This window comes from Kushneria aurantia DSM 21353 (assembly GCF_000382245.1).
Classification (GTDB): domain Bacteria; phylum Pseudomonadota; class Gammaproteobacteria; order Pseudomonadales; family Halomonadaceae; genus Kushneria; species Kushneria aurantia.
Genome location: NZ_KB907865.1, coordinates 115,093 through 172,184 on the forward strand (window position 1 = coordinate 115,093; position 57,092 = coordinate 172,184).

Genomic DNA, 57,092 nt, shown 5'->3' on the forward strand with positions numbered 1-57,092 from the left:
CAGCTCATGCAGGGTCGATTTCTGCTCGGCCAGCCAGCGACGCTGGAGAATATCTCGCGAGCGATCGTCGAGCTGCGCCAGGGCTTCGCGAAGATGGGTAGAGGAGTTCTCCTGCCAGTCGCTCTCCTCGAGCGTTGCAGCCGGGTCGCTGCGCTGATCCTCGAGGTACTGCGACGGCGATTGATAGCTCTGCTCGTCATCCTCGCTGCCCGGCGCCGGGTCGAAACCGGCATCGTAGGCGGAAAGACGCCCTTCCATCTCGCGTACCGCCTCAGGGCGAACGTCGAGATCCTTCGCAATAGCATCGACCTCGTCGTTATTGAGCCAGGTCAGACGCTTCTTGGCGCTGCGAAGGTTGAAAAACAACTTGCGCTGCGCCTTGGTGGTCGCCACCTTGACGATGCGCCAGTTGCGCAGCACGAACTCGTGAATCTCGGCCTTGATCCAGTGCACGGCGAAGGAGACCAGCCGTACCCCCTGGGCCGGATCGAAACGCTTGACCGCCTTCATCAGGCCGACGTTGCCTTCCTGAATCAGATCGGCCTGCTGCAAACCGTAGCCCGAATAGCTGCGCGCGATATGAACCACGAAACGCAAATGCGACATGACCAGCCGACGCGCCGACTCGATGTCGTTGTCACGGTGCAGACGCGTTGCCAGATCATGCTCTTCATCGGCGGTCAGAACCGGAATGCGGTTGACCGCTTGAATGTAGCCGTTGAGGTCATTACCCGGCGAGAGATGACCGATAGGCTGAAGACTGGTGCTCATGTGCAAAATGTCTCCAATGGCCTTTAACAATTATCTGAACACCATTATAGACCAGAATGTGGCATAACGGTTCCCCCGAGGGCGATTTTCCCGTCGATCCGGTCTACACTTTCTCGCCCCGCGTTCTCAGCGTGGGCGTATCTCCGCAAGATGCCGCCCCACCGCCAGCCAGGCACCGATCAGACCCAGCAGCGTACTGACCAGCAGCAGCAGCAGGCTGCCACCCGGGCCAATGCCGGGCAGCTCGAAGCGGCTGCCAAAACTCTGCGCGATCGCGTTGATCGGCGCCGACAGCCAACCGCGCCCCAGTGTCAGCAGCGCCAGCGCCAGCAGCCCGCCGCCCAGCCCGTACCAGGCCCCCACATAGAGAAAGGGGCGGCGCACGAAAGCATGAGTGGCGCCAATCAGGGTCACTACCTCGATCTCCTCGCGGCGACTCTCCACCGCCAGACGGATGGTGTTGCCCACGACCAGCAGCACGCCAAGTCCGAACAGGACGCCGAACACCAGCACGATGCGCCGGCCCAGTTCGCCAAGCTGACGCAGTCGCTCCAGCCACGCCATGTCCAGGCGCGCCTCCTCGACCCCGTCGATGGCGCCCAGACGCTCGGCCAGCGCCTGTGCCGCCTGCGGATCGCGGGATTGCGGCTGTACCAGTACGGTCGCCGGCAGCGGGTTGTCGTCGATCATCGCCAGCGCGTCCTCCATGCCCAGACGCTGCTGGAACTCGGCCAGTCCCGCCGCCGCGGTAATCAGTTCGGTGCCGGCAACACCCGCTTCTGCGCGTGCGCGCTCGGCAACCGCCATCGCCTGTGACTCGGAAAGGCCCTGATCGAGATAGAGCGTCATCCGGGCGCTGTCGTCGAGGTTGGCATCCAGAAGCTGCGCACTGCCCAGCGCCAGCCACAGGGTGGCCGGCAACACCATGGCGATGGCGATCGCCAGCATGGTCAAAAGTGTCGACAGCGGCCGCCGACGCAGCCGCCCCAGGCTATCCAGCGCCATCTGACGGTGGTGACGGCGCCACGCCCGCGAGCGCCCCTCGGCGGTAATCTGATGAGTTCGCGCGCCGCGCCGCGGCGGTGCCGAATCCCGGGAAGGGGGTTGCGATCGCGTCATGCGGCCTCCTCGTCGGCCACCAGCCGCCCCTCGCGCAGACGCAGCACGCGGTGGCGCAGGCGGGCGATCAGCGCCAGGTCGTGGCTGGCGAGCAGTACAGTGGTACCGACGCGATTGAAATCCTCGAACAGCCGCATGATATCCGCCGACAGCTGAGGGTCGAGGTTACCGGTGGGCTCGTCGGCAAGCAGTAGCGCGGGCCTGGCCACCACCGCACGCGCAATCCCCACGCGCTGCTGCTCACCGCCGGAGAGCTCGATCGGCAGTGCCTTTTCGCGGTGCAGAAGGCCGACCCGGTCGAGCGCCGCGTGCACCCGGTTGCGGGCCTCCTGCGGCGCCGCGCCGCGGATGATCAGCGGCAGCGCGACGTTGTCGAAAATGCTGCGATCGTGCAGCAGCTGGTGGTTTTGATAGACCACGCCGATCTGGCGGCGATAGAAGGGAATCTGCGACACGTGCAGGCGGGTGATGTCGTGGCCGGCCACGCTGATCCGCCCGCGCGAGGGCCGTTCCAGCAGCATCAAAAGACGCAATACCGAACTTTTGCCGGCCCCCGAGTGGCCGGTCAGAAACACCATCTCGCCACGCTCGACGGCAAACCCGACGTCGGCCAGCGCCTCGAAGCGGCCGCCGTAGCGCTTGCCGACGTGTTCGAATTCGATCATCGCCACGGTGGTTCAGCCGCCTTCGCGATCGAACAGCGCGCCGACGAAGTCCTCCGCCTCGAAGGGACGCAGGTCATCAAGCGTTTCGCCCACACCAATGTAGCGAATCGGAATACCCAGCTGTTTGGCAATCGCGAAGATAATGCCGCCCTTGGCGGTACCGTCGAGCTTGGTCAGGGTAATGCCGGTAACCGGTGCCGCCTCGCTGAAGGTCTCCGCCTGGGCAATGGCGTTCTGGCCGGTGCCGGCATCGAGCACCAGCATCACTTCGTGGGGCGCGTTTTCGTCAAGCCGCGCCATAACGCGCTGCACCTTACTGAGCTCCTCCATCAGCGGCCCCTTGTTGTGCAGCCGCCCGGCGGTATCGGCGATCAGTACGTCGATATTGCGCGCCTTCGCCGCCGCTACCGCGTCGTAGATCACCGAAGCGCTGTCGGCGCCTGTGTGCTGAGCGATCACGGGCACGCTGTTGCGCTCGCCCCACACCTGCAGCTGCTCCACCGCCGCGGCGCGGAAGGTATCGCCTGCCGCCAGCATCACGCTGCGCCCCTGACGCTGAAAGCGCTGGGTCAGCTTGCCAATGGTGGTGGTCTTGCCGACGCCGTTGACACCCACCATCAGAATCACGAAGGGGCCCTCGCCTTTCGGCGGCAGCCGCAGCGGCTTCGCCACCGGTTCCAGCATGCGCGACAGCTCCCGCTGCAGCGATTGATACAGCGCGTCGACGTTTTTCAGCTCACGGCGCGCAATCTGGCCCTCGAGGTTCTCCATGATCTCGCTGGTCGCCGCCACCCCGACATCGGCCATCAAAAGCTGTGTTTCCAGCTCCTCGAGCAGATCGTCGTCGATCTCCTTGTGGCCCAGCAGCAGCGTCGCCAGGCCATCGGTGAGGTTGGAGCGGGTCTTGCCCAGCCCCTGGCGCATGCGTGAGAACCAGCCCTTTTTGGTCGAAGCGCTCTCGGTGACGTCGGCGGTTTCGGGGCCACTCTCACTGCCCAGCTGCTGGCTGCCCGCACCCGGCTTGTCACGGCCGCGATTGCGCACCTGGCGCTGGCTTTCAGAGGCAACCGGCTGTTCGGGTTCGGGCTCGGGTTCGACAACAGGCGCTTGTACCGGCTCGACGACAGCGTCGCGACTCGCTGCGGCCTCTTCGGGTCGTGGCGCGTCGTCAACCGGCTCGAAGGCCTCGTCCTCTGCCGGCGGCTCGCTGCTTGGCGCGCGCTCATCGAGGCGTTCGCGCGCCTCGACACTGTCGGCTTCGTGCGGCGCATCGCCGTGCTCTTCGGCTGTCTGCTCAGCGTCGTGCCGATCCTGCTGCTGTTCGTCGCGATCATCACTGTCGCGACGGTCCTTTTTGCGTTTAAGAAAACCGAACATGGGCGCTATCGTCACAATAAAATGGGTCGAAACGCACCGGCCGACGGTGCTGCGAATGGCGCCATTCTACCACCGTGGTGCCTGGCGCCGGTACAATCCCCGGCGCGGCGGCATGCGCTGCCGCGCCGGCCGCCCGGCGTCGCGTCAGATCACAGGTTATCCATGAGCCGAAAACGTCAGAATAGCAGAGCCCGCGCGGCCCGGGGTGGCCGCCTGCGGCTGATCGGCGGCGACTTTCGCCGCCGCCTGCTGCCGGTCCCTGACCATCCCGGGCTGCGCCCCACTCCCGACCGGGTGCGCGAGACGCTGTTCAACTGGCTATCGGGACACATCGACAGCCGCACGCGAGCGCTGGATCTGTTCGCGGGCACCGGCGCGCTGGGGCTGGAAGCGCTGTCGCGGGGCGCCGGCGAGGTGGTGTTCGTCGAGTCGGAACGCCGCGTAGCGCGGCAAATCGAGGACAACCTCGCTACCCTCGGCGCTGCCATGGCGGTCCATCAGCAGGACGCCGAAGGCTTTCTGGAGCGGCCACCGGCGCGCCCTTTCTCGCTGGTATTTCTCGACCCGCCCTTTCGCTGCCAGCTGATCGATGCCTGCTGCCAGCGCCTGAGCGGCGACGGCTGGCTGGCCGACGGCGCCTATATCTACATCGAAACCGAAGCCGAACTTGCCTTCACGCCACCGCCCGGCTGGCAGCTCGAACGCACCACCCGCGCCGGCGACAGCCTGGCACGACTTTATCGCTGCGTGAGCGACCATGCCGCCGGTGCAGGTAGATGAAGGTAACATGCGCCATTCGGAAGTGATGGCAGAGGTCGAGTGCTGCGTCGCGGGTAGCCGTGCGCTTGTTTTGAGTAGAGCCCAAATGACGTTGATTCAAATACCGGCAAAGCTTTTGCTGGCTAACAGTGCGGCCGCAAGAATCATGACCAATCCGCAGCATCTGCTCACAAGGCGGGAGGAATAACGCCGCAATACATTGGCTGCGCGGATTCCGAGCCACCCCCAGCCGACAAGCGTCAGGCCGTCAACGACAAGATATGTCCCACCGAGAATAAGTATCTGCAGAGACAAGCCTCGATCGGATGCAATAAATTGCGGCAAAAGGGCACCAAAGAAGATGATCGCGAACGGGTTGGACAGGGACGTAAAGAATCCCTGCCGGAACAACGTCCAGTTGGACGTCTCGGTGCGGACCCCGCTGCTACCGAAGCCGGTGGATTCCGATCTGAAGACTCGTATGCCGGTCCAGACAAGATAGATAACGCCCAACCACTTGATGATCGTGAATGCATGACTTGATGCGGCGACAATCGCTGCCAGACCAAGGCCGGCCGCAGCGATCTGGATGGCATTTGCGAACAAATCTCCTGCAATCGTATTGATGCTGCGATCCAACCCGTGGCTAATGCTGTTGGATATGATGAGCAATTGACTCGTGCTTGGCGGCGTCACGAAAAAAGCCGCTACGACGAGCAGATAGGCGACATAGGTTTCGAGCATCATCACGAATGCGTTCCGAAAAGCTGATCCACTGGCATGTCCGTGCTGTCAGCAGGCTTTGCCATCACGATAACGATGCTGCCGGTATTTCCGAATGGCAGTAGCACATTGAGGCGCGAGCAAAGCACCGCCAAAACGCCCTTCCCCACGTCTGCCACAAAGTACCTTTCCTCGCCGCATATAATGGGATGCCGGAACCCGGATAATGGTTGTCTCCTGCCAGGAAATATGCTCATTTCGTCACTCCCGAAGGTCAGCTTTGAATAACTGCAACAACGGTAGTTAAATTGGATATCCCCGTGTTACGGATTCCGGACAAATGACTGCTCAAACCGGCCAGAATAGTGGGTGCGAAGATGTTCTCGACGATTCTGCGATATCTGTTTTGCCCTACCCACTCCAGGCAAGGCAGCTTGATCAGCTCCATGTCCACAGCTATCACCAGATCGCGACGTGCGAGCAACCCGGCGCGACCCTGCTTCTCGACTCTCAAGTTGTCAGCATCCCACCGGATGGTGCATTACTCGTCCCAAGCGGTAACGCCCACGCCCTGACTTCCGATGCTCGATGCCTTGTAAACTGCATCTATTTCAAGGCCGCGCTCCCGAGCCCATCCATCGGATCGCTTTTTCTCAACCGGCTTACAAAAGCGTTGATCCAGGAGGTCTCTCGACCGGGCGTTAAGCAAAGATCGCGCCGATTGATGGAGGCGTGTCTGTATGATCAGATCGGCCAGCTTCTGTGGACATCGGGAAGCGGAATGATGCCCCCGTCACACTCACTTCGGATAATCTGCAAGCGTATTTTTGACACACCCGAAGAAGACGTTCCTGTCGCAACGTTGGCAAAGGACGCAGGTTTAAGCGAACGATCCTTGCGCCGGTTGGCACGCGACGAACTTGGCTGCACTATCTCCCGGCTTCGGACTCGTTGTCGAATCTACAAGGCAACTCAGCTACTGCAGGCGGGCACTCCAGTAAAGTTAATCGCAGCCGATGTGGGCTACCAATCGGATAGTGCTTTTTTTGCAGCATTTCGTGACTTGATGGGGATGTCACCGGCCCGCTTCCAGCAGACTGTGCGCCTTCCAGTCGTCTCGGCCATTTACGATTGAAACAGTGAGTGTTCAGACCGAGCGATTGTGCCTCCAGCAACTCGGCACGACTTTGCTGCGTGAGCGACCATGCCGCCGGTGCAGGTAGATGAAGGTGACATGCGCCATTCTGTAAAGGCACATCTCTTGCCGCACGCGACGCGCGGGCGTAGTCTGGCCCCGCGCGGGCACCGGCGCGGCGGCGCCACGATACGAATCAGGAGCAGAGCATGAGCAACGAACTTTTCGAGCAGCTTGAACAGCGCGTTCACAGTGCCGTCGAGACCATCGAGATGCAGCGTATGGAACTCGACGAGCTGCGCCAGGAGAATGAGCAGCTGAAAAGCGATCGTCAGCAGTGGGAGGCCCGACTGGGCGCTCTGCTGGAGCGCTTTCGCGAACTCGAGGGCGGCGGTGGCGAACAGCACGACGGCCATCACGATAACCACCAGCACAACGATCATCAGCACAACGATCACCAGCCCTCCTGGTGAGGCGCACCGGGCCGGAAGTCATCCGGCCCTACAGCATCCGCGACATCAGCACGGCGTCCTCGCGCACCAACTCCCCCGTCGGCGCCGGGTAATACCCCCGGCGGTGGCCGTCAACGGCGAAGCCGTGCCGCCGGTAGAGCGCGATTGCCGCTGCATTGCCGGCACGCACTTCCAACAGCGCCCGCTCCATCTGGGCGGCACGCCCCGTCGCCAGCATGGTCTCGATCAGCACGCCCGCCAGACCGCTACGGCGCCGCGCCGGTGCCACGCCCACCATCTCCAGCTCGATGTCGAAGGGTCCCTGCGCCCAGAGAATAAAGGCGATCAGCTCGCCGTGCTCACAAATGCCCCAAAGGCCGCGACCGGGGTCCTCGGCCGCGGCGGCGAACTGTGCCGCCGACCCGCCATCATGGCCGCGCAGGGCATGATCCAGACGCGCCGCCGCAGCCGGATCCGTCACCGGCTCGACATGCGGCGCAGTGGCGTCAGGGTTCATCGTCGTGGCGCTCGTCGGCACCGCCGTTGGCGCTACCGCCCTCGGGCAGCGACTCGTCGTCCTGCCACCAGCGCGGCCAGCTCTCCATCTGCCGCCACAGCTCACGGCGGCTGTCGGCGTCGCTCAGCGCCTCCAGCGCCGGACCCTGCCACAGCGGCAGGTCGAGCAGACGGCTATGCCCATCGGCGATATCCAGTACCTGCTCCAGCGCCGGCAAGCGGCCAAACAGCAGCACCTGCTCAGGCACCCAGCCGCGCTCGCGGCGTCCGGCCATGAAGGCGCGAAAGCCCTGGCGGGCCTCGTCCAGAGGATCGCTCACCGGTACGCCCTCCATCATCGGCCAGTCGAACTGCTGAAACGACAGCGGCCGCGAGCTGCGCGCTTCGACAGCGGCCAGAATCGCCTCGAGCAACCGCAGTTCGGTGTCGCTCGGTGCTCGCTCGCGGGGCAGCAGCAGTAGCCAGCGCCCCTCCAGCGCCGCTACCTGCAGGGTAAAACGCAGCGCCTGGCGGTCGCCGTCAGGCGCCTCGTGCGTCGCTGCGAGGCTATCGGCAGCATCGCGTTCGCGTGTTTCGCCACCGCTTGCGGCCGGCGCCGAAGGGGATGACGACGCAGCATCCGGGCCATCGAGCAGCGCACGCGCCGAGCGTGGCGTAGCGGAAGTAGAGGCATCGGACGAGACATCGCCCGGCGCAGTGCGGGCCTCGGTGGCAGACGTTTCGGCCGATGGCTCCTCGGCGGCATCGTCGATCAGGGCATGCAGGCGCTGGCTGTGGTCGGCAGGCGTGTCGTCAGCGTCAGCGGGCGCTTCGACCTCCGGCAGAGGCCGATCGAGAGCGTTGGGCAGCGGCCGGCGCGCTACCCACAGGCCAATGCCCATGGCCTCGAGATACTGCCGACGGTGTCGTTCACTGACCATCAGGCTTTTCCGGGCAGGGCCGGCGTCGGCGTTTCAGCGGCCGCCGCCGCGGCAGTCGGGGGAATCGGGGCGCGCCCCGCCGCGTGCCTGCCACTCTTCGGGGGTGTAGAGATGCAGCGCCAGAGCGTGCACCGGCCCCGCCAGTTCGTCGGCCAGCGCCGCGTAAATCTGCTGGTGGCGCTTGACCGGCATCATGCGCTCGAAGCGGCTCGACACCAGCGTCACCTTGAAATGGGTCTGGGCATTGGGCGGCACGTTATGGCGATGGCTTTCGTTTTCGATCTGCAGCCACTGCGGCTCGAAGGCGGCCAGCTTGTGTTCGATCAGCGCAGCGATATCGACGCTGTCGGGAGAGTCAACCGAAACGGTCATCGTCATACCTCCGGCGGGGATGCAGTTTGAGTATCGTCGACAACGCCCTTGCGGTTCAGCGGCGCCACTTCAGGCCTGCGAGTAACGCCCTCGCCGCAGCGCAAAGCGCGAGGTTGAGGTGACCAGCGCCACCATGGCGGAGAACATGCCCAACCACAGCGCCAGACTGACGGACAGGGCGTTTTCCGTATCGGCTGTCATTATCCCAGAAAGCACCAGTGCAACCAAGGCGGCCCCGACCGACTGACCGAAGGTACGCACACTGGCCAGCACCCCGGAGGCGCTGCCGCTGCGCTCAAGCGGCAGCGAGCCCATCATCTCGCGGTTGTTGGGCGCCTGATAAAGCCCGAAACCGAGTCCGCAGACGGCGCTGCGCCAGATGATATCGAGCGTTGCCGGCGATTCGCCCAGCAGGGCCAAAAGCGCCATGCCGACAATAAAAAGCGCCAGACCGATGGCGCAGATCAGCGGGGCGGCGTAGCGATCCGCCAGCCGTCCGCCCAGCGGCGCGCCGATCATCACCCCCAGCGGCCAGGGAGTGAACAGAAAGGCCGACTCCAGTGGCGTATAGCCCTGCACGCTCTGAAACAGAAAGGGCAGGCTGACAAAGGCCATGGCCTGGGCCAGAAAGGAGAAAAAGGAGGTGATTACCGCCAGCGTAAAGCGCTGTTCGCGAAAGATCACCAGCGGCAGCAGTGGCGCCTCCAGCCGCCGCTGGCGCGCCACGAAGGCGCTCATCGCCACCACGCTGACCACCGCCAGCAGGGCTACGCTGCGCAGACCGGTTTCGGCGGCGCCGGCGAAGCTGTCAAGCATGACCACGAAGGCGCCCAGCCCCAGCGCCGACAGCAGCGCGCCGAGCACATCGAAGCGGTGCGGATGGCTGTCTTCCCAGGGCAGGGCGCGCACCGCCAGCCAGATCGCCGCCACGCCGAACGGCAGGTTGACCCAGAAAAGCCACGGCCAGTCAGCCAGCGCCAGTATGACACCACCCAGCGCCGGCCCGGCCGCCACCGCCATGGAGACGGTCAGGGCGGTCAGCCCCATCGCCCGCCCCAGCAGCCGGGTGGGAAAAATCACCCGGTAGAGCGACGGACCGATGCTCATCATCGCCGCCGCACCCAGCCCCTGCAGGGCGCGAAAGGCCACCAGCCAGGCCAGGTTGGGCGCCAGCGCGCAGGCCAGTGAGGTGAGCACGAAGATCACCATGCCGCCGATATAGAGCCGGTAGCGGCCGATACGGTAGCCCAGCGCCGCGAAGGTCAGCATCGAGGCCGCACCCACCAGCTGGTAGACGTTGATCACCCATACCGAGGCGGCCGAGGAGACACCCAGCTCACGGGCGATGGTGGGCAGGGCGATATTGACCATATTGATGTTGAGCACCGCCATCACGGAGCCCGACATCAGTACCATCATGGCAAGAATACGCTGACGCGGCGCGAGGCCGTCGTCGCCTTCACGCCACGAAAGAAGTGCTTTCAATAGTGTTCACCGACAGACGCCGCCCGGGCAGGCGCGGCGCTGTTTCACTGCGAATTGTCGCTATCCGACACCAGCCCGTCTTCCAGCTCGCTCTGTACCAGCTCGGCCTCGTCGTCGAGGTCGACCGCCAGGTAGCTATGCTCGATGCGTAGAAAGCGGCGGAAGGTGGTCTCATTGATATCCGGCCACAGGCGCGGGCTCTCCTCCCAGGCGGCGAGTTCGTTTTCGAGGATATCGGCGAAGCGCTCGCCCAGGCAGGCGTTGAGCGCCGCCTCGGTATCCATCTCGGGGATCAGATAGACGGTGCTTTCGTGCTCGACGTCCTCGAGGGTCAGATCGTCCTCTCCCTCGGTCGCTTCCAGCGAGTTGATCCAGTCCACGAAGGCCTGGGTGGGACGCACGCTGAGCGCCGAGCGGTTGACCAGTTTCATCACGCTTCTCCCGATGCGGGACGGTAAGGGGGTTACCCGATTGACAGCGCTCCAGTATGGCGCGGACAGCGCCGGCGCGCCATGATCAGGGTCAGAAACCTGCGAGCGCTATTGGGCGCCGCCCCCCTCCGGACGCATGGCCGGAAACAGCAGCACGTCGCGGATCGAGGCGGCATCGGTCAGCAGCATCACCAGCCGGTCGATGCCGATCCCCTCGCCGGCGGTGGGTGGCATGCCGTACTCCAGCGCGCGAATATAGTCGGCGTCGAAGTACATCGCCTCCTGGTCACCGGCCTCCTTCTCCGCCGCCTGAGCGGCGAAGCGCTCCGCCTGGTCCTCGGCGTCGTTGAGCTCGGAGAAGCCGTTGGCGATCTCGCGGCCGCCGACAAAAAACTCGAAGCGCTCGGTCACGAAGGGGTCGCTGTCCTTGCGCCGCGCCAGCGGGCTCACCTCGGCGGGATATTCGATAATGAAGGTGGGCGCCGCCAGGCGATGTTCGGCGACATGTTCGAAGAGCTCGGTCCACAGCCGGCCCAGCCCCCAGTCGGCGTTGACCGCAATACCCAGCCGCTCGGCCAGCGCCGCGGCGCGCTCGCGGTCGTCCAGATCGGCGGTCTCGATGCCCTCGCCGTAGTGCAGTATCGCCTCGCGCATGGTGAGGCGCGCAAAGGGGCGGGCGAGGTCGATCTCGCCGCTGTGCAGCGCCAGCCGGGTAGTGCCCAGCGCCTGCTGCGCCACGTCACGCAACAGCGCCTCGGTCAGCGCGATCAGGTCGCGGTAGTCCGCAAACGCCCAGTAGAACTCCAGCATGGTGAACTCGGGGTTGTGGCGCGTCGACAGCCCCTCGTTGCGGAAATTGCGGTTGATCTCGAACACCCGCTCGAAGCCGCCCACCACCAGCCGCTTGAGATAGAGCTCGGGGGCAACGCGCAGGTACATGTCGATATCCAGCGCGTTGTGGTGGGTGATGAAGGGCCGTGCCGTGGCGCCGCCGGGAATCGGCTGCAGCATCGGCGTCTCCACCTCCATGAAGTGGCGCTCGGTGAAGAACCGGCGAATGGCGCTGATTACCGCGGCGCGGATGCGAAAGGTATCGCGCACCTCGGGGTTCATGATCAGGTCGACATAGCGCTGGCGGTAGCGCGCCTCCTGGTCGGTCAGGCCGTGAAACTTGTCCGGCAGCGGGCGCAGGCTCTTGGTCAGCAGCCGCGCCTCGCCCATCATCACGTAGAGATCGCCCTTGCCGGACTTGTGCACCGGGCCGCGGCCGAACACGATATCGCCGATATCCCAGCTCTGAATATCGGCCAGCAGCTCGGCGGGCAGGCCCTTTTTATCCACGTAGAGCTGAATCTGCCCCGAGACGTCCTGAATGACGATAAAGGGGCCGCGCTTGCGCATGATGCGCCCGGCCACCGCCGCCTGACGATCGAGCTGCTCCAGCTCGCTCTTCTCCCTGTCGCCCAGCTCGGCCTGCAGCTCGGCGGCCAGGCTGTCGCGGCGCAGGTCGTTGGGAAAGGCGCTGGCACCGCCCGCCTTCGCCTGTTCGCGGCGCTCGGCCAGCTTGGCGCGGCGCTCGGCGATCAGGTGGTTGTCGTCGCTGGGTCGGGAGTCGTGCTGGTTCGCCATGGCGGTGTCGATTCTCGTCAATGTGTCGATGCGCCGCTGCGCGGCGGGAAGAGTTAGCGCGTGCCGTCGGCCCGATCAGAGCCCCTGTTTGAGACTGGCCTCGATAAACGGATCCAGCTCGCCGTCCAGCACCTTCTCGCAGTTGCTGGTCTGCACGCCGGTGCGCAGGTCCTTGATGCGCTGGTCGTCGAGCACGTAGGAGCGGATCTGGCTGCCCCAGCCGATGTCCGACTTGGAATCCTCGGCCTGCTGCTTCTCGGCGTTGCGCCGCTGCATCTCCACTTCCCACAGCTTGGCGCGCAGCTGCTTCATGGCGAAGTCGCGGTTGGCGTGCTGGCTGCGCTGGGTCTGACAGGAGACCACAATGCCGCTCGGCTCGTGGGTGATACGCACCGCCGAGTCGGTCGTGTTGACGTGCTGACCGCCGGCGCCGGAGGAGCGGTAGGTGTCGACCCGCAGATCGGCGGGGTTGATCTCGACCTCGAAGCTGTCGTCGATCTCCGGCGACAGAAACACCGAAGCAAACGAGGTATGACGCCGGCCGCCGGAGTCGAACGGGCTCTTGCGCACCAGCCGGTGCACGCCGGTTTCGGTGCGCAGCCAGCCAAAGGCGTACTCGCCCTGCACATGGATCGTCGCCGACTTGATGCCGGCCACCTCGCCGGCGCTCACCTCGGTCAGCTCGGTTTTGAAGCCGTGGTGCTCGCACCAGCGCAGATACATGCGCAGCAGCATGTTGGCCCAGTCCTGCGCCTCGGTGCCGCCGGAACCGGCCTGGATATCCAGATAAGCGTTGTTGGGATCCATCTCGCCGGCGAACATGCGGCGAAATTCGAGCTTTTGCAGCTGCGCATCGAAACGATCGAGGTCGCGGCGAATCTCCGCCATGGTCTCCTCGTCGTCCTCCATGTGCGCCAGCTCAAAAAGCTCCTGCTGGTCGTTCAGACCGCTGCTCAGGCCGTCCAGGGTGGTAATGATATCGTCGAGCTGCGCGCGCTCGCGGCCGAGCTTCTGGGCGTGCTCCGGGTCATTCCAGACATCGGGATTTTCCAGCTCGCGGGTTACCTCTTCCAGCCGATCCTTCTTCTCGGCGTAGTCAAAGATACCCCCTCAGGACGTCTGTCCGCTCGGACAGGTCCCTGACGATCTGATGAATGGGTGCGTGTTCCTGCATATGCTCACTCGTGTCGGGGCCGCCTGTGCCGGCGGCCCGTGAAAAAAACCGGCCTTTCACGAAGGTGAATTTTTCATGAAAGCGCAAAGGGGCGCTATTGTAGCCAATAGCGGGCGCGGGCGTCACGCCACCGGGATGCCACGCCGCACAGCACCAAAACACTCAGGGGAATTTTCGGAGACAACATGATGACAAGGACTACCTCTCTGCTTGCCGCACTGGGCCTGAGCCTGGCCACACCCTTCGCCACCGCTGCCACGCTCGATGTCGGCATCAGCGGCGACCCCGCCTCCCTCGATCCGTCGCGCATCACCGGCGGCGTCTGGGAGGAGGACGTGCTGCGCGATATCTTCGAGGGGCTGATCGCAGTCGATGCCGAAGGCCGGACAATTCCCGGCGCGGCGCGCGACTGGGAGGTCAGTGATGACGGCCGCAGCTGGACCTTCCATCTGCGCGACGACCTGCACTGGTCCGACGGGGAGCCGCTGACCGCCGAGGACTTCGTTTTCGCCTTTCGCCACCAGCTCGACCCCAATACCGCCTCCAACTACGCCCATCGCCTCTACCCGGTGGTCAACGCCGAGCAGATCAACGCCGGCGACATGGCGCTGGAGGAACTCGGCGTCGAGAGCCGCGATAACGGCCAAACGCTGGTGATCCACCTCAACGAGCCGGCGGCCTACTTCCTCAAGACACTGATTCTGCCGTTTGGCTACCCGCTGCCCGAGCACGCCCTCGAGACCCACGGCGAGGCCTGGAGCCGACCGCAGAACATCGTCGTCAACGGCGCCTTCAAACCGGTCAGCCGGGTCGCCAATACCCGTATCGAAACGGTTAAAAACCCCGAGTTCCATGACGCCGCCAACGTCAGCCTCGACGGCGTCAACTTCTACCCTATCGAGGACAAGAACGCCGGCATTTCGCGCTTTCGTGCCGGCGAGCTGGACGTGCTGCGCGACTACCCGGCCGAGCGCTATCAGTGGCTTTCCGACAACCTGCCGCAGGCGACCCGCATCACCCCGTCGCTGGGCAGCTACTACTACGTCTTCAACCTCGACGAAGGCTCACCGGTCGCCGACCCCCGAGTGCGCGAGGCGCTGTCGCTGGCGATCCGCCGCGAAGTGATCGCCAACCAACTGCTGAACGGCGCGGTCACCCCGGCGCAGTCGCTGGTGCCGGGCGGCGTCAGCGACTATACCCCCGCAGTGCAGCCGGGCCTCGACGCCAGCCAGGACGAGCGCATGGCGCGCGCCCGCGAGCTGATGCAGGCCGCCGGCTACAGCCCCGACAACCCGCTCGACCTGACTTTGCGCTATAACGCAAGCGAGGAGCATCAGCGCATCGCCGTGGCCGTAGCCGCCATGTGGGAGCCGCTGGGCGTGGAGACCGAGATGCGCGCCAGCGAAGCCAACGTGCACTACGCCGAGCTGATGGAGGGCGATTTCGAAGTGGCCCGCGCCGCCTGGATCTCCAGCTATGACGATGCCCAGAACTTCCTGCAGCTGCTTTCGAGCGACGGCAACAACAACTACGGCGACTACGACAACGCCGACTACAACCAGCTGCTGGCGGCCTCCGACCGCGAACAGGACCCCGCCACACGCCGCGACATGATGCAGCGCGCCGAGGCGATGGCGCTGGCCGACTATCCGCTGGCACCTATCTATATCTACAGCGCGCGCAACCTGGTCGATCCGGCGCTCTCCGGCTGGGAAGATAACGCCCTGGATATGCATCCGTCGCGCTGGGTCCAAATGGCGCAGTAAGCGCCGCTGCGGGCGACATCCAGGAGGAGTGACGATATGTCGCACGCCCAGCGGCACGGCGAAAGTTTCAAGGGCCTGCGGTCGATATGGCAATAGCGGGCTGCAACTCCGCAGACCCGGCTATTCGAGGAATCAAGTCTCGATGTCTCATCGGTGCACCCAACCTCGGTGGCACCCTGACCCGATAGCGAGGCTCGCTATGGAAAACATCGATGCACTGATCCTGGACGCCGGCCTCAGCCGTGGCGCCTTTATGGTCGTCTTTATTGCGGTAGTACTGAGTCAGCCTGACGAGAGCTATCTGTGGCACTGGCTGGCGGCACTGGTGAGCTCAACGCTGGGCTCGCTGCTGCTGGCCTTGTATCCCGCTCCCGCCCCACCGCCGCTGTCGATCGCCATGCTGATCAATACATGCTACACCGCCAGCCTGGCCTTCTCGCTGAGCGGCCTGCGGGTTTTTTACCGCCGCCGCGTAGCGCCGACGGCCCTGCTGCTGGTGCTAGGCTCGCCGCCACTGCTTCTGGGCGCAACGGTGTTGCCGGGCATTCCCACTCATGTTGCCATCGGCTTCACCTGCCTTATCTGCGCCCTGCTGACGGCGCTATCGGTGCTGGAGATCGCGCGACCGCCCCGCGAGCGGCTCTACTCCCCCTGGGTCGTCGCGCTGGCGTTCGCCGCCTACTGTGCCGTCCTGTCGGTGACCGGCACCCTGGTACTGCTGAACTTCATTTCTGCCGAGATGCAGAACAGCAGCTATTCCGCGATGTTGACGGATCGCATCGCCAGCATTCTGGTCTACTTCAGCTTTATCGCCATGGCCTGCGAGCGCGCCAATCTCTCCCTGCGCCAGCAGGCGGAAACCGACCCGCTCACCGGGCTGGCCAACCGCAGAGGAGCGCAGCATGTGCTGCGCCGGCTCGACCGGGATCGTGCCGCGGGCGCGGTAGCCAGCGTACTGATCGGCGACATCGACCACTTCAAGGCGGTCAACGATACGCTGGGGCATGACGCGGGGGATCAGGTGATCCAGGCCTTCGCCGCTCGCATCCGCTCGGTGCTGCGCCAGCAGGATATCGCTGTGCGATGGGGGGGTGAAGAATTCCTCGTTCTGCTTCCCCGCACCGATCTCGCCGAGGCCCTGCAGGTAGCACAGCGTCTGCGCGAGCAGATCGCCGCCTCGCCCTTCCCGGCAGGCGGTCAAACCGTCGCGATCACCACCTCCGTCGGTGTGGCCGAAGCCCGCAACGACGCGCGCAGCCTCCAGAGCGTGATCAGCAGCGCAGACGACGCCCTCTACCGGGCCAAGCGCGAGGGGCGTAACCGGGTCTGTCACGCTCCGTCACGCCATGTGTTGCCAGACAAGTGACACCATGCCCTGATGATGTGCGAAACGCCCTCTCCCGGCACGCTCGATTCGCCGGGAGAGGACAGTAAAGCGGGCATGGGGCAGCATTCAACTAAATTCAAACTTAAATGCGCAAGAAAATGCGCCATATGCTGGACAGCCTCGAAATGGATCGGTAATTTTTCCTGTCATTCGCCAAAAGCGAAGCGGTCCGGTTCAACACACTCTGCTGCGCTGGCCGCAATCCTAAAACAATGTCAACAAGACAGGCAGGAACCCGCTATGCCCGCAATGAAGCTGCGCTCCGGCGCACTGGCGCTTGCCCTATCACTGGCTGCGGCCACCGCCTCCCACTCCGCCAGCGCGGAGACCCTTGATATCGGCGTCATGGGCGAGCTCGCCTCCTTCGATACCTCCCAGGTCGCCGGCGGCGTGTGGGAGTCCCAGGTGCTGAGGGACGTTTACGAGGGGCTGATGAAGCTCTCTCCGGAAGGCGAGCTGCTGCCGGGCATGGCAACCGACTACAGCGTGTCGGAAGACGGCAGAACCTACACCTTCCAGCTGCGCGAAGGGGCGCAGTGGTCCGACGGCGAACCGGTCACCGCCGAGGATTTCGTGGTCGGCTGGCGTCACCTGCTCGACCCCGCCAACGCCTCCAAGTACGCCTATATGCTCTATCCGATCGTCAACGCCGAGGCGGTCAATACCGGCGAGATGCCGCTGGAGGCGCTGGGCGTCGAATCGCTGGATAACGGCCGCACCCTGCGCGTCGAGCTGGAAAGCTCAACGCCCTATTTCCCGCAGCTGCTGGCCCACTACACCGCCTATCCGCAGCCGGCGCACCTGCTCGAAAAGTACGGCCGCGACTGGGTCAATCTCGACCATATCGCCACCAACGGCGCCTTTCATCCGGTCAACTGGGTGTCGCAGTCCTACATTGAGGTGGAGAAAAGCCCTACCTATTACGACGCCGATGACGTCACCCTCGACGGCGTGACCTACCACACCACCGAGGATCGCAACGCCGCTATCTCCCGCTTTCGCGCCGGCGAACTGGATATCGTGCGCGAATACCCCTCGGAGCGCTATCAGTGGCTCAAGGAGAACCTGCCCGACGCCACCCATATGGCGCCATACCTGGGCAGCTACTACTACGTTCTCAACCAGCGCGACGGCCACCCCACCACCGACGTCCGGGTGCGCGAGGCACTCAACCTCGCCGTTCGCCGCGACGTCATCGCCCAGCAGCTGATGCAGGGCACCTTCGAAGCCGCCCGCTCCTTCGTACCGCCCGGCGTTGCCCACTACCAGCAGCAGCAGATGCCGCTGCCCGGCGGCGATATGGATGCTCGCATGGCACGCGCCCGCGAGCTACTGCAGCAGGCCGGCTACGGCCCCAACAATCCCCTCGACCTGCGCCTGCGCTACAACTCCAGCGAGGAGCACAAGCGCATCGCGGTGGCGATCGCCGCCATGTGGCGGCCGCTGGGCGTCAACGTGGAGATGATCAACTCGGAAGCCACGGTGCACTACCAGAGCATCGCCGAAGGTGATTTCGACGTTGCCCGCGCCGGCTGGATCGCCGACTACAACGACGCCGAGAACTTCCTCGCCCTGCTCGAAACTGGCGTGGGCAACAACTATGGCGCCTACTCCAATCCCGAGTTCGACGCCCTGATGAAAAAGGCGGCGCAGACCCAGGACGCCGATGCCCGCGAGGCCGTGCTGGAGCAGGCCGAACAGCTCGCGCTGGATGACTACGCGCTGATTCCGCTGCTGTTCTACGTCAGCCGCAACCTGGTCAACCCGGCGCTCAGCGGCTGGGAAGATAATGTCCAGGACAACCATCCCTCGCGCTGGGTCAGCTTCGACGACTGAGTCTGCCACTGTCCGCGGCCGGTGGCGGCCGCGGGCTCTCTCCTGCTGACTTTCGGGAGTCCTCTCCATGACGACTTTCAAGCTTCGCGGCCCGGTCGCGGCACTGCTGCTGTGTCTGCCGTTCGCGGCCAGTGCCGCTACGCTGGATATCGGCATTCAGGGCGAGCCCTCCTCACTGGACGCCGCCGGGGTCAACGGTGCGGTACTCGACAACGACGTACTGGGTGATCTCTACGAGGGGCTGGTCACGCTCGGCCCCGAAGGCGACTATCGTCCCGGTGTGGCGCGCGACTGGTCAGTCAGTGACGACGGTCTCGTCTGGACCTTCGAGCTGCGTGATAACGCCCGCTGGTCCGACGGCGAAGCGGTCACCGCCGAGGATTTCGTGCTCGCCTTCCAGCGCGTGCTCGACCCCGCCACGGCGTCGGTCTATGCCAACCTGCTCTACCCCATCAGGGGCGGCGCCGCCATCAACGCCGGCGAGGCAGCGCCGGAAAGCCTGGGCGTGCGCGCCGACGGCGAACACCGGCTGGTGATCGAACTCGCCCATCCCACCCCCTGGCTGCCGACGCTGATGGCGCACATCGTCGCCTCGCCGGTGCCGGCACATCTGCTGCGCGAATACGGCAGCGACTGGACCGATCTCGACCATATCGCCACCAACGGCGCCTTCACGCCGCACAGCTGGACCTCTCACGACCATCTCGCGGCGGTGAAGAACCCCTGGTTCCACGCCGCCGACGGCGTCGCCCTCGACGGCGTCAACTACTATCCGGTTGAAGATCTCAACAGCGGGCTGGCGCGCTTTCAAAGCGGCGAACTGGAGATCATGCGCGACTTCGATGCCAACCGGCTGGCATGGCTGCGCGACCATCTCGGCGATGCCGTGCATCTGCACAACCAGCTCGCCACCTACTACTACGCCCTCAATTCGCGCCCCGGCCACCCCACCGACGACCCGCGGGTGCGCGAGGCACTCAATCTGGCCCTCGACCGCGACATTATTGCCAATAAAGTGCTGAGCGGCGCCGTCACTGCCACCGACGCGCTGGTACCGGCCGGTACCAGCGGTTATACGAGTCAGACCATGCCGGGCCTCGACGCCGACCGCCAGGCGCGGCTCGCGCGTGCCCGTACCCTGCTCGCCGCTGCCGGCTACGGCGCCGACAACCCACTGCGGCTGGCACTGCGCTACAACGCTCGCGACGACCATCGCCGCATCGCGGTAGCCATCGCCGCCATGTGGCGGCCGCTGGGCATCGAGGTGGCGATGGTCAATGCCGAGGCCAGCGTGCACTACGCCGCCCTCGCCGAAGGCGATTTCGATGTCGCCCGCGCCAGCTGGGTGGCGGATTTCGACGACGCCAGCAACTTTCTCGGCATCCTCACTTCCGACAGCGCCAAGAACTACGGCGACTATGACAGCGCCGAGTTCGATGCGCTAATGGCCGAGTCCGCCAGCGAGCGCGACCCCGAGGCACGCCAGGCACTGCTGGAACAGGCCGAGCGCGTGGCGCTGGGCGACTACGCGCTGGCACCGATCTTCTCCGATGCGGCGCGCAACCTGGTCAGCCCGACGGTCGAGGGCTGGGCCGACAACGCCATCAATCGCCATCTGTCGCGCTGGATCAGTCTCGACGCAGCGCCGTAACCCCGTTTGCAACGAACCGACAGCGAGTAACAGGGACCGGATTCGACATGATTAACAGCAAAAAACTCACTATCGCGGCGGGGGTCATGGCCCTGGCCGTACAGAGCCTTGACCTTTCGGCCGCCACCCTGCGCATCGACAACGGCGCCGAGCCCGGCACCCTCGACCCGCACCAGTCCAGCGGCACCTGGGAGTCGCGCATCATCCGCGAGATGTTCGAGACCCTGGTCAGCCACGGCCCGCAGGGCGAGCTGGTGCCGGGCCTGGCCGAACGCTGGGAGATCAGCGACGACGGTACCACCCTCACCTTCCATCTGCGCGAAGAGGCACAGTGGTCCGACGGCGAACCGATCACCGCCGAGGATGCGGTGTTCAGCCTGCGCCGCCTGCTGCAACCGGCCATGGCGGCCTATAACGCCAATCTCTACTACCCGATCGAAGGGGCCCGGGCGATCAACAGCGGTGAGGCGCAGGCCGAGACCCTCGGCGTCGAGGCGCTCGATGACCACACTCTGCGCATTCATCTCGTACGCCCTACCGCCTGGTTCATGCAGGCGCTGGCCATGAACGAGGCGGCGCCGCTGCCCGAGCACTACCTCAGCGAACATCCCGATAACTGGATCGCCCCCGGCCGGACGCCGGTCAGCGGCCCCTTTTCGCTGAGCGAGTGGGTGCCCCAGGACCACATCACGCTGAGCCGCAACCCGGCCTACTTCGCCGCCGACAGCGTCGCACTCGACGAAGCGGTGTTCTACCCCATCGAGGACGCCAACTCGGCGCTCAACCGCTACCGCGCCGGTTCACTGGACATCAGCTATAGCAGCGTGCCGTCACAGCGCTTTGACTGGGTGCAGGAGAATCTGCCCGAGGCGCTGCGGGTCAGCCCCTTCGTGGCGGAATACTTCTATATGTTCAATCTGCGCGAGGAGAGCCCCTTCAGCGACGTTCGCGTGCGCGAAGCGCTCAACCTGGCGACCCGCCGCGAGGTGATCACCGAACAGCTGCTGGGCATGGGGCAGATCCCCTCCTCGTGGCTGGTGCCGCGCGTCACCGAAGGCGGTACCCGCGGCCAGATGGCGTTTGCCGACATGTCGATGGACGCGCGCATGGCACGCGCTCGCGAACTGATGCAGGCAGCCGGCTACGGCCCTGGCAACCCGCTGCAGGTCGAGCTGCGCTACAACACCCTCGAGGATCACAAGCGTATCGCGGTGGCACTGGCGGCGATGTGGAAGCCACTGGGCGTCGACATCACGCTCAACAACAGCGAAGCGGCAACCCACTACGCCGCGGTCAACGAAGGCAACTTCGAACTGGCCCGCTACGGCATGGTGGCCACCATCAACGACCCCTACGACTTCCTTGGCAGCTACGCCACCGACGGTTCGGCGGCGCGCAGCACCGGCTATCACAATGCCGCCTACGATGAACTGGTGACACAGAGTAGCCGCATCCTCGACGACGAGGAGCGCGCCCGGGTACTCACCCAGGCGCAGCAGACGCTGCTTGACGACTATGCGCTGCTGCCACTCTACGACTACGTCAATACGGCGCTGGTATCGCCGCGGGTCTCCGGCTGGCATCCCACGCCGATGAACGTTCATCCGCTGCGCTACGTCAGTATCGAGGAGTAACCCCATGCCCGAATCGACCAAACGCCTTTCGCGTCGGGAACGCCCGTCATGCTGAACTATATCGCCAAACGCCTCGCCATGGCGGTGCCGACCCTGCTGATCGTCATCACGGTGTCGTTTTTTCTGATGCGGGTAGCCCCCGGTGGCCCCTTCGACGGCGAACGCCAGCTGCCGCCGGAGATCGAGGCCAACCTGATGGCCGCCTATCACCTCGATGAACCCCTGTGGATGCAGTACCTGCGCTACATGGGCAACCTGGTGCAGGGCGATTTCGGGCCGTCGTTCAAGTACAAGGACTTCTCGGTCACCGAACTGATCATGCAGGGCTTCCCGGTCAGCCTCGAACTGGGCGCGCTGGCGATCGCGCTGGCGCTGCTGCTGGGCATTCCCATGGGCGTGATGGCGGCGCTCAGACGCAACTCGGCGCTCGACTACAGCCTGATGGGGGTGGCGCTGGGCGGTATCGCGGTGCCCAACTTCGTCATTGCGCCGCTGATGGCGCTCTTTTTCGGCGTCATCCTCGGCTGGCTGCCGGTGGGCGGCTGGAACGGCGGCGCGCTGCCCAATCTGGTGCTGCCGGTGATCGCTCTGGCGATCCAGCAGATCGCCTATATCGCCCGCATGATGCGCGCCTCGATGATCGAGGTGCTGGGCAGCCACTTCATTCGCACCGCCCGCGCCAAGGGCCTCAGCGAGCGTGAAGTCATCCTGCGTCACGCCCTGCGCCCGGCGATGCTGCCGGTGCTCTCCTATCTGGGGCCGGCGATTGCCGGCATCATCACCGGCTCGGTGGTGATCGAGCAGATCTTCGGCCTGCCCGGCATCGGCCGCTACTTCGTGCAGGGCGCGCTCAACCGCGATTACACCCTGGTGATGGGCACGGTGGTGTTCTATGGCGTGCTGATCGTGTTGATGAACCTGATCGTCGACCTGCTCTACTCGCTGTTCGACCCCCAGATTCGCTATGACGACGACTGATCGGAGTACGCCATGACCTCTTCTCATAACGCTACCTGCGAAGACCGGCGTCCCGACCACGTCGGCGGCGAGGGGCCCAATCCGCCACAGGCACCGGTCAAGGGCGAGAGCCTGGGACGCGAAGCCTGGCGCCGGCTGCGCCACAACCACGCGGCGATGGCCAGTCTGATCGTGCTGGCGCTGATGACACTGATCTGCGTGGTGGGGCCCTGGCTGTTGCCCTGGGGGCTGGCCGAGGTCGACTGGAACGCCTTCGGCGTGGCACCGACACTGGAGGGCTTTCACCTGCTGGGCACCGATGCCAACGGCCGCGACCTGCTCACCCGCACCCTCTACGGCGGGCGTATCTCGCTGTCGGTGGCGCTGGTTGCCACCCTCGTCAGCCTGGTGATCGGCGTGCTCTACGGGGCGATTGCCGGCTACATGGGCGGGCGCGTCGACAACCTGATGATGCGTTTTGTCGACATCATGTACTCGCTGCCCTTCATGTTCCTGGTGATCCTTTTGATGGTGGTACTGGGGCGCAATATCCTGCTGATCTACGCCGCCATCGGCGCGGTGGAGTGGCTCGACATGGCGCGTATCGTGCGCGGCCAGACGCTGTCGCTCAAGCGCCGCGAGTTTATCGAGGCCTCCCACGCGCTGGGCGTCAAGGACAGGACCATTGTGGTGCGCCACCTGATCCCCAACTCGATCGGCCCGGTGATCATCTACGTCACCCTGACGGTGCCCAAGGTGATTCTGCTGGAGAGTTTCCTCTCCTTCCTCGGCCTGGGGGTGCAGGAGCCGCTGACCAGCTGGGGCGTACTGATCAGCGAAGGCACCTCCAACATGCAGGGGGCGCCCTGGATGCTGATCGTACCGGCGTCTTTCCTCGCGGTGACGCTGTTCTGTCTCAATTTCCTCGGCGATGGGCTGCGTGATGCCCTCGACCCCCGTACTCGCTAGGAGGCTTTCATGTCGAATACGCTACTGGAAGTCGACAATCTGCAGGTGGACTTCGAACTGCCCACCGGCACCGTCTCGGCGGTCAAGGGGGTGAGCTTCACCATTGCCGAGAACGAGACGCTGGCGCTGGTGGGCGAGTCGGGCTCCGGCAAGTCGGTGACCTCCACCGCCCTGATGCGGCTGCTGCCGGAGATGGCAAAAGTCTCCGGGGCCATCCGCTTTGACGGCGAAAACCTGGTCGAGGTGTCCCATTCGCGCATCCGCAAGCTACGCGGCAACGATATCTCGATGATCTTTCAGGAACCGATGACCTCGCTCAATCCGCTGCATCGCATCGGCCGCCAGATCACCGAGGTGTTGAAAAAACACCGCCATATGGACAGCGGCGCAGCGCGCTCGCGGGCGCTGGAGCTGCTCGCTCAGGTGGGGATTCCCGAGCCCGAAAAGCGTATTGCCAGCTACCCCCACGAGCTCTCCGGCGGCCAGCGCCAGCGCGTCATGATCGCCATGGCGCTGGCCTGCGAGCCGCGCCTGCTGATCGCCGACGAGCCCACCACGGCGCTGGACGTCACCGTTCAGGCGCAGATTCTCGACCTGCTGGCCGATCTGCAAAAACGCTACGGCATGGCGATTTTGTTCATCACCCACGACCTGGGGCTGGTGCGCCAGTTCGCCGAACGGGTCTGCGTGATGCGCCAGGGGGAGCTGGTCGAGAGCGGCACCACCGCCGAGGTATTCGCCAACCCCCGCCACGACTACACCCGCATGCTGCTCGACGCCGAGCCCAGTGGCCGCAAGGCAGCGGTCGCCGACAGCGCCCCGCTGCTGCTGCAGGCCGGTGACGTGCACGTGCGTTTCACCACCAAAAGGCGCCTGTTCGGCAAGGATGAAAAGTTCGAGGCGGTGCGCGGCATCAGCCTCGATGTGCGCCGTGGTCAGACCGTTGGTATCGTCGGCGAATCGGGCTCCGGCAAATCGACGCTGGGGCGGGCCCTGCTGCGCCTGCTCAAGAGCGAAGGGCAGCTGCGCTTCGAGGACACCGACATCAGTGGCTTCGATAAATCGCAGATGCGACCGCTGCGCTCGCGCATGCAGGTGGTCTTTCAGGACCCCTTCGGCTCGCTGTCGCCGCGTCTGACCGTTGGCGAGATCATCAGCGAAGGGCTGCGCGTGCACTTCCCGGAACTGAACCGCCGCGAGCGTGAACAGCGCGTGATCGAGTCGCTGCAGGAGGTGGCGCTCGACCCCCTGATGCGCAAGCGCTACCCGCACGAGTTCTCCGGCGGCCAGCGCCAGCGTATCGCTATCGCCCGTGCGCTGGTGCTCAAGCCCGACTTCCTGCTGCTCGACGAGCCCACCTCGGCGCTCGACCGCTCGGTGCAGATGACCGTGATCAAACTGCTGCGCGATCTACAGCAGAAGTACGACCTCACCTATCTGTTCATCAGTCACGACCTTGCCGTGGTACGTGCGCTGGCCGATACCGTGCTGGTGATGAAGGAGGGGCAGATCGTCGAGCAGGGCAGCGCCGAGGAGATTTTCGCCCATCCTCGCAAGACATACACGAAGACGCTGCTGGAGGCGGCGTTTCTCAACGACGACAGAGCCGCATAGCAACAAGCGAGGCCCAAAAGAGGCCTCCATAGCAACCTCGCGTGGCGTGCAAGCACCCGTGTACGCCACGGGGAAAGAGCATCGGCCGCCGTCATCAGCGTCATAAAGCGCTTTCCTGTCGGCCGGTCGTTGAAGGGGTACCACCCCGTTTTAACCACAAAGGGAGCAAGCGTTTCATGAAAACAAAAGCAACTCTGGCATTTGGCCTGACCCTTCTGGGCGGTCTTGGTGGCTGTACGCAACTGCCTTTCGGCGATGGCGAGGGCAGTTTCGAGCGCGGCAAGCTGGAAAACTCACTGCCGCCACAGGTCGTTGCCGATTTCAATCGCATCGACAGCGATGGCAACGGCTATATCGATCCTACCGAAGCCTCCGCCTCGGCCGATCTTATCGGAAACTTCGGCTTGATCGATACTAATTCGGACCGGCAGATTTCTCTGCAGGAATATGCCAACAGCATGGAAGCCCGTTAAGCACAGCAAATAAGTGTAACCGGATACCCGTTGCACCTACTTGCATTAATGAACTCCTTTTTCGCTGCTTATTTGGCAGCGTTACAGGCCGGTTTTTCCCGCATAACGGCTTTTAAAAGCAAATTGCCGACAAATTACAACATCTGGCTGGAAACGAAATGTCCACAATCAAAAGAATCTCTATTGTCTCGGGGCTGCTTGGCGCCACCGCTCTCAGCCCGGCAGCTACTGCCGTAACGCTCTACGAAACCACCGACGCAAGGCTCGAACTGAGCGGTCGTATCGCCGCCTACAGCACCTTCGAAAACGGCGCCGATAACGATACCGATCCCAAAAACGCCGGTTCGCGTGTCAGGCTCATTCATGAGTACAACCTGGAGGATGGCTGGTCGACCATTGCACGCGCCGAGTGGGGTTTCGATCCCTTCTATGAGAACGGCACCGATGCGCACTACAAACGCCTGCTCTATGCCGGTGTCAGCAATCCCGACTACGGCACCTTCCTGATCGGCAAGCAGTATTCGATGTGGTATGACATGGTCGCCTGGTGGACCGACTATTTCTGGATCAATGGCGCCACCGCCCAGGGCAGCTTCAACGGTGGCGGTACCTCGGATGGCGCGCTTCAGGGGCTGGGTCGACCGGATAATGCCATTTCATGGCGCAAGGACTGGGGTAAGTGGGACACCGGTCTGCTTTACCAGACTTCCGGCGACGATATTTCCGCTCCCGGCGACTTCGGCGGCATCAGCCGGCTTGAGCGGCAATATACTTTCCAGGGCGCTGCTATCTACCACTTTACTGAAGATTTTCAGGTTGGCGGTACCTGGAGTACCAGCAAGCTGGAGACAACCCGTGACGCCGGCGGCAATGGCAAGGATATCGACGTCAATTCCGGATTGATGGCAGTCAACTGGACGCCGGGTAACTGGTACTTCGCACTTACCGGCGGCAGCTACCATAATCTGGTGTTCGACGGCGACTTCCAGGGTGTCGAAGGCAACAACGGCCTCATCGACGAGGCACGCGGCTACGAGGGCGTGGCACTCTACAACCTCCTCGACCAGACGCCGGGCACGGTGCAGCTCTACACCGGTTTCAACCGCCTGCAAGACCAGGATTCGGACGCCCGTAACGGCTTCTACCTGGCGGGTATCGCGTGGCTTTTGCTGGACGATGATCTGATCCTGTCGGCGGAATACAGCCTGGATGACTCCCAAAACGCCAGCGGTGACGATGTCGGTAACAACGACACCAAGCTGATGGTGCGCTACAACTTCTGACCCGGCGCTATTTCCTTCGCTGGCTTTTTGCCCCGCCTCCAGGCGGGGCTTTTTTATGCCACTCAGCGATACCGTAAAGTATTGACCCCGGGGCTACCCCTGGGTTTTATGCTGCCTGACATGACGACAGCGACAGGAACGGCAATGAAGATCGGTGAACTGGCCAACGCAGCAGCGGTTACCCATGAAACCGTGCGCCACTATGTCCACCAGGGGCTGATTCACGCCGGGCGCGACCCCAACAACGGCTATCAGCTCTTCGATGACGAGGCGCTGCGGCGGCTGCGCTTTATTCAACGCGCCCGCACGCTGGGCTTCAGCCTGCGCGAGATCGGCGAGATTCTCGACCATACCGACCACGGCGACTCGCCCTGCCCCATGGTGCGCGACCTGCTGCGCGCCCGCCTGCCGCAGGTGCGCGCGCAGATCCGCGAGCTCGAACAGCTGGCCGACCGCATGGAGCAGGCGCTTGGCGTCTGGGCCGATATGCCCGACGGCGCCCCGGACGGCCATACCCTCTGCCGGCTGATCGAGCACTGGAACGACGACCATGGGCGTGACCATGGAGGTAAACGCCATGAGCATGACTGAACAGCACTATCGCCTCGAAGGGCTGCACTGCGGCGGCTGCGTCAAGCGCACCCGAGCCGCGCTGGAGGCGCTCGACCCCGAGGCGGCCATCGCGCTGGATACCGAGCAGCTGACGATCACTACCGACGCCGCTGAAGATGACGTCATCGCGGCGGTCGAAGGCGCCGGTTACAGCGCTCACCCGCAGGAGGCAGGCACGCCGCACGTCGCGCCCGATCCGCAGTCCGAAGTGGAAGCGCCCCCGCGCGATAACGCCTCGCACTCGTCGTCCGCTCGCGTCGCGTCGTCACCTTCGGATGCCCCGGCGGCCAGCGGCGAGGCCGTCGAACTGCAGCTTTCGGGCATTACCTGTGCCGGCTGCGTGCGCACCATTCAGCAGGCGCTGGCGAGCGTCGCGGGAGTGCGTGAGGCCGACGTCAACTTCGCCACCCGCAGTGCCAGGATCGAGGGTGATGTGGCAAGCGACACCCTGGTTCGGGCAGTGGAGAACGCCGGCTACGGCGCCGAGGTAATCGAAAGCGTCGAGCAGGGCGAGCGGCGCCGCGAACAGCTGGAACAGCAGGCGTACCGGCGCAAGGTGCGCGACAGCGCAGTGGCGCTGATCCCCGGCGTGGTGCTGATGGCACTGATGTTTTTCCACCACCCGCAGTTGGCCGGCGGCGAACGCTGGGTCTGGGTCGTGCTGGGGCTTGGCGTGCTGGGCGTGATGGCCGTCGCCGGGCGCGGCTTTTATGACGCCGCCTGGAAGGCGGTACGCCACCGCATGGCCAACATGGATCTGCTGGTGGCGATCGGTACCGCCACAGCCTGGGGCTACTCGATGGCGGTGGCGCTGTTTCCGACGCTGGTACCGGAAGCGGCGCGCTCGCTCTATCTGGAGGCGCCGCTGATGATCATCGGCCTTGTGAGCCTCGGTCAGGCGATCGAGACGCGTTCGCGCGGGCGCACTTCGAAAGCGCTGTCGCAGCTGCTGTCGCTGCGCGCCGACAGCGCCCGGGTCATCCGCGACGGACGCGAGTTCGATATCGCTATCGATGAGGTGGTCAGCGGTGACCGCCTGCGGCTGCGCCCCGGCGAGCGTGTACCGGTGGATGGCGAGGTCGTCGAGGGGCAGAGCCATATCGACGAGTCGATGCTTACCGGCGAACCGCAGCCGGTCGCGCGCGGCGTGGGCGACAGGGTCAGCGCCGGCACCCTCAACACCCGCGGCAGCCTGGTACTGGGTGCCATCCGGGTGGGTCGCGATACCGGCCTTGCGCGCATTATCGAGCAGGTGCGTCGCGCCCAGGGCTCGAAGCCGCCGATCAGCCATCTGGCCGATCGGGTCGCCAGCATCTTCGTGCCGGCGGTGATGATCGCCGCGGTCCTCACCGCACTGATCTGGTTCAATTTCGGCCCCGAGCCGCGCCTGACCCACATGCTGGTGACGGCCACCTCGGTGCTGATTATCGCCTGCCCCTGCGCGCTGGGACTGGCCACGCCAATCTCGACCATGATCGGCGTCGGCCGCGCCGCCCGCTGCGGGGTACTGATCCGTCACGGCGAGTCGCTGCAGCGCATCGGTGAGCTGACCGCACTGGTGGTCGACAAGACCGGCACCCTCACCGAGGGGCGTCCGCGCGTCACCGACAGCCTCACCCTCGATGACCGTAACGATCGCCTCGCCCTGCTCGCCGGACTGGAGAGCGGCTCCGAACATCCGCTCGCTGCGGCGCTGCTGGCCCACTGCCGCGAGGCGGGCGCCGAGCCGGCGAAGGTGCGCGACTTCGAAGCGCTGTCAGGACTGGGGGTGACCGCCAGTGGCCCGAACGGTGAACGCCTGGCGCTGGGAAATGCGGCGCTGATGCAGCGTGAGGGCGTCGATCTCGCCGCCACCGGGGAGCAGATCGAGGCGTGGCAGCGCGACGCCAAAAGCGTGCTCCACTTCGCCGTCGACGGTCAGCCGGTCGAACTGCTGGCGGTGCGCGATCCGCTGCGCGACGATGCCGCCACGGCTATCGCCCGGCTGCACGAACGCGGCGTGCGGGTGGTGATGCTGACCGGCGATGCCGAGGCACCGGCACGCGCCATCGCCCGGGAAGCGGGCATCGACGAGGTGCACGCCGGCCTGCTGCCCGGCGACAAGCACGATCACGTCGAACGGCTCAGGCGCGAGGGGCATATCGTCGGCATGGCCGGCGACGGCATCAACGACGCCCCGGCGCTGGCGGCAGCGGATGTCGGCTTTGCCATGGGCGCCGGCAGCGACGTGGCGATCGAGTCCGCCGGCGTGGCGCTGATGCGCGACTCGCTGCACGGCGTGGCGGATGCCATCGAGATCAGCCGCGCCACCATCGGCAATATCAAGCAAAACCTGTGGGGCGCCTTTGCCTACAACAGTCTGGGGATACCGGTCGCCGCCGGGGTGCTCTACCCGCTGACCGGCGCCCTGCTCTCGCCGATGGTGGCGGCGCTGGCCATGGCCGCCTCGTCGGTGACGGTGGTGACCAACGCCAGCCGTCTGCGCCACTTTACGCCCGGCGGCGCGCCGCAGCCGCACCGCGAGAGCTGATCGTCCGCTGGCCAACATCAGGAGGCAAGCGCATGAATATACTGATCAATCTGGCCGGCCTGGCCATGATAGCCGCCATTGCCTGGTGGTTTCGGCTAATACCCGGCAGTGTCAAAAAGCCTCACAGCCGCAATTGACAGCCGTCAGAGCAGGCGCTTAAATGCATAAGCTAAAATTAAGCGTGTAAAGCATCTGTCGAGCGCTTTTGCTTGCCCGATTCATTGCGGCTGTGACAAGGAAACCCCGTGAGCGATTCGCAGTCTTCTGCTCCCTCTTCCGACGACAGCCCCGATAGCGGGCGGCGCAAGCGTCGCCTGCGCATCCGGTTGATGCTGGGACTGACCGTCGTGCTCCTGCTGGTCGCGATCGGCTGGGGCCTGTGGTGGTATCTGGTCGCGCAGTACAGCATTTCGACCGACGATGCCTATGTGCACGGCAATCGGCTCAATATCATGCCACGCATCAGCGGCACGGTGACGGCCATCGAGGCCGAGGATACCGACTACGTCGGTCAGGGCGAGATGCTGGTCAGGCTGGACGACAGCGATTACCGGCTCGCCCTCGACGAGGCGCTGTCCAATCTTGCCCAGACTACCCGCCAGGTGAGTCAGCTCTACGCCGGCCTGCAGCAGCAGCAGGCGGTCATCGCCAGTCGTGAGGCGAGTCTTCGCCAGGCGCGCGACGACTACCAACGCTCCCGTTCCCTCTATCAGCGCAACGCCGTCTCACAGTCCAGCAACGAGCAGGCGCGCACCACCTTTCAGTCCGCCCAGGCCAACCTGCAGGAGGCACGCAGCGAACTGCAGAGCCTGCAGACCCAGACCGCCGGTGTCGAACCGCAAAATCATCCGCGCGTGCAGGCCGCTGCGCAGCAGGTACGCCAGGCCTGGCTCAACCTGCAGCGCACTACCCTCAAAGCGCCGGTAGCCGGCCAGGTCGCCCAGCGCAGCGTGCAGCTGGGCCAGCAGGTCTCGCCGCAGTCGCCGCTGATGGCGATCGTGCCGCTCGACCAGCTGTGGGTGGAGGCCAACTTCAAGGAGACCGAGCTGGCGCAGGTGCGCATCGGCCAGCCGGTCAACCTCGTGTCGGACTTCTACGGCGACGACGTGATCTACCACGGCAAGGTACTGGGGCTCTCCGCCGGCACCGGCAGCGCCTTCGAACTGCTGCCGCCGCAGAATGCCACCGGCAACTGGATCAAGGTGGTGCAGCGGGTGCCGGTGCGCGTCAGCCTCGATGGCGATGAGCTGAACCAGCATCCGCTGCGGGTGGGCCTCTCCATGACGGCCACTATCGATCTTCACGACACCAGTGGCGCGGCCCTTACCGAACAGCCATCATCGCGCTCACCGCGCTATTCCACAACGGCCTACAGCGATGATCCGGCACCGATCGAAAAGCGTATCGACGAGGTGATTGCAAACAATCTCGCCGGGAATGCCACTGCGAGTGCGCAGGGTAGCGCGGACTCGAACCGCAATGGCCAGTGAGAGTGCCGCGCGCCAGCCGCCACCGCCGCTGAGCGGCGCAATCCTTGCCATCGCCTCGGTGGCGCTGGCGCTGGCGGTGTTCATGAACGTGCTGGATGTTTCGATCGCCAACGTGTCGATCCCCACTCTCGCTGGCGATCTGGGCGTCAGCGCCAATCAGGGCACCTGGGTGATCACCGTGTTTGCCGTCTGCAACGCCATCACGGTGCCTATCTCCGGCTGGCTGGCACGCCGCTTTGGCCAGGTCAGGCTGTTCGTCAGCTGTATTCTGCTCTTTACCCTCGCCTCCTGGCTGTGCGGCTTCGCCGTCAGCTTTCCCATGCTGCTGGCCTGCCGCGCCTTCCAGGGCGCGGTGGCAGGGCCGATGATACCGATGTCGCAGAGCCTGCTGCTGTCGTGCTATCCGCGCGAGAAGCGCGGCACCGCCAACGGCATTTTCGGCATGACAGCGGTGGTAGGGCCGGTCGCCGGCCCCATTCTGGGTGGCTGGATCACCGACAATATCAGCTGGCCGTGGATTTTCTACATCAACGTGCCGATCGGGCTGATCATCGCGCCGCTGTGCTGGTTTCTGCTCAAAGACCGCGAAACGCCGACCCGGCGAGAACCGCTCGATGTCATCGGTCTGGCCCTGCTGATCATCGGCGTCGGCAGCCTGCAGATCATGCTCGATCAGGGTAACGACAAGGGCTGGTTCCAGTCGGGTTATATTGTCACGCTGGCGGTTATCGCCGTCGTCTTTCTGATCTACCTGGTCATCTGGGAGCTGACCGCCGAGCGTCCTGTGGTCGACCTGACGCTGTTTCGCGACCGCAACTTCACCATTGCGACCCTGGTGCTGTGTCTGGGCTACATGGTCTTTTTCGGCGCTATCGTGTTGCTGCCGCTCTGGCTGCAGACCGGGCTGAGTTATACCCCCACCTGGGCCGGTCTGGCCACCGCAGCGCTGGGTATCATGGGGGTGGTCGCCTCGCCTATCGCCGGGCGGCTGAGCGACAAAATGGATGCCCGCATTCTGGTCACCATCGGCTTTGCGATCTTTGCCGCTACCTCCTTTTATGTCAGCAATAGCTCAACGCAGATCCCCTTTGTCGATATCTTCCTGCCGCGCCTGCCCTGGGGTATCGGTACCGCCCTGTTTTTCATTCCGCTTTTGAGCATCGCCTTTTCCAGCCTGCCGCACGAGGAGGTGGCCAGCGCCTCGGGACTGCTCAACTTCCTGCGCCAGCTGTCGCTGGGTTTTGGCACCTCCTTCACCACCACGCTGTGGGATCACCGCACCAGCTTTCATGACCACCGCCTGACCGAGCACGCCACCGTCTTCGACCCCGCTACCCGGCAGTGGCTGGAGCAGCTCCAGGCACTGGGTATGAGCGATGCCCAGAGCCATCAGATGCTGGCCCGGACCATCAGTAACCAGGCGCTGGTGATGTCGACCAACGACCTTTTCTACCTCTCCGGCTGGGTCTTTGCCGGCCTGATGCTGCTGATCTGGATCGCCCGCCCGGCGAAGAGCCACTGAAACTGCCAGACTGACAGCCATTGGCGGTTTTTAAATGCGGAGGGGGGTCATGCAGCCCAGGGGTATTGTCGAAACGGCGCTCTATACCGCCGACATGGCGCGGGCACGGGAATTTTTCGAAAGTGTACTGGGGCTGGCGGCGCATCTTGCCGATGAGCGCTTTACCGCCTATCCGGTGGGTGGCGCCATGCTGCTGCTGTTTCAGCAGGGCCAGACCGACGAGACGGTGCAGCTGCCCGGTACCATGGGCACCATCCCACCGCACAATGGCAGCGGCGCGCAGCACATCGCGCTGGCGATCGGTGCCGAGGAGCTGGACGGCTGGGAACGGCGGCTCAAGGCGCACGGCGTCGAGATCGAGGGGCGCAGCCACTGGCCGCCGGGGGGCGAAAGCCTCTACTTTCGCGACCCCGACGGCCATTTGCTGGAGCTGGTCACGCCCGGCCTGTGGCCGAACTACTGACCGGCAACCCGCCGACGATCAGTTGCTGCTGACCCCGGTATAGCGCCCGGGGCGATGGTTGAGGGTCAGAATGCCCGCCAGCACCGCCGCACCCAGAATCGAGTAGAGCACGTTCTCCACCGGCAGGACGAAAAAGGCGGCCAGCATCACCAGGCCATCGAGCGCCATCTGTACCTTGCCGGCGCTCCAGCCGTAGCGGTCCTGAATATAGAGGGCGAGAATATTGAAACCGCCCAGGCTGCCGCGATGGCGAAACAGCGCCAGCACCCCGAGGCCGATCAGCGCGCCGCCCATCAGGGCGGAGAACAGCGGTTCCACCTCGCCGATCTCGACCCAGCCCTGGAGATTCCAGCTGATCCAGGAGAGCAGTGCGATGGCGGCAAAGGTCTTGAAGGTGAACTGATGGCCCACCCGCTGCCAGGCGAGCCAGTAAAACGGCAGGTTGACGACGAAAAACACCGGGCCGAAGCTCCAGCCGGTGGCGTAGCTGATCAAAAGCGAGATACCGGCGGTGCTGCCGATCAGAATCTGGGCGTGCTCGTAGAGCCCTACCCCCAGCGCCGCACAGGCCGAACCGAGCAGGATGGCAAGCACGTCCTCGTGAAAGCGATGGCGGGTCTGTCCATTATCCATTGACGATATCCTTGTTGTTGTCCGACCGCCGGATAGGCGGCTTTAACGACAGCGCTTGTGGCGCCTCAGGGCATTATCGTCGGCACGGTCAAGAGCGTCGAGCCCGTTGGCTGTCGAATACCGAAACAGACTGTCGGCTTTATCACTCTCCGGAAATTTCGTTTTCAGCGTCGACGCACGCCTCGCTCAATTGCACAAGCAGCGTCGGTAGCGCGGTCTGTAGCGTATTCCAGACAATATCGAGATTGATCTCGAAGTAGCCGTGCGCAATACGGTTACGCATACCACGCATATTCCGCCATGGAATAGCATCGTGCCTACGAATAAAGGCAGGAAAGCCATCCATAATTCTTGCTGCCGCCTCACCCACAATGACGAGACTCATCACAACGGCCTGCTGAGTGCGTCTATCAGCGAAAAACGTCTCTTTTTCCATGCCGTCGGTGAAATCGCGCGCATCAGCGGCAGCCTGACGCATATGCTTCAGATGGTCTCTCAAGCGCTGCGCTTTCATACCGGCCGTGCCCGTGCAAGGATACTGGCCCGATAGCGGACGGGTAGATCTTCCGCTGTCAGCAGATCGACACGAATACCCAGCAGCTCCTCCAGTTCGTCCTGCAGGCCGCCAAGGTCGAAAAGCGTCACGCCGGGCAGCGTGTCCACCAACAGATCAAGGTCGCTGCCCTCCCGATCAGTACCCTCCAGTACCGAACCGAAGATGCGCGGATTCGTGGCGCGGAAACGCTCCATTACTAAACGTATGGCGCTGCGCTGGTGGTCGAGTATTGTCGAGGGTCGCATGAGCATCTCCTCCTTTCGCCTCTACCCACAGGATAATCGATAGGCGCCCACAGGGCAGCTACCTATCCCTCCTGCCGGCATGCTCCACCATCAATTGCAGGCTTTCACGACCGCGGTAGCGGTTGCGCGACAGCCGGTAGGCGCAGTGAATGGCGTCACCCGGGGCAAAGGGCGGTGCCTCGCCGGGGCTGACGGCGCGAAACCAGATAGCGCGCAGCTGGCGGCTGCCGGCATCCAGCGTCATCATCAGGTGGTTGCCCTCGCCGCCCACCAGCCGCGCCTGGTCAATGATGAAACGCCCTTCGAACAGCGGTGCCTCGAACTCGCGACCAAAGGGCGCCAGCGCCTCCAGCTCGTCGAGAACGTCAAGATCGAGTTGCCGGGCATTCAGTTCGCCGTCGCACAGAATCAGCGGGTAGAGCTCGCGGCCGTTCAGCTGCTCATCGACGGCACTCGCCAGCGCGTCGCTAAAGGCATCCAACAGCGCCAACGGCACGCCCACGCCGGCAGCACCGCTATGACCGCCAAAGCGTGGCAGCGCCTCGGGGGCCAGTTCGAAGGCGCGCTGCAGGGCGTCACGCAGGTGCACGCCCGCCACCGAGCGCCCGGAGCCGGTCAGCATGCCCGCTTCGCTGGCCGGCGTCAGCACCAGTGCCGGGCGGCCGAAGGCCTGCACCAGCCGCGAGGCGACGATGCCCTGCACCCCGGGATGGCCCTCCGGCAGATAGATCACCAGCAGCCGCGCCCCCTCCTCGAGCTGCCGATGGGCAAGCGCGCGCGCCTGCTCGGCCATGTCGGCCTCGATCGCCTTGCGCGACTGGTTGTCGTCGTCGAGTACCGCCAGGTAGCGGCGCGCACTGGCGTCGTCGGCGGCCAGCATGAAGTAGAGCGCCGCATAGGGGTCGTCAAGGCGTGAGCGGGCGTTGATGCGCGGCCCCATCTGAAAAGCCAGCGTCTCGGCGGTGAAAGGGGTACTGTCGGCGCCGAGACGCTCCGCCATCACCCGCCAGCAGGGTGCCGCCATGCGGTTGATCAGTTGGAGGCCCAGCGTCACTACCGCCCGGTTGATGGCGCTGTCGCCCAGCGATACGCAGTCGGCCACCGTACCCAGCGCCACATAGGCAAGCCAGGGGGAGAGTTTGGGCGCGTCCTCGGACAGCACTCCGGCAGCGATCAGCTGCGAGCGCACCAGCGACATCAACAGCCAGCTCACCATGCAGCCGGCAATGGTAGCGTCGGGGTAGCCGCAGTCGTCACGCGACGGATTGACTACCGCGTAAGCCGACGCCGGCGGGCCCTCGACGGGCAGGGCGTGGTGATCGGTCACCACCACGTCGATACCGGCTTCCTTCAGCCGGGCGAGACGCGCCTCGTCGCTGGAGCCGCAGTCGGCGCTGATCACCAGCCCCGGCCGCGGCGTCAGCGCCAGGGTTTTTTCCACCAACGCCGCGCTGATGCCGTAGCCGTCGTGAATGCGGTGGCCAATCAGGCTGTGCAACCGCTCGCGGGGGACACCGAAGAGTTCGTTGAGGGTACGCAGGATCACCACGTGGGAGGTGATACCGTCGACGTCATAATCGGTGATGATGCCGATATGCTCGCCGTCGACGATGGCACGCAGGATTCGCTCGGCGCCGCGCTCGGCATCGACGAGCCTGGCGGGATGTTCGATCCAGCGCAGCGCGGGTTGAATCAGCGCCTCCAGCGGCGCCCGCGGCGTTTTCAGACGGCCGGCCAGAATACGCGCCTGCAGCTCGCTGAGGCCGGCGTCGAGCGCTTCGCGATAGAGGGTGTCGCTGCACTCGCGCCCGACGATGCGCGGCACCAGCGATGAGGAGAGCATGGTGGTCATGGGCTACCGAAAAACGAAAAACACGAGAGCCGCCCGGCACTGCGCGGGCCGGAGCGGGCTGGCCGCCCCCGGCCCACTTTTAACGGCGCGTACGAGCGACGAACGCCTGCACCGCCGAGACTTCGGCGGGCAGCACTTCGTAGCGCTCCTCGCGGCTGAGCAGATCGCTCATCGAATCCGGCAGCGCCGCACCCTCGAAGCCCGCCTTGACCACGGCGTCCTCGAACTTGGCCGGGTGGGCGGTGGCCAGCGTAATCATCGGCGTACCGTCACCCGCCCCGGCCACCTCGGCGGCACGGTAGCCGGTGGCGGTGTGGGGGTCGAGCAGCTCGCCGGTGCGCTGGTAAGCCTCGCGAATCACCTCGAGGATGGTGTCGTCATCCACCCGGTGGCTGGCAAAACGCGCCCGCAGCCGCTCAAGCGGCGCCTCGGCCAGTGCCGCCGGCTGCTGCTGGAAGCGCGCCAGCAGGTCGCGCACTGCGTCGCTGTCGCGCGCGTAGGCGTCAAACAGCAGCCGCTCGAAGTTCGACGACACCACGATATCCATCGACGGTGCCAGGGTAGCCAGCAGCTCGCGTTTGGAGAAGTCGTTGTCGGCCAGGGTGCGGTGCAGGATGTCGTTGGCGTTGGTGGCGATCACCAACTGCTTGACCGGCAGGCCCATCTGCGCGGCGCTATAGCCGGCGTAAAGATTGCCGAAGTTGGCCGACGGCACGGTGAAGCTCACCTCGCGGTACGGCGCACCCAGCGCCACGCCGGCAGCGATGTAATAAACGATCTGCGCCATGATGCGCGCCCAGTTGATCGAGTTGACCGCGATCAGCCGGGTGCCGTCGAGAAAAGCCTGGTCGGCGAAGCTCGCCTTGACGATCGCCTGGGCGTCGTCGAAGTTGCCCTCGATGGCAATATTGTGGACGTTATCCGCCAGCACCGTGGTCATCTGACGACGCTGCACCTCGGAGACGCGCTGATACGGGTGCAGGATGAAGATGTCGAGGTGGTCACAGTGGCGACACCCCTCGATCGCCGCCGAGCCGGTATCGCCGGAGGTGGCGCCCATGATCACGCCCTTTTCGCCGCGCTCGGCGAGGAAGTGATCGAGCAGCCGGCCCAGCAACTGCAGGGCGACATCCTTGAAGGCCAGCGTCGGACCGTGGAACAGCTCCAGCAGCCAGTGGTCATGGGAGAGCTGTTTGAGTGGTACCACCGCCTCGTGTTTGAAGGTGGCATAGGTGTCGTCGATGATACGCCTGAGCGTGTCATCCTCGATCTCGCCGCCAACGAAGGGTTTCATGACCCGAAAGGCGATCTCGCTGTAGGGCTGGCCGGCCATCGCCGCCAGCTCCTCGCGGGAGAAATGCGGCAGGGTTTCCGGCACATAGAGGCCACCGTCCGGCGCCAGGCCGGTCAGCATCGCCTGTTCGAAGTTGAGCGCGGGCGCCTCCCCGCGGGTACTGATATAGCGCATGCTCGATTTTCCAGGGTCGCCGCCGGAGCGAGCGACAGCAGCTGTGGGTGTCAAAGCGCCATCGTTGCGGAAGCGCTGAATAAATCACCGAGCGAGGTGTACCGAAACGGCGCACCCTCGCAAGGCGCACGGAACCACAAGACGAGACATGACACTGGATCAGGCTCGCTCGGTAGCGGGGCTCGATAATGGCGCGGCAGATCGCCTGCGGGTGCGATCACCGCGCCCGGCCAGCAACCCCGCCACCGAAATATCTTCATCAAGGGCCTCCCAGTGAATGCCGCGCGGACTCAATTCGTAATCTTCCAACTGCTCGCGGGTGGCCTCCAGCAGACGCGGAAACCACGCCAGCGGCACACCGATGGTACGACCGTCATTGAGTTCGACCCAGAAGCTGTCGGCGTCGAAAGTGACACGCTCAGGCGAAGTAGTCATGCCATGCCCTCTCCAGTTGATCTCTGTGCTCACTCACCATCCGAAGCAACCGGCGCAGCGTGCTGGCATCGAAACCGTCGTTACGTGCCAGTTGAACATTCGGCTCCAGTCAGAATTTGGCTTCCGCACCCGCCCTGAAAACGTGAACGTGTGGCGGTTCGCGCGGCTCTCCCTCGTCCGAATAGAAGAACAGTCTGAAGCCCTCCAGGCGCAGTACGACAGGCATAATGTCTCCCTGCAGCGCGCCTCAGACGTTCTCGTCGAGATTCTCGATGCGAATTCGCGTCACCGGACCGGCAATATCGGCCAGCGCTTCCAGCTGACGCATCGCCTCGTTCATGTTGGCCTCGCGGGTGAGGTGGGTGGTGATGATGATCGGCACCAGCTCGCCCTCGGTCGCCTCCTTCTGGATCAGCGCCTCGATGCTCACCCCCTGCTCGGCGAGAATGGTCGCCACTCGCGCCAGCACACCGGGGCGATCAACCGCCTGCAGACGCATATAGTAGGCGGTGACGATATTGTCCATCGGCAGGATCGGCAGGCTGTTATCGCCCTCGACGATACCGCTGAAGGCCAGATAGGGGGTGCGGTAGTCGTGGTGGGTGGCCATGTCGCGGGCCACGTCGAGCAGATCCGCCACCACCGCCGAAGCGGTCGGTTCGGCACCGGCGCCGGCGCCGTAGTAGAGCGTTGGCCCCACCGCATCGCCCATCACCTCGATGGCGTTTTTCACTCCGTGCACGTTGGCCAGCAGCCGCTCTTTCGGAATCAGCGCCGGATGCACGCGCAGCTCGACGCCTTCCTCGGTACGCCGCGAGATGCCCAGATGCTTGATGATATAGCCCAGCGAGTCGGCCTGGGCGACGTCGTCGAAGGTGATGCGCGAGATGCCCTCGGTGTAGGCGCGCTCGAACTGCAGCGGTACGCCATAGGCGATGGAGGCCAGAATGGTCAGTTTGTGGGCGGCGTCGATACCCTCCACGTCGAAGGTAGGGTCAGCCTCGGCGTAGCCCAGCGCCTGCGCCTCGCTCAGCATGTCATCGAAGCTGCGCCCCTGATCGCGCATGTGGGTGAGGATATAGTTGCCGGTGCCGTTGATGATGCCGGCTACCCACTGAATGCGGTTGGCGCCCAGCCCCTCGCGCAGCGACTTGATCACCGGAATACCGCCGGCCACCGCCGCCTCGAAGGCAACGATCACGCCCTTGTCGGCGGCGGCGCGGAAAATCTCGTTGCCGTGTACCGCGATCAATGCCTTGTTGGCGGTGACCACGTGCTTGCCGTTGTGGATCGCCTCGAGCACCAGCTCGCGGGCGGTCTCATAGCCGCCGATCAGCTCCACCACCACATCAATACGCGGATTGCGCACCACGTCGAAAACGTCCGCGGTGACGGGAATACCGGTCAGATCGCACTGCGGGTTGTCGCGACGCGCCGCCACCTGCTCGATCACCAGCGGGCGTCCGGCGCGACGCTCGATGTCCACGGCGTTGCGCATCAGCACGTTGAACGTGCCGGCGCCTACCGTCCCCAGTCCGCAAATGCCTACCCTTACCGGTTCCACCTTGTTCGACCTCTATGCGTTATGCGTTCACTGATCGGTTATCGACTGTCATGTACTGAACGAAGCGGCCGCAACCGCCCGGACAGCGCAGTGTAACGCCGCCGACGGCCTCTTTGCATGTCCTCATGGCGTGCTATTGGTCGAGCGCCAGCATGCTGATCAGCCTGTCGACCGGCACGTAGCCCGGCACCATCTCGCCATCGGGCAGTACGATCGCCGGGGTTCCCTGGATACCGATGCGCCGCCCCAGTGCGAACTGCTGATTGACGACAGCACTGCAGGTCTCGTCGCTGTCGATCTCGCGACCCTGCATGCCGGCGGTCATCGCCTCGCTGCGGTTGTCGCTGCACCAGACACGCGCCAGCTGCCGTGCCCCTTCGCTGTCGGGGCCGGAGCGCGGAAAGGCGAAGTAGCGCACTTCGATACCGCGATCCAGCAGCGCCGGCACCTCCTCGTGAAACTGGCGACAGTAGGGGCAGGTGGTATCGGTAAAAACATTGAGTACCGCCTTCACTTCACCGGCGGGGCGAAAAATCACCGTCTGCTCGTCGGGCACCTGCGCCACCAGTTCGCTGCGCTCGCGCTGCTGTCGCTGCTCGGTCAGGTTGACCATCTGCCCGTCGGCGTTGCGGTAGAGATTGCCCACCAGCAGGTACTCGCCGCTGCGGTCGCTGTAAAAGGTCTGGCCGCTCTCCAGTTGCACCTCGAAGATGCCGGGAAGCGGCGTGCTGGTTACCGAGCTGACCGGCATGGCGCGCCCGTTGACCACCAGCCGCTCGGCCAGGTTGTCGGGAACATCGCCGTCGCCGGCAAGGGCGGCACCGGGCAGCATCATGGCGCTCAGCAGGGTGGCAGCCAGAACGCTACCGGGCCGGGTAAAAAGACGTGCCAGCATAAAAAGATCAGCCTCTGGGATGGTGTTGTGCATGAATGGCTTCCAGCCGCGCCTGGGCGACCCGGGTATAGATCTGGGTGGTGGAGAGATCGCGATGGCCCAGCAGCTCCTGCACCACACGCAGATGCGCACCGTGATTGAGCAGATGGGTGGCGAAGGCGTGGCGCAGGGTGTGGGGCGACAACGGCGCGTCGATAGCGGCGCGGGCGGCGTGATGCCGGATACGATGCCAGAAGGTCTGACGCCTCATGAAGCAGTCGTCGCGGCCGGGAAACAGCGGCGCGCGGGTAATATCGCGCATCAGCTCGCCACGCCCCTCGCGCAGGTAGCGCTCCAGCCACTCGATCGCCTCCTCACCCAGCGGCACCAGCCGTTCGGCATCACCCTTGCCCAGCACCCGCACCACTCCCTGGCGCAGATTGACGCTGTCAACCCGCAGCCCCACCAGCTCTGAGACCCGCAGGCCACAGCTGTAGAGCACTTCCAGCATAGCGCGGTCACGCAGCCCCAGCGCCGTCGCGGCGTCCGGTGCGCGCAGCAGTCGATCGACATCGGCCTCCGACAGCGTAGCGGGCAGGCCGGCGCGCGCGCGAGGGGCGACGATATCGGCCAGCGGATCGCGCTCGAGGCGCTCGGTGACCATCGCCCAGCGATAGAAGCGGCGCAGGCTGGAGGTCAATCGCGCGCTCGAACGGTCGCTGTAGCCCTGGGTGCGGCGCTTGTCGATCAGCTCGCGGTAGTTCACACCGTCGGCATCCAGCAGCCTGCACTGATGTTCGGCCAGATGGCGCTGCCACTGCTGCAGATCGCGTCGATAGGCCGCCAGCGTGTTGTCGCTGGCGCCGCGTTCAAGCCACAGGGCATCGAGAAAGGTATCGATCAGATCGGAGGACATGGCGGCTCATATCAGGAAGGCGCGGCTAACCGTCCACACACGCCTGTCGCGGCGTTGCGCAGGAACAGCATACACCAGCGAGGGTCCGGTTGGCCTGCGACCGTAAACAGAAAACCCCGACCGCTGTTCACGGACGGGGTTGATCGAAGCGCCTTGCGCAGCCTGCGACAGATTGCAGCTTACGACTTGCGCGACAGCTTCTCCTTGATACGCGCCGACTTGCCGCTGCGCTCGCGGAGATAGTAGAGCTTGGCCTGGCGAACGTCACCGCGACGACGCACTTCGATGTCGGCGATGACCGGGCTGTAGGTCTGGAAAGTACGCTCGACGCCCACGCCGTGGGAAACCTTGCGCACGGTGAAGGCGGAGTTGAGGCCGCGGTTGCGCTTGCCGATCACAACGCCCTCGAAGGCCTGCAGACGCTCACGACTGCCCTCGACTACCTTGACCTGCACCACCACGGTGTCGCCGGGACCGAAGGAGGGAATTTCCTTGTTGATCTGCTCGTTTTCGAGCGCCTGGATAATCGGGTTCTTGCTGCTCATGACATGCTGCTCCATTGGGTCCCGGCACCGGGCACGGGAGGTATAAAGTGGGTGACGCGAAAAACGCTTTCAGGGCGCCTTTCGCACCGCCGCATCAGGAGAATCGCAGGCATCCCCTGTTGCGTGTTCGTCGATGAATTCATCGAGCAGACGACGCTGTTCATCATTCAGCGTCGTCTCCTGCAAAAGCTCGCGCCGACGTTGCCAGGTGCGCCCCAGCGACTGTTTGAGACGCCAGCGGCGAATCTCTTCGTGATTCCCCCCCAGCAATACCGGCGGCACGCGCAGACCGTCGATCTCCTCCGGCCGCGTATAGTGCGGGCAGTCGAGCAGGCCGTCGCTGAAGGAGTCCTCCTGCGCCGAGGCCTGATGGCCCAGCACACCGGGCACCAGCCGCGCCATGGCGTCGCACAGCACCATGGCCGGCAGCTCACCACCGCTGAGAACGTAATCGCCGATCGAGCACTCTTCATCGATATCCAGATCGATGACGCGCTCGTCGATGCCCTCATAGCGCCCGGCCACCAGAATCAGCCGCGAGTAGCCGGCCAGACGGCGTACACCGCTCTGATCGAGCGGCTTGCCCTGTGGCGACAGATAGACGACACGGGCGGGTTCCTGACTCGCCGCGTCGCCCGTCGCCCGGGCCGCACCGCGCTGTGCCTCGGCAATGGCGCGGCGCAGCGTATCGACCTTCATCAGCATGCCGGGACCGCCGCCATAGGGGCGATCATCAACGCTGCGATGACGATCCAGCGCATAATCGCGCGGGTTCCAGCACGCGATGTCCATCAGCCCGCGATCCACCGCGCGCCCGGTCACCCCGTGACGGGTAACCGCATCGAACATCTCCGGGAACAGCGAGACGACACCAATCCACACGGCCGTATACTCAAAATTCCGGGTCCCAGTCGACCACCAGCTGGCCGGCCTCGAGGTCGACGCGGCGAATCACGTCGTCGGGGACGAAGGGCAAAAGCCGCTCGCGATCCTCGCCGCGCACCACCAGCACGTCATTGGCACCGGTTTCGAACAGGTACTCGACCCGCCCCAGCGCCACGCCATCCAGGGTGATGACCGCCAGCCCTTCCAGCTGATACCAGTAGTACTCGCCCGCTTCCAGCCGCGGCAGCTCGGCGGTTTCGAGCAGTATGGTGGCACTTGCCAGCTGCTCGGCCGCTTCGCGGCTATCAACCCCTTCCAACCGGGCAATAAGCCCCTTGCCGTGGCGCTGACCACCCACAAGACGCAGCCTTTTGCACTCGCCCTGCTGCTCGATCAGCCAGTAGTCGTAGTCGAGAATGCCCTCGATCGGGCTGGTCCATGAGTAGACGCGCAGCCAACCCTTCACGCCGTGTGGGCTGGTCAACTGCCCCAGCACCACCTGGTCGTTCGACCGCGCTGAAGATGAAGAGCTCATGCGCTACTCACTGACCGGATCGGCTTCGGTCTCAGGCGGAAGCGGTCTGCTGCTTGCGCGCAAAACGCACCAGCTCGGCGACGCGGTCGGAAAGCTGAGCGCCGTGCGACTGCCAGTGCTCAATGCGTTCCAGATCGATACGCAGACGCTCCTGCTGACCGCGCGCCACCGGGTTGAAAAAGCCCACCTGCTCGAGGAAGCTGCCGTCGCGCTTGGTGCGCGAATCGGTGACGTGAAGATGGTAAAAGGGACGCTTCTTGGCGCCGGCACGTGCCAGACGAATGGTTACCATGGCGTTGACAATCCTTGAGTTGAAATGGTGCCGCGCCTTTCCGTAACCGGAAAGGCGCGACGAAACCGGATTCAGGCCGCGAGCATTGCCCCATCGCGTTGTGCCACGACCGCGATATGCTGATCATCGGGTCGGCACTGTACGCGGGCACCCGCCGCAAAGACGCAGCATTCTACGCCAATTGACAGCTTTTGGAAACTACCGGACGGCAGGCGTTCAGCGTCGCCGGGAGCGACCGCCGCCCATGCCCCCCATACCGCCGGGACCACCCATTCCCCCGGGGCCGCCCATACCGCCACCGCCCATCATCGCGCTCATGCCGCGCATCATGTTCTGCATGCCGCCTTTCTTGCCCATCTTCTTCATCATTTTCTGCATCTGCTTGTGCTGCTTGAGCAGACGATTGAGATCGGGAACCTGGGTACCGGAGCCGGCACAGATGCGGCGCTTGCGCGAGCCGTTGATAAGATCGGGTTTGCGACGCTCCTTCGGTGTCATCGAGTTGATCATCGCCTCGAGCTTGCCGAACTCCTTCTCGCTGGCCTGCCCCTGGGCCATTTCGGCCATCTGCCCCATGCCGGGCAGCTTCTCCAGCATGCCGCCCATGCCGCCCATGCTCTTGAGCTGCTGAAGCTGATCGCGGAAATCCTCCAGATCGAAGCTCTCGCCCTTCTTGATCTTTTTATTAAGCTGGTCGGCCTTCTGGCGGTCGACCTTGCGCTCGGCCTCCTCGATCAGGCTGAGCACATCCCCCATACCGAGGATGCGCGAGGCGATGCGGTCGGGGTGAAAGGGCTCCAGCGCGTCGGTCTTCTCGCCCATGCCGAGAAACTTGATCGGCTTGCCGGTGATGTGACGCACCGACAGTGCCGCACCGCCGCGCGAATCGCCGTCCGCCTTGGTCAGGATCACGCCGGTCAGCGGCAGCGCATCATGGAAGGCGCGCGCCGTGGTGGCGGCGTCCTGGCCGGTCATGGCATCGACCACGAACAGCGTCTCCTGCGGCGCAATAGCGCGATGCAGGTCGCTGATCTCGCCCATCATGGTGTCGTCGATGTGCAGGCGGCCGGCGGTATCGACCAGCACCACGTCGAAGAACTGAATGCGGGCGTGGCGAATCGCCGCCTCGGCGATAGCCACCGGCTGCTGCTCGCTGGTGGAGGGGAAGAACTCGACGCCCACTTCCGAGGCCAGCGTCTCGAGCTGATCGATCGCCGCCGGACGGTAGACGTCCGCCGACACCACCAGCACTTTCTTTTTCTCCCGCTCGCGCAGAAAGCGCGCCAGCTTGGCCACCGAGGTGGTCTTGCCGGCACCCTGCAGGCCGGCCATCAGGATGATCGAGGGGGTCTGCCTGAGCTCGAGGGGCACGTTGCCCTCGCCCATGGTGGCCTCGAGTTCCTGCTGGACGATCTTGACGAACTGCTGACCCGGCGACAGGCTTTTCGACACCTCCTGGCCAACGGCGCGCTCGCGCACGCGCTCGACGAAGTCCTTCACCACCGACAGCGAGACATCGGCCTCCAGCAGTGCACGGCGGACTTCACGCAGGGTATCCTTGATGTTCTCTTCGGTCAGACGCGCCTGGCCGGTTACCGACCTGAGCGTGTGCGAGAGACGATCTGACAGGCTATCAAACATGGGCTTCTCCACGGGAGCGGCGGCGCGTCCGGCAGGCAACGAATGCCTGTGCCATGCGCTGAAAGCCGTGCTCCTGAACCGATGGCGGGAAAATAATGGGCACTATTATAACGTTTCAGGGCACCACCATGCATCCGCTCTCCCCGCCCCGCGCTCGCGCGCCGGTTTCAGTCGGCAGCGGCTGCCGTTATAGTAGGCCATGCTGACGCGCGCATGACTGTCGCGTCGCCCTGTCATGGTCGTCCGTCGTAGCGGGCAGGACGACCCTGCCGAACGGACTTCCGGTTATTGATGCTCACGCTTTTATTCGCGCTGGCCGCAGTCGTGCTCTACTGCGTGGCCGCGCTGCGCCAGATGCTGGCCCTGACTCGACACCTGCCGGTACGCAACACCCCGGTACGCATCGCCGGCGGGCTGGCCGTGCTGTGCCACGCGCTGGTCGTCTGGCACGCCGTCGACACCACCGTCGGCTTTAATCTCGGCTTCAGCGAAATCGCCTCGCTGGTATTCTGCGCGATTACCGCACTACTGCTGGGCGTCAGCCTGTTCAAACCGGTACTGCCGGCCGCTGCCGGCTTTTTTCCGCTGGCGGCGCTGAGCGTGATCGCCACCGTCGGCCTGCCGGACCCGAGCATCGAATACGGTTTCACCCCCGGCATTCTGATCCACGTGGCCACCTCGGTGCTGGCCTACGCGCTGCTGCTCATCGCCGCCGGTCAGGCAATCCTGGTCGCCATTCAGACCCACGCTCTCAAGCACAATCGCATCCGCGGCGTGATCCAGGTGCTGCCGCCGTTGACCGCCATGGAGCGGCTGATGTTCGACCTGATCCGCTATGGCACCGGCGTGCTGACCGTTTCCATCCTCAGCGGCCTCATCTTCATCGACAATATTTTCGCCCCGCAAATGGCGCCCAAGTCAGTGCTGTCACTGTGCGCCTGGGTACTCTTCACCCTGCTTTTATGGGGGCGCTATCGGCGTGGCTGGCGCGGTCCCATGGCGGTGCGCTGGACACTGGCCGCGGTAGTGGTACTGATCATGGCCTGGTTCGGCACCCGGCTGCTGCTGTAGGACTCGCCTACACTTGCCCCGGCACCTGTTTACTGCAAGAGTTCGATAACCGATATCGAGGATCCGATACCCTTGAGCAATGACACTCCCCTTGGGCTGATGTTCGGCCTGCTCGTGCTGCTCATCATCATATCCGCCTTCTTCTCCAGTTCGGAGACCGGCATGATGTCGATCAACCGCTACCGGTTGAAGCATCAGGCCAACACCGGTCAGCGCAGCGCGCGGCGCGTATTGCGCATGCTGTCACGCCCCGACCGTCTGATCGGCGTGATTCTGATCGGCAACAACTTTGCCAACAACCTGGCGGCGTCGATCGCCACTCTGATCGCGATCCACTTCTTTGGCGAGGTCTCCGGCCCGGCGATCGCCACTGCGCTGCTGACGCTGGTGGTACTGATCTTCGCCGAGGTAACCCCCAAGACGCTGGCCGCGCTACGACCGGATCGCATTGCCCTGCCCGCCTCGGTCATTCTGGAACCGCTGCTGCGCGCGCTCTATCCGCTGGTGTGGCTGGTCAACGGCATCTCCAACAATCTGCTGCGACTGGTCGGGGTGCGTGAAATCGACGGCAGCACCTCACATCTGACCCGCGATGAACTGCGTACCGTGGTCCACGAGGCGGGCACCATGATTCCGCGCCGCCACCAGACCATGCTGCTGTCGATCCTCGATCTGGAAAACGTCACCGTCAACGACATCATGGTGCCCCGCCACGAAATCGTGGGACTGGATCTCGAGGATGACATCGACACCCTGATCGATGTCATGCGTACCAGCCAGCACACTCGTGTGCCGGTCTATCGGGGCGACGTCAACAACATCATCGGCATCCTCCATCTGCGCAACTCGGCGCGCATCCTGTCGCAGTCCAGCGTCAGCAAGGCGTCGATCGTTCAGGAGGCACGCGAGCCCTACTTCATTCCCGAGTCGACGCCGCTGCATACCCAGATGCTCAACTTTCAGCAGCAGAAACGGCGTATCGGCATCGTGGTCGACGAATACGGCGACGTGGAGGGCCTGGTGACGCTGGAGGATATCCTCGAGGAGATCGTCGGCGAGTTCACCACCGATATTGCCGACAGCCATCAGGAGATTCACACCCGGGAGGATGGCAGCTACATCATCGGCGGCACCGCCAATATCCGCGAGATCAACAAGGTGCTGGGCTGGCAGCTGCCCACGGCCGGCCCCAAGACCCTCAACGGCCTGATCCTCGAGCATCTCGAATCCTTCCCCGACGCCCCCGCCAGCCTCGAAATCGGCCCGGTACGGATGGAGATCCTCGATATGAAGGAAAATCTGATCACCTCGACACGCTGCTGGCAGCCGGTCCGGCGCGGTTCGCGACGTGGCGAGGGCGACAGGAGCTGACAGCGCCTTTGGGACTGGCTTAAGCCTTCGCTGTTAGGCTTTACGTCTCCGCGATAATCCTGTCGAGGACACGTCATGACAGCTCCCCTTCACAACCGCTCGGCGCGGCATGCGGTATCTGCCGGAATGCGCCACCGCTGGCGTATCGCCATCGCTGTGCTGCTGGTCGCCTCGGTGCCGGCCATGCAGGCGTATGGCTGCGAAGAGAGCCGCGACAACGTCAGCCAGGATGACGTCCTGCAGATGACCGAAAACGGGCGCATCGAGCCCTTTGGCCGGATTCTCGAAAAGGCCCACGCGCGTATCGAGGGCAAACTGCTGGAAGCCAAGCTCGACTGTATCGACCATCGCTATGTTTACGAAATCGATATGCTCGCTCATGATGGACAGATCAGGGCGCTGAAATTCGATGCCGTTACCGGCCGGCACCTGGACCTTGCAGAAGATTGAGGAAAATACCATGCGGCTGCTACTGATCGAAGACAATGTCCCGCTGGCGGACGAGTTGACCGCACTCTTTACCCAGCACGGCTACGCCGTCGACTGGTGCACCGATGGCCGTGACGCCGCCGTCATGGCCACCAGCGAACCCTTCGATGTGATCGTGCTCGACCTGGGTCTGCCGGGCCGACCGGGGCTGACGCTGCTCGAGCAGTGGCGCGCCGACGGTCTCGATATTCCCATCCTGATTCTGACCGCCCGCTCCAGCTGGAGCGAGCGCATTACCGGTCTGCGTGCCGGCGCCGATGACTATCTGCCCAAGCCCTTCCACCCCGACGAGCTGATTCTACGCCTGCAGGCACTGGTGCGTCGCCGCCATGGGCAACGCCCCTCGCCGACCATTTCGGTCGCCGGCGTGGTGCTGGATGAAAACGGCCAGAGCGCCTGGCGCGCATCCAACGAAACACCGGTCAATCTGACTCGCGCCGAGTTCGCCATCCTGCGCTATCTGATGCTGCATCCCGACCATGTGATCGCCAAGGACCGGCTGCTCGATCACCTCTACGACAGTGAGCACGACCGCAACCCCAACGTGGTCGAGGTGCATATCAACCATCTTCGTCAGAAACTGGGGCGCGGCGTCATCGTCACTCAGCGCGGTCAGGGCTACCGCTTCGGCGGGGACGCCACCGCCGCCTGATGTCGCTCACTCGCCGTCTCGATCTGGGGCTGCTCGCCTCGGTACTGGTCGTCATGCTGCTGCTGGCCCACGGCAGCGTGGTGCTGTTTGACCAGGTGATGCGCGACTATCTGACCGAGCGTCTGCGCGAAGACGCCGAGAGTCTCGCCACCCTGCCGGTAAACAGCAATAACGAGGTGCAGATCGACCCGCTGCGCCTGCGCGCCTCCTTCAATCAGGTCTACTCGGGCCAGTATTTCGTCATCGATATCGACGATGACATCCACCTGCGCTCGCGCTCGCTGTGGGACTATCGCCTCAAGCCGGCGAGCGGCGATACCGCTCAGATTCGCCGCGGACCCGAGGGGCAGTCACTGCTGGTCTGGACCGGCCGCTACCACCGCGGCGACCACCACTTCACCATCACCACCGCGCTCGACTACAGCTCCGTCACCCGGCGACTCGACTGGCTGCGACTGTGCATCTGGGCGCTGGGCGGCGTGATGGCGATTCTGCTGGTATTCATCCAGCGCCGTGTGATCCGACTCGGTCTCAAACCACTGGGGCGGCTACAGCGCGAACTGGCGCAGCTCCACGAGGGGCGACGCATGGCGCTGGAGACCCGCGTACCGGACGAGATCGCGCCCTTCGTCGCGGAGCTCAATCATCAGCTGGGACGCATCGAGCAGGTGCTCAACCGCTCCCGCGACGGCATCGCCAACCTCAGCCACGCCCTCAAGACGCCACTGTCGGTAATGGAGGCGCAGCTGGCGCGGCGCGAGCTGGAGCAGTTCCCGGATCTGCGCAACTCCCTGCACGCCCGCCTTGACGACATTCACCGGCTGGTGGAACGCGAGCTGCAGCGCGCCCGGCTGGATACCGGCGAGGTCTCCCCGGCGGCGCGCTTTCGCCCCGCTACTGACCTCGCGCCGCTGATCGAAACGCTGCGCGAAATCTATCCCGACATCACCTTCGTCGACGACAGCGCCGAGCTACCGTCGCTGCCGTGGGATCGCGACGAGATGCTGGAGGTACTCGGCAATCTGCTCGACAACGCCGGCAAGTGGGCCGCCAGTCTGGCAAGGCTGACACTCGCCAGGGAGGATGAGTGGCTGGTCATGACGGTCGAGGATGACGGCCCCGGCATCCCGGCCGAAAAACGCAGCCACGTCATGGGGCGCGGCACACGGCTGGACGAGCAGGTCAGCGGACACGGGCTGGGACTGGGGATCGTCGAGCAGATCGTGCAGCACTACGGCGGCCGGCTGCGCCTGGAGGATAGCGCGCTGGGCGGGCTGATGGTCACCGTCGAGCTGCCGATAAGCGGCGATTGAGAAGGCGTTGACGGAGGAACCCGGACAACAGCGTGAGGAGCCGTCTAGCGGTGATCGTTCTCGCCCGTTCGTTCGTCATCCGGCGCTTCAGCACTGACCGGACTGTTCTGCGCCTGGCCATCAATGCTCGCCTTGAGCGCCATCACACTGGCCTGCAGCGTCTCTCGACTCGCCTCGTCGGCAGACAGGGGCTGGGCAAAGGCCAGACAGACCCGCGCGCGAAAGCGATGCGGCAGACTTCGGAAGGCCCCCTTGCCATAGCGTGACGACCAGGAGCCCCACAGCCCGGAGAGCGCCGCGGGCACCACCGGCACCGGGTCGCGCCGGATGATCAACTCGATGCCACGGCGAAACTCCTTGGTGCGGCCGTCGCGGGTCAGCCGTCCCTCGGGGAACAGCATGACCACCTCGCCGTTGCCCAGCGCCTCGCTGACCAGGTCCAGCGCTCGCCTCATCCCCTTGGGATCGCGACGCTCGGAGGCCACCGGAATGGCGCCGGCCATGCGAAAGAACCAGTGCAGCCAGGGCGATTCGTAGATCGGCTTGTCCATCAGAAAACGCAGCGGCCGCGGACTGGCACCCCCCATGACCAGCGCGTCCATGAAGCTGACGTGATTGCAGACCACGATCGCCGGCCCTTCACGGGGAATATTGTCGAGCCCGCTGATACGCAGCCGATACCACAGGTGCACCAGCACGAAGATGCTGATGCGCATCATGGCACGCGGTACCAGTAGCGCGCAGACCAGCGCCGTGGCCAGCGAGATGCCAGCGAGCGCGGTGAAAAAACTGCTCAGTGAGATATCCAGGATGCCGATCAGCAGCATGCCAAACAGCGCCGACAGCACCATGAAAAGCGCATTGAGCACATTGTTGGCGGCGATCATGCGTGCCCGCTGCGTCTCCTCGCTGCGCACCTGGATCAGGGTGTAGAGCGGAATGATATAGAGCCCGCCGCCGATACCGATCAGCACCAGATCCGTCAGCATCCACCAGAAGCGCGGCATGGCGATCAGGTCGAGGAGCGTGTTGGCCGTGCCGGCGAAGGTCGGATGGGCGGCGAAGTCGAAGCCCGCCAGTGCCAGCAGCAGACCGCCGATCGGCACCAGACCGATCTCCAGCCGCCCGGCGGAGAGGTGCGCGCAGATCAGCGAGCCCAGCCCCACGCCCACCGCGAAGGCGGCCAGCAGGGCGGTCACCGCATCGGCCTGACCGCGCATCACTTCGGCGGCCCACAGCGGCAGTTGGGTCAGATAGCTCGCTCCCAGAAACCAGAACATGCTGATCCCCAGCAGAGTGCGAAACAGCACCGGCGAGCGCCACGCATCGCGCAACACGCGGAAAGAGCCGCTAAGCGGCTGCCAGCGCACCGAACCACCCGCCAGTGCCGGCGCCGAGGGCACCAGAGTGGACGCTGCCAGCCCCAGCAGCGACACGCCTACCAGCACCGAGGCGATAATCCAGCGCGCCTGGACGCCCCCGATGGCGGCCAGTGCCCCGGCCCCCAGAGTGCCCAGCAGTATGGCGAGAAAGGTGCCCATCTCGACCCAGGCGTTGGCGCGCACCAGCTCGGTACGCGGTACGTGCTGCGGCAAAATGGCGTATTTGACCGGACCAAAAAGCGCCGACTGGGTGCCCATCAAAAACAGAAGCCCCAGCAGCAGCGCATAGGCGTTGAACAGCAGCGCAGCGGTAGCGGCGATCATGGTCGCCAGCTCCAGCAGCTTGAGGCCAATGATCAGACTGCGCTTGTTGCGATGGTCAGCGAGCTGACCGCCCCAGGCGGAGAACAGCAGGTAGGGCAGAATGAAAAGCGCCGCGGCCAGATTGTTGACCAACCCGGCGTCCCAGCCCAGCTGCGGTACCGCCACAAAGGTGATCAGCAGCAGCAGGACATTCTTGAAGACGTTGTCGTTGAAGGCCCCCAGCGCCTGGGTCCAGAAAAAGGGCGCGAAACAGCGGCTGCGAATCAGGTGACGCTCGGCGCTCAAGGCGTATTCTCCGCCTCGGCGCGCAGCCCGGCCAGTATGGTACGCAGCAGTTGCTCGAGCAGATCGCCGACCTCCAGCGCCTGGTCCTCACCGTAGCCCAGCCGCTCGTTGAGGCCCAACTGCACCAGACCATGCACGCTGCCCCATAGAGTACGTGCCAGCCGTCGCGCCTCGCCGTCGTCCATACCCGGACGAATCTCCTTGAGGGTGCTCTCGACCCACACGAACAGCGTTTCGATCATACGCCCCTGGCGGGTATCCAGCTCCCCCTCCTGAGCCAGCGGATAGTCGAACAGCAGCTGCCAGTGGTAAGGGTACTGGCGGGCGAACTGCCAGTAGGCATCGGCCAGCGCACCCAGTCGCTGATCGGGCGTTCCCATGGAGAGCGTTTCGATACGACCACGCAGACCATCGAGCGTTTCGAGATTGACGTACTGTAAAAGGTCGTTGAAGCTGCCGTAGAGCTTGAGCAGGGTGCTGGGCGCACAGCCCACCTCGCGAGCGATCGAGCGCAGGGAGAGCGTATGGACCGGATTTTCGGCAAGCCAGGCGTTACAGGCTTTCATGACACTGGCGTGCAACTCCTCCGGCGAGTGCTGTCTCGGACGAGCCATGTTGTTCCCCTGACTTGTATTGTGTACTCGAACACTGTTTTCGCACAGCATATCCCGCGAGTTCACAAAAGCAAACATTGTTCGAAAAATTCCCCGACCTTCGACGCTTATGACCATAACCTGGATTAAAAAAGGCCCATACAGCGCGGCTTCTGCCCGTTACCGGGCGCACATTGACCAACCCGGGAGTCTGCATGGCAGGGCGTCTCTATATTGAAGCGCTCGCCCCCGGGCAGTGGCTGGCCGATGTGCGAGTCGACGCCGAGCTGATCGCCAGCCCCAATCTGGCGCCCCGCAACTGGCTGTCGCTGCTGCGCCATCAAAACGGCGAGGTGCATCTCGGCCGCGCCTTCTGGGGCTTCACGCCGAGCTGGCTCGAGGTGCTCGATCACGCCATGCACTGCGCGCGCGCGGAGTCCCTCGAGGAGCGCGCCATGTTCCGCGAGGCGCTCGCCACCAGGCGCTGCCTGGTGCCGGTATCGGGCGTCTATATCTGGAAGTCGCTGCCGCGCGGCAAGCAGCCCTTTCTGGTCACGCGAACCGACCGCGCGCCCTTCCTGCTGGCCGGGCTGTGGTGTCGCTACTTCAGCGACATCCACACCGCCTTCGACTCCATGGCCTTGATCACCACCACCGTCGACATGCCGCTGACGCCGCTTACCGACCGTTTTCCGGTGGTCATCGACGCCGCCCGGGCTCACGCCTGGCTCGACCCGGCGACGCCGCCTGCCAGCGCGCGCGAGCTGCTGGCCCCGGCGGCGCCGGCACTGCTGGGTGCCTTCCCGGTCGAGCGGCTGGTCAACAATCCGGCCAATCAGCAGTGGCACTGCGCGCGCCCCACCGGCCACATGATGACCGCTACCCATGGCGCCGTGCGCGCCGAATAGCCGTAACCGTTTCCATTACACCGCCACAGGGGTTGACCACATGCCCGATACCGACGTGCAGCAGCATCCGGCAAGCCTCGTCACCAACGCCGCCGATCGCCTCGACTACCGCCCCCTGCGACTGGCCAACGGCCTGCAGGTGCTGCTGGCCCACGACCCCGATGCCGACCGCGCCAGCGCGGCGATGAACGTCGCCACCGGCAGCGCTTTCAACCCCGAGCGCTTTCCCGGCCTGGCCCACTTTCTCGAGCACATGCTGTTTCTGGGCACCGACCGCTACCCCGACCCGGACGACTACCACCACTATCTCGGCGAGCACGGCGGCAACCACAACGCCTTTACCGCACCGCGCGACACCAACTACTTCTTCGATATCGACCCGGGTGCCTTCGAAGGCGCGCTGGACCGCTTCAGTCGCTTTTTCATCGCTCCGCTGCTGAACGCCGACTATGTCGAGCGCGAACGGCGCGCGGTGCACTCCGAATACCAGGCCAAACTGCACGACGACGCCCGCCGCATCGAGGACGCCCTGAGCACGGTGCTCAACCCGCAGCACCCCTTCAATCACTTCACCGTCGGCAGTCTCGACACGCTCCGCGATCATCCCGATCTATCGCTGCGCGAGGCACTCAGGCGTTTTCTCGCCGAGCACTACGACGCCAACACCATGCAGCTGGTACTGCTCGGCCCGCAGCCGCTCGATGAGCTGGAAACCCTGGCGCGGCGCTGCTTCAGCGAAGTACCGAATAACGGCCTCATTCCCGGCGCCATCGACGTGCCGATCACCGCCGAAGGGCAACTGCCCGCCGCCATAGCGGTCAACGCGCTGCAGCAGCAGCGCCATCTGCGCTTTCTGTTTCCGACCGACGATCCAGAGCGTGAGTTCCGCCTCAAGCCGGCGTTCTTTCTCTCCGACCTGCTGGGCCACGAGGGCGAGCACAGCCTGCTGTCGCGCCTGCGCGCGTGCGGCTGGGCCGACGGCCTCTCTGCCGGCAGCGTGCGCGGCGACGGCCGGCGCGCCATGCTGGCGGTCAATATCGAGCTTACCGCCGAGGGCGCCCGGCATATCGACGCCATTCAGGCCACGCTGATGGCGTGGATCGCGCTGATCCGCGAGCATGGCATCGCACAATGGCGCTTCGATGAACAGGCACAGCTATCGCGCCAGCAGTTCGATTTTCAGCAGCGCCTGCCCCCGGCGCGCCAGGCAACGGCGCTGTCGATGGCGATGGCACGCTACCCGCTGGCGGAGATACGAAGCGCCCCCTTCCTGATGAGCGGCTTCGACGCCGAGCGCATCGGCCATTACCTTGACGCCATGCGTGTCGACAACCTGCTGCGCCTCTACAGCGGCCCTGACGTCGAGGGGGGCCAGCAGTCGCCCTGGTTTCACGCCCCCTGGCGCTTCGATGAACGTCCGGATGCCGTGAGCGCCGCGCCGCTTGACGGCCTGGCACTGCCCGGCGCCAACGACTTCATCGCCCGCGATTTTTCACTGCTGGCGGTAGGTGACGAGCGTCCCCGTGCGTTGATCGACAACACGGGCCTCGATCTGTGGTACGCCCCCGCCGAGCGTTTTCACTCGCCCCGCGCCGAATGGCGCCTCAGCCTGCAGAGCCCGCAGGCGGGAAGCAGCGTGCGTGAAACCGTGCTGACCGAGCTGCTGGCGCGCTGGCTGGAGGAGAGCCTGCTGGAGAAGCTCTATCCCGCCCGCCTGGCCGGTCAGGATGTGCATGCCCATGCTCACGCCCGGGGTATGACGCTCACCTTCAGCGGCTGGCGAGACCGTCAGTTGCGGGTGATCGAACAGGTCCTTGAAGCGCTCGTCTCGGACAGTATCGCAGAGGATGATATGGCTCGCGCCGCTCGCGAGCTGGAGCGCAGGTGGCGCGACGAAATCGCCGACCCGCTGCACGAGCAGCTGCAGCGCGCCCTCTCGCGGGCGCTGATTCACCCCGCCTGGCACCGCGACGAGAAGCTTGAGACGCTGGCCGAAGTGAGCGCCATCGAATTCGCCAGCTTTCGTCGCCGCTGGCTCTCCGAGCTGCATGTCCAGGCGCTGGCAGCGGGCAATCTCGACGAGGCGCAGGCACGCCACGGCGGCGACGGTATCGAAAGGGTACTGGCTCCTCGGGTGGCAGCAGGCGACATACCCGATATCGCGGTACTGCACGCCGAGGCGCAGCCGCCGGCGCTGCGGCCGCAGAGTCAGCGCGGAGATGGCGCCGTGCTGCGCTACCTGCAGAGCAGCGAGCGCACGCTGGACGATCAGGCGCAACTGGCGCTGCTGGGGCAACTGATCGACGCGCCCTTTTTCCATCAGCTGCGCACCCAGGAGCAGCTCGGCTACATTGTCGCAGCGCGCTATCTGCCCCTGCTCGAGGCCCCCGGCCTGATGCTTTTGGTGCAGTCGCCGGAAAACGACAGCGGCGCGCTGATCGCGCGCATCGATGCCTTTCTGGAGAGCTTCGACGCCACCGTCGAGGAGCTGGACGACACCACCCTGGCCCCCTGGCGCAAGGCGGTACAGGATCGCCTGAACGAGCGC

53 protein-coding genes and 1 pseudogene (2 of these 54 only partly in view) are annotated in these 57,092 nt (G+C 64.6%); 25 read left to right on the top strand and 29 right to left on the bottom strand.

Features of this window, described 5'->3' with window-relative positions; genetic code table 11:
• The 4 genes from rpoH to ftsY form a co-directional block, all read right to left on the bottom strand.
• Positions 1 to 771, bottom strand: partial view of an RNA polymerase sigma factor RpoH gene (gene rpoH, locus H146_RS0104585; protein ID WP_019950685.1) — the 5' portion only. Its footprint begins 102 nt before the window's first position; only the first 771 of its 873 coding nucleotides appear in the window; its start codon is at positions 769 to 771; its stop codon lies off the left edge, out of view.
• 126 nt (positions 772 to 897) lie between these two features.
• A complete protein-coding gene (gene ftsX, locus H146_RS0104590) occupies positions 898 to 1,890 on the bottom strand; it encodes a permease-like cell division protein FtsX (RefSeq protein ID WP_019950686.1) in 993 nt (330 codons plus the stop codon).
• Entirely contained in the window at positions 1,887 to 2,555 is a 669-nt protein-coding gene (gene ftsE, locus H146_RS0104595; protein WP_019950687.1) for a cell division ATP-binding protein FtsE, read from the bottom strand. The genes ftsX and ftsE overlap by 4 nt, the downstream gene beginning before the upstream one ends.
• A 12-nt stretch (positions 2,556 to 2,567) precedes the next feature.
• Complete coding sequence (gene ftsY / locus H146_RS0104600) at positions 2,568 to 3,932, bottom strand: signal recognition particle-docking protein FtsY (RefSeq protein ID WP_019950688.1); 1,365 nt, start codon at positions 3,930 to 3,932, stop codon at positions 2,568 to 2,570.
• Positions 3,933 to 4,094: 162 nt separating this feature from the next.
• On the opposite strand from ftsY, the gene rsmD reads away from it, so the two are divergent.
• A complete protein-coding gene (rsmD, locus tag H146_RS0104605; protein WP_019950689.1) occupies positions 4,095 to 4,712 on the top strand; it encodes a 16S rRNA (guanine(966)-N(2))-methyltransferase RsmD in 618 nt (205 codons plus the stop codon).
• A gap of 96 nt (positions 4,713 to 4,808) precedes the next feature.
• On the opposite strand, the gene H146_RS0104610 is transcribed toward rsmD, so the two are convergent.
• Positions 4,809 to 5,438 (bottom strand): LysE family translocator, encoded by a 630-nt coding sequence (locus H146_RS0104610; RefSeq protein WP_019950690.1) that lies wholly within the window; start codon positions 5,436 to 5,438, stop codon positions 4,809 to 4,811.
• 316 nt (positions 5,439 to 5,754) lie between these two features.
• On the opposite strand from H146_RS0104610, the gene H146_RS0104620 reads away from it, so the two are divergent.
• Positions 5,755 to 6,549: a helix-turn-helix domain-containing protein gene (locus tag H146_RS0104620; protein WP_019950692.1), complete on the top strand. Its 795-nt coding sequence runs from the start codon at positions 5,755 to 5,757 to the stop codon at positions 6,547 to 6,549.
• Positions 6,550 to 6,758: 209 nt separating this feature from the next.
• Positions 6,759 to 7,022 carry a cell division protein ZapB gene (locus H146_RS18425; protein ID WP_019950693.1) on the top strand — a complete coding sequence of 88 codons (264 nt, stop codon included), beginning with the start codon at positions 6,759 to 6,761 and terminating at the stop codon, positions 7,020 to 7,022.
• Positions 7,023 to 7,050: 28 nt separating this feature from the next.
• On the opposite strand, the gene H146_RS0104630 is transcribed toward H146_RS18425, so the two are convergent.
• The 7 genes from H146_RS0104630 to prfB all read right to left on the bottom strand — a co-directional run bounded on the left by H146_RS0104630 (position 7,051) and on the right by prfB (position 13,528).
• Positions 7,051 to 7,518, bottom strand: coding sequence for a GNAT family N-acetyltransferase (locus H146_RS0104630; protein WP_019950694.1), 468 nt, complete (start codon positions 7,516 to 7,518; stop codon positions 7,051 to 7,053).
• Positions 7,508 to 8,437: a hypothetical protein gene (locus tag H146_RS0104635; protein WP_019950695.1), complete on the bottom strand. Its 930-nt coding sequence runs from the start codon at positions 8,435 to 8,437 to the stop codon at positions 7,508 to 7,510. The genes H146_RS0104630 and H146_RS0104635 overlap by 11 nt, the downstream gene beginning before the upstream one ends.
• A gap of 33 nt (positions 8,438 to 8,470) precedes the next feature.
• Positions 8,471 to 8,809, bottom strand: coding sequence for a BolA family protein (locus H146_RS0104640; protein WP_019950696.1), 339 nt, complete (start codon positions 8,807 to 8,809; stop codon positions 8,471 to 8,473).
• Positions 8,810 to 8,878: 69 nt separating this feature from the next.
• Positions 8,879 to 10,294, bottom strand: a complete 1,416-nt coding sequence (locus tag H146_RS0104645; RefSeq protein ID WP_019950697.1) for an MFS transporter — start codon at positions 10,292 to 10,294, stop codon at positions 8,879 to 8,881.
• 44 nt (positions 10,295 to 10,338) lie between these two features.
• Entirely contained in the window at positions 10,339 to 10,725 is a 387-nt protein-coding gene (locus H146_RS0104650; RefSeq protein WP_019950698.1) for a hypothetical protein, read from the bottom strand.
• A gap of 108 nt (positions 10,726 to 10,833) precedes the next feature.
• On the bottom strand, positions 10,834 to 12,354 hold the full coding sequence (gene lysS, locus H146_RS0104655; RefSeq protein WP_019950699.1) for a lysine--tRNA ligase: 1,521 nt from the start codon (positions 12,352 to 12,354) through the stop codon (positions 10,834 to 10,836).
• Between the two features lie 75 nt (positions 12,355 to 12,429).
• Positions 12,430 to 13,528, bottom strand: a protein-coding gene (prfB, locus tag H146_RS0104660; RefSeq protein ID WP_156826692.1) for a peptide chain release factor 2 whose coding sequence is annotated in 2 segments (ribosomal slippage) — positions 12,430 to 13,452 and positions 13,454 to 13,528 — 1,098 coding nt in all. Because the reading frame shifts where the segments join, the coding sequence is not laid out codon by codon here.
• Positions 13,529 to 13,713: 185 nt separating this feature from the next.
• Between prfB and H146_RS0104670 the strand changes: the two genes are divergently transcribed.
• The 15 genes from H146_RS0104670 (at position 13,714) to H146_RS0104745 (ending at position 33,715) form a co-directional block, all read left to right on the top strand.
• Positions 13,714 to 15,294, top strand: coding sequence for a peptide ABC transporter substrate-binding protein (locus H146_RS0104670; RefSeq protein ID WP_019950702.1), 1,581 nt, complete (start codon positions 13,714 to 13,716; stop codon positions 15,292 to 15,294).
• Positions 15,295 to 15,493: 199 nt separating this feature from the next.
• Positions 15,494 to 16,660 carry a GGDEF domain-containing protein gene (locus H146_RS18430; RefSeq protein WP_019950703.1) on the top strand — a complete coding sequence of 389 codons (1,167 nt, stop codon included), beginning with the start codon at positions 15,494 to 15,496 and terminating at the stop codon, positions 16,658 to 16,660.
• Positions 16,661 to 16,921: 261 nt separating this feature from the next.
• Entirely contained in the window at positions 16,922 to 18,517 is a 1,596-nt protein-coding gene (locus H146_RS0104680; protein WP_019950704.1) for a peptide ABC transporter substrate-binding protein, read from the top strand.
• 67 nt (positions 18,518 to 18,584) lie between these two features.
• The gene (locus tag H146_RS0104685; RefSeq protein WP_019950705.1) at positions 18,585 to 20,168 is read left to right on the top strand and encodes a peptide ABC transporter substrate-binding protein; all 1,584 of its coding nucleotides are present in this window, start codon (positions 18,585 to 18,587) and stop codon (positions 20,166 to 20,168) included.
• Positions 20,169 to 20,215: 47 nt separating this feature from the next.
• Positions 20,216 to 21,802, top strand: a complete 1,587-nt coding sequence (locus H146_RS0104690) for a peptide ABC transporter substrate-binding protein (RefSeq protein WP_019950706.1) — start codon at positions 20,216 to 20,218, stop codon at positions 21,800 to 21,802.
• Positions 21,803 to 21,850: 48 nt separating this feature from the next.
• Positions 21,851 to 22,780 carry an oligopeptide ABC transporter permease OppB gene (gene oppB, locus H146_RS0104695; protein WP_019950707.1) on the top strand — a complete coding sequence of 310 codons (930 nt, stop codon included), beginning with the start codon at positions 21,851 to 21,853 and terminating at the stop codon, positions 22,778 to 22,780.
• A 12-nt stretch (positions 22,781 to 22,792) separates the two neighbouring features.
• Positions 22,793 to 23,728, top strand: a complete 936-nt coding sequence (locus tag H146_RS0104700) for an ABC transporter permease subunit (protein WP_019950708.1) — start codon at positions 22,793 to 22,795, stop codon at positions 23,726 to 23,728.
• Between the two features lie 9 nt (positions 23,729 to 23,737).
• The gene (locus tag H146_RS0104705; RefSeq protein WP_019950709.1) at positions 23,738 to 25,342 is read left to right on the top strand and encodes an ABC transporter ATP-binding protein; all 1,605 of its coding nucleotides are present in this window, start codon (positions 23,738 to 23,740) and stop codon (positions 25,340 to 25,342) included.
• Between the two features lie 176 nt (positions 25,343 to 25,518).
• A complete protein-coding gene (locus tag H146_RS18435; RefSeq protein ID WP_019950710.1) occupies positions 25,519 to 25,815 on the top strand; it encodes an EF-hand domain-containing protein in 297 nt (98 codons plus the stop codon).
• Between the two features lie 158 nt (positions 25,816 to 25,973).
• Positions 25,974 to 27,098: a porin gene (locus tag H146_RS0104715; RefSeq protein ID WP_019950711.1), complete on the top strand. Its 1,125-nt coding sequence runs from the start codon at positions 25,974 to 25,976 to the stop codon at positions 27,096 to 27,098.
• A gap of 144 nt (positions 27,099 to 27,242) precedes the next feature.
• A complete protein-coding gene (locus tag H146_RS0104720) occupies positions 27,243 to 27,689 on the top strand; it encodes a MerR family transcriptional regulator (RefSeq protein WP_019950712.1) in 447 nt (148 codons plus the stop codon).
• Complete coding sequence (locus tag H146_RS0104725; RefSeq protein ID WP_019950713.1) at positions 27,676 to 30,240, top strand: heavy metal translocating P-type ATPase; 2,565 nt, start codon at positions 27,676 to 27,678, stop codon at positions 30,238 to 30,240. Before H146_RS0104720 ends, H146_RS0104725 begins: the two co-directional genes overlap by 14 nt.
• Before the next feature lie 245 nt (positions 30,241 to 30,485).
• The gene (locus tag H146_RS18440) at positions 30,486 to 31,730 is read left to right on the top strand and encodes an HlyD/EmrA/EmrK family protein (protein ID WP_019950715.1); all 1,245 of its coding nucleotides are present in this window, start codon (positions 30,486 to 30,488) and stop codon (positions 31,728 to 31,730) included.
• Positions 31,720 to 33,252 (top strand): DHA2 family efflux MFS transporter permease subunit, encoded by a 1,533-nt coding sequence (locus H146_RS0104740; RefSeq protein WP_019950716.1) that lies wholly within the window; start codon positions 31,720 to 31,722, stop codon positions 33,250 to 33,252. The genes H146_RS18440 and H146_RS0104740 overlap by 11 nt, the downstream gene beginning before the upstream one ends.
• Before the next feature lie 49 nt (positions 33,253 to 33,301).
• A complete protein-coding gene (locus H146_RS0104745; RefSeq protein ID WP_019950717.1) occupies positions 33,302 to 33,715 on the top strand; it encodes a VOC family protein in 414 nt (137 codons plus the stop codon).
• 18 nt (positions 33,716 to 33,733) lie between these two features.
• Here the strand turns inward: H146_RS0104745 and H146_RS0104750 are convergent, their stop codons facing one another.
• From H146_RS0104750 to ffh, 15 genes and pseudogenes are all read right to left on the bottom strand, one after another.
• Positions 33,734 to 34,348 carry a YitT family protein gene (locus H146_RS0104750; protein WP_019950718.1) on the bottom strand — a complete coding sequence of 205 codons (615 nt, stop codon included), beginning with the start codon at positions 34,346 to 34,348 and terminating at the stop codon, positions 33,734 to 33,736.
• A gap of 142 nt (positions 34,349 to 34,490) precedes the next feature.
• Positions 34,491 to 34,862: a HepT-like ribonuclease domain-containing protein gene (locus H146_RS0104755; protein WP_019950719.1), complete on the bottom strand. Its 372-nt coding sequence runs from the start codon at positions 34,860 to 34,862 to the stop codon at positions 34,491 to 34,493.
• Positions 34,859 to 35,149 (bottom strand): nucleotidyltransferase family protein, encoded by a 291-nt coding sequence (locus H146_RS0104760; RefSeq protein WP_019950720.1) that lies wholly within the window; start codon positions 35,147 to 35,149, stop codon positions 34,859 to 34,861. Before H146_RS0104760 ends, H146_RS0104755 begins: the two co-directional genes overlap by 4 nt.
• Before the next feature lie 58 nt (positions 35,150 to 35,207).
• Entirely contained in the window at positions 35,208 to 37,001 is a 1,794-nt protein-coding gene (locus tag H146_RS0104765) for a single-stranded-DNA-specific exonuclease RecJ (protein ID WP_019950721.1), read from the bottom strand.
• Between the two features lie 79 nt (positions 37,002 to 37,080).
• The gene (thrC, locus tag H146_RS0104770) at positions 37,081 to 38,469 is read right to left on the bottom strand and encodes a threonine synthase (protein WP_019950722.1); all 1,389 of its coding nucleotides are present in this window, start codon (positions 38,467 to 38,469) and stop codon (positions 37,081 to 37,083) included.
• Between the two features lie 159 nt (positions 38,470 to 38,628).
• A complete protein-coding gene (locus tag H146_RS0104775; RefSeq protein WP_019950723.1) occupies positions 38,629 to 38,904 on the bottom strand; it encodes a DUF2442 domain-containing protein in 276 nt (91 codons plus the stop codon).
• Positions 38,888 to 39,130, bottom strand: a pseudogene (locus H146_RS19965) (DUF4160 domain-containing protein). Before H146_RS19965 ends, H146_RS0104775 begins: the two are co-directional and overlap by 17 nt.
• 21 nt (positions 39,131 to 39,151) lie before the next feature.
• Positions 39,152 to 40,468 carry a homoserine dehydrogenase gene (locus tag H146_RS0104785; protein WP_026351757.1) on the bottom strand — a complete coding sequence of 439 codons (1,317 nt, stop codon included), beginning with the start codon at positions 40,466 to 40,468 and terminating at the stop codon, positions 39,152 to 39,154.
• Between the two features lie 133 nt (positions 40,469 to 40,601).
• Complete coding sequence (locus H146_RS0104790; protein ID WP_019950726.1) at positions 40,602 to 41,396, bottom strand: DsbC family protein; 795 nt, start codon at positions 41,394 to 41,396, stop codon at positions 40,602 to 40,604.
• Entirely contained in the window at positions 41,371 to 42,258 is an 888-nt protein-coding gene (xerD, locus tag H146_RS0104795; protein WP_019950727.1) for a site-specific tyrosine recombinase XerD, read from the bottom strand. The genes H146_RS0104790 and xerD overlap by 26 nt, the downstream gene beginning before the upstream one ends.
• A 179-nt stretch (positions 42,259 to 42,437) precedes the next feature.
• A complete protein-coding gene (gene rplS, locus H146_RS0104800) occupies positions 42,438 to 42,803 on the bottom strand; it encodes a 50S ribosomal protein L19 (protein WP_019950728.1) in 366 nt (121 codons plus the stop codon).
• A 69-nt stretch (positions 42,804 to 42,872) separates the two neighbouring features.
• A complete protein-coding gene (gene trmD / locus H146_RS18450) occupies positions 42,873 to 43,685 on the bottom strand; it encodes a tRNA (guanosine(37)-N1)-methyltransferase TrmD (protein ID WP_051090962.1) in 813 nt (270 codons plus the stop codon).
• Between the two features lie 10 nt (positions 43,686 to 43,695).
• Complete coding sequence (gene rimM / locus H146_RS0104810) at positions 43,696 to 44,223, bottom strand: ribosome maturation factor RimM (RefSeq protein WP_019950730.1); 528 nt, start codon at positions 44,221 to 44,223, stop codon at positions 43,696 to 43,698.
• Positions 44,224 to 44,254: 31 nt separating this feature from the next.
• Positions 44,255 to 44,515, bottom strand: coding sequence for a 30S ribosomal protein S16 (gene rpsP / locus H146_RS0104815; protein ID WP_019950731.1), 261 nt, complete (start codon positions 44,513 to 44,515; stop codon positions 44,255 to 44,257).
• 216 nt (positions 44,516 to 44,731) lie between these two features.
• A complete protein-coding gene (gene ffh / locus H146_RS0104820; RefSeq protein ID WP_019950732.1) occupies positions 44,732 to 46,156 on the bottom strand; it encodes a signal recognition particle protein in 1,425 nt (474 codons plus the stop codon).
• A gap of 291 nt (positions 46,157 to 46,447) precedes the next feature.
• On the opposite strand from ffh, the gene H146_RS0104825 reads away from it, so the two are divergent.
• The 5 genes from H146_RS0104825 (at position 46,448) to H146_RS0104845 (ending at position 51,052) form a co-directional block, all read left to right on the top strand.
• Positions 46,448 to 47,227 (top strand): cytochrome C assembly family protein, encoded by a 780-nt coding sequence (locus H146_RS0104825; RefSeq protein WP_019950733.1) that lies wholly within the window; start codon positions 46,448 to 46,450, stop codon positions 47,225 to 47,227.
• 72 nt (positions 47,228 to 47,299) lie between these two features.
• On the top strand, positions 47,300 to 48,598 hold the full coding sequence (locus tag H146_RS0104830; protein WP_026351758.1) for an HlyC/CorC family transporter: 1,299 nt from the start codon (positions 47,300 to 47,302) through the stop codon (positions 48,596 to 48,598).
• Between the two features lie 75 nt (positions 48,599 to 48,673).
• Complete coding sequence (locus H146_RS0104835) at positions 48,674 to 49,048, top strand: PepSY domain-containing protein (RefSeq protein ID WP_156826693.1); 375 nt, start codon at positions 48,674 to 48,676, stop codon at positions 49,046 to 49,048.
• Between the two features lie 10 nt (positions 49,049 to 49,058).
• Entirely contained in the window at positions 49,059 to 49,739 is a 681-nt protein-coding gene (locus tag H146_RS0104840; protein ID WP_019950736.1) for a response regulator transcription factor, read from the top strand.
• Positions 49,739 to 51,052 (top strand): sensor histidine kinase, encoded by a 1,314-nt coding sequence (locus tag H146_RS0104845; RefSeq protein WP_019950737.1) that lies wholly within the window; start codon positions 49,739 to 49,741, stop codon positions 51,050 to 51,052. The genes H146_RS0104840 and H146_RS0104845 overlap by 1 nt, the downstream gene beginning before the upstream one ends.
• A 44-nt stretch (positions 51,053 to 51,096) precedes the next feature.
• Here the strand turns inward: H146_RS0104845 and H146_RS0104850 are convergent, their stop codons facing one another.
• Together H146_RS0104850 and H146_RS0104855 are read right to left on the bottom strand one after the other, a co-directional pair.
• Entirely contained in the window at positions 51,097 to 53,043 is a 1,947-nt protein-coding gene (locus H146_RS0104850; protein ID WP_019950738.1) for an MFS transporter, read from the bottom strand.
• Positions 53,040 to 53,657, bottom strand: a complete 618-nt coding sequence (locus H146_RS0104855; RefSeq protein WP_026351760.1) for a TetR/AcrR family transcriptional regulator — start codon at positions 53,655 to 53,657, stop codon at positions 53,040 to 53,042. The genes H146_RS0104850 and H146_RS0104855 overlap by 4 nt, the downstream gene beginning before the upstream one ends.
• 194 nt (positions 53,658 to 53,851) lie before the next feature.
• Here H146_RS0104855 and H146_RS0104860 point away from each other — a divergent pair, with 194 nt between their 5' ends.
• Together H146_RS0104860 and H146_RS18455 are read left to right on the top strand one after the other, a co-directional pair.
• A complete protein-coding gene (locus tag H146_RS0104860) occupies positions 53,852 to 54,544 on the top strand; it encodes an SOS response-associated peptidase (protein ID WP_019950740.1) in 693 nt (230 codons plus the stop codon).
• A 40-nt stretch (positions 54,545 to 54,584) separates the two neighbouring features.
• On the top strand, positions 54,585 to 57,092 hold the 5' portion of the coding sequence (locus tag H146_RS18455; RefSeq protein ID WP_019950741.1) for an insulinase family protein. It continues 240 nt past the right edge of the window; only the first 2,508 of its 2,748 coding nucleotides appear in the window; it begins with the start codon at positions 54,585 to 54,587; its stop codon lies off the right edge, out of view.

Excerpts from the sequence above, each read along its gene's own strand:
- ftsX (WP_019950686.1), bottom strand. The coding sequence starts at position 1,890 with ATGACGCGATCGCAACCCCCTTCCCGGGATTCGGCACCGCCGCGGCGC.
- ftsE (WP_019950687.1), bottom strand. The coding sequence starts at position 2,555 with ATGATCGAATTCGAACACGTCGGCAAGCGCTACGGCGGCCGCTTCGAG.
- ftsY (WP_019950688.1), bottom strand. The coding sequence starts at position 3,932 with ATGTTCGGTTTTCTTAAACGCAAAAAGGACCGTCGCGACAGTGATGAT.
- rsmD (WP_019950689.1), top strand. The coding sequence starts at position 4,095 with ATGAGCCGAAAACGTCAGAATAGCAGAGCCCGCGCGGCCCGGGGTGGC.
- H146_RS0104610 (WP_019950690.1), bottom strand. The coding sequence starts at position 5,438 with ATGATGCTCGAAACCTATGTCGCCTATCTGCTCGTCGTAGCGGCTTTT.
- H146_RS0104620 (WP_019950692.1), top strand. The coding sequence starts at position 5,755 with ATGACTGCTCAAACCGGCCAGAATAGTGGGTGCGAAGATGTTCTCGAC.
- H146_RS18425 (WP_019950693.1), top strand. The coding sequence starts at position 6,759 with ATGAGCAACGAACTTTTCGAGCAGCTTGAACAGCGCGTTCACAGTGCC.
- H146_RS0104630 (WP_019950694.1), bottom strand. The coding sequence starts at position 7,518 with ATGAACCCTGACGCCACTGCGCCGCATGTCGAGCCGGTGACGGATCCG.
- H146_RS0104635 (WP_019950695.1), bottom strand. The coding sequence starts at position 8,437 with ATGGTCAGTGAACGACACCGTCGGCAGTATCTCGAGGCCATGGGCATT.
- H146_RS0104640 (WP_019950696.1), bottom strand. The coding sequence starts at position 8,809 with ATGACCGTTTCGGTTGACTCTCCCGACAGCGTCGATATCGCTGCGCTG.
- H146_RS0104650 (WP_019950698.1), bottom strand. The coding sequence starts at position 10,725 with ATGAAACTGGTCAACCGCTCGGCGCTCAGCGTGCGTCCCACCCAGGCC.
- lysS (WP_019950699.1), bottom strand. The coding sequence starts at position 12,354 with ATGGCGAACCAGCACGACTCCCGACCCAGCGACGACAACCACCTGATC.
- H146_RS0104670 (WP_019950702.1), top strand. The coding sequence starts at position 13,714 with ATGATGACAAGGACTACCTCTCTGCTTGCCGCACTGGGCCTGAGCCTG.
- H146_RS18430 (WP_019950703.1), top strand. The coding sequence starts at position 15,494 with ATGGAAAACATCGATGCACTGATCCTGGACGCCGGCCTCAGCCGTGGC.
- H146_RS0104680 (WP_019950704.1), top strand. The coding sequence starts at position 16,922 with ATGCCCGCAATGAAGCTGCGCTCCGGCGCACTGGCGCTTGCCCTATCA.
- H146_RS0104685 (WP_019950705.1), top strand. The coding sequence starts at position 18,585 with ATGACGACTTTCAAGCTTCGCGGCCCGGTCGCGGCACTGCTGCTGTGT.
- H146_RS0104690 (WP_019950706.1), top strand. The coding sequence starts at position 20,216 with ATGATTAACAGCAAAAAACTCACTATCGCGGCGGGGGTCATGGCCCTG.
- oppB (WP_019950707.1), top strand. The coding sequence starts at position 21,851 with ATGCTGAACTATATCGCCAAACGCCTCGCCATGGCGGTGCCGACCCTG.
- H146_RS0104700 (WP_019950708.1), top strand. The coding sequence starts at position 22,793 with ATGACCTCTTCTCATAACGCTACCTGCGAAGACCGGCGTCCCGACCAC.
- H146_RS0104705 (WP_019950709.1), top strand. The coding sequence starts at position 23,738 with ATGTCGAATACGCTACTGGAAGTCGACAATCTGCAGGTGGACTTCGAA.
- H146_RS18435 (WP_019950710.1), top strand. The coding sequence starts at position 25,519 with ATGAAAACAAAAGCAACTCTGGCATTTGGCCTGACCCTTCTGGGCGGT.
- H146_RS0104715 (WP_019950711.1), top strand. The coding sequence starts at position 25,974 with ATGTCCACAATCAAAAGAATCTCTATTGTCTCGGGGCTGCTTGGCGCC.
- H146_RS0104720 (WP_019950712.1), top strand. The coding sequence starts at position 27,243 with ATGAAGATCGGTGAACTGGCCAACGCAGCAGCGGTTACCCATGAAACC.
- H146_RS0104725 (WP_019950713.1), top strand. The coding sequence starts at position 27,676 with ATGAGCATGACTGAACAGCACTATCGCCTCGAAGGGCTGCACTGCGGC.
- H146_RS0104740 (WP_019950716.1), top strand. The coding sequence starts at position 31,720 with ATGGCCAGTGAGAGTGCCGCGCGCCAGCCGCCACCGCCGCTGAGCGGC.
- H146_RS0104745 (WP_019950717.1), top strand. The coding sequence starts at position 33,302 with ATGCAGCCCAGGGGTATTGTCGAAACGGCGCTCTATACCGCCGACATG.
- H146_RS0104750 (WP_019950718.1), bottom strand. The coding sequence starts at position 34,348 with ATGGATAATGGACAGACCCGCCATCGCTTTCACGAGGACGTGCTTGCC.
- H146_RS0104755 (WP_019950719.1), bottom strand. The coding sequence starts at position 34,862 with ATGAAAGCGCAGCGCTTGAGAGACCATCTGAAGCATATGCGTCAGGCT.
- H146_RS0104760 (WP_019950720.1), bottom strand. The coding sequence starts at position 35,149 with ATGCGACCCTCGACAATACTCGACCACCAGCGCAGCGCCATACGTTTA.
- H146_RS0104765 (WP_019950721.1), bottom strand. The coding sequence starts at position 37,001 with ATGACCACCATGCTCTCCTCATCGCTGGTGCCGCGCATCGTCGGGCGC.
- thrC (WP_019950722.1), bottom strand. The coding sequence starts at position 38,469 with ATGCGCTATATCAGTACCCGCGGGGAGGCGCCCGCGCTCAACTTCGAA.
- H146_RS0104775 (WP_019950723.1), bottom strand. The coding sequence starts at position 38,904 with ATGACTACTTCGCCTGAGCGTGTCACTTTCGACGCCGACAGCTTCTGG.
- H146_RS0104790 (WP_019950726.1), bottom strand. The coding sequence starts at position 41,396 with ATGCACAACACCATCCCAGAGGCTGATCTTTTTATGCTGGCACGTCTT.
- xerD (WP_019950727.1), bottom strand. The coding sequence starts at position 42,258 with ATGTCCTCCGATCTGATCGATACCTTTCTCGATGCCCTGTGGCTTGAA.
- rplS (WP_019950728.1), bottom strand. The coding sequence starts at position 42,803 with ATGAGCAGCAAGAACCCGATTATCCAGGCGCTCGAAAACGAGCAGATC.
- rimM (WP_019950730.1), bottom strand. The coding sequence starts at position 44,223 with ATGAGCTCTTCATCTTCAGCGCGGTCGAACGACCAGGTGGTGCTGGGG.
- rpsP (WP_019950731.1), bottom strand. The coding sequence starts at position 44,515 with ATGGTAACCATTCGTCTGGCACGTGCCGGCGCCAAGAAGCGTCCCTTT.
- ffh (WP_019950732.1), bottom strand. The coding sequence starts at position 46,156 with ATGTTTGATAGCCTGTCAGATCGTCTCTCGCACACGCTCAGGTCGGTA.
- H146_RS0104825 (WP_019950733.1), top strand. The coding sequence starts at position 46,448 with ATGCTCACGCTTTTATTCGCGCTGGCCGCAGTCGTGCTCTACTGCGTG.
- H146_RS0104835 (WP_156826693.1), top strand. The coding sequence starts at position 48,674 with ATGACAGCTCCCCTTCACAACCGCTCGGCGCGGCATGCGGTATCTGCC.
- H146_RS0104840 (WP_019950736.1), top strand. The coding sequence starts at position 49,059 with ATGCGGCTGCTACTGATCGAAGACAATGTCCCGCTGGCGGACGAGTTG.
- H146_RS0104845 (WP_019950737.1), top strand. The coding sequence starts at position 49,739 with ATGTCGCTCACTCGCCGTCTCGATCTGGGGCTGCTCGCCTCGGTACTG.
- H146_RS0104855 (WP_026351760.1), bottom strand. The coding sequence starts at position 53,657 with ATGGCTCGTCCGAGACAGCACTCGCCGGAGGAGTTGCACGCCAGTGTC.
- H146_RS0104860 (WP_019950740.1), top strand. The coding sequence starts at position 53,852 with ATGGCAGGGCGTCTCTATATTGAAGCGCTCGCCCCCGGGCAGTGGCTG.